The following is a 56,613-nucleotide window of genomic DNA, read 5'->3' as shown; positions in this document are numbered from 1 at the left end:
AAGATGAGCGCATTCGTAATGCAATCGAGGGGAAATTTGGACAAGCCAAAAGAAGATTCAGCTTAAGTCGTGTTATGGCTAAACTGCCTAATACTTCGGAAACCTCCATCGCTCTGACCTTTTTAGTGATGAACCTGGTGAAGCTGCTGAGGCAGTTTTACTGTCTTTTTTTGTGTCAATTTTTCCCAAACTTCATAATTTTGTCGAGAAATATTATTGTAACTTATAAAGTGGACGAGTTAAGTCAATTCAGATTTATACCTTGAGTAAGACGGCTTCTTGTTCATTTTCCACCCCCAGCTTTTGATAACTTTTTCAGCAAACCCTACTTAATTTCGCTGCTGTTGAGTTTCGCGATCGCTCCACCCATGGACTGAGCGAATCCGAAGTCCAACCTACCCCAGACTCATATTTTTACCAAAGTTAAATGAACCTAAAAAATAAGGGTTTTAGATTCCAATTTTTATGCTCGTGAAAAATTGAAATAAACTCAACATCGATCGCGTCTATTTTAGCGATTTCCTCTGGTATATTTTCAAAAAACCTTTACCTGAGTTTTGCGTTTTGGAAAAGCGATCGCAGGTGGGCATCGCCCACCCAAACCTCTAGATTTTACACCTTACAACTTGCTGAATTTATCCGTCGCGTCCACCAACGCACTGAGAATTCCCGATTCGCTCACCGAATGTCCGGCATCGGGAATCACCACGAACTCTGCTTCAGGAAACGCCTTATGTAACTCCCACGCAGACTGCATCGGGCAAACGATATCATAACGTCCCTGTACGATAAACGTGGGAATGTGACGGATGCGATCGACATTTTCTAACAACTGTTCTTTGCTTTTAAAAAAGCCTCGATTGACAAAATAATGACACTCAATTCGAGCGAACGCTTCAGCAAACCCTTCGCGACCGAATTTTTTCTTGACGTTGGGATCGGGGAATAACTTGCTCGTACTGCCTTCCCAAATCGCCCAAGCTCGAGCCGCTTTCAGCCGAACTCGTTTGTTGGGACTCGTCAACCGCTTGTAATATGCCTGCATCAAATCATCGCGTTCGGCTTCTGGAATCGGTTTCAAATAGTCTTCCCAAGCCTCGGGAAAAATATAACTCGCACCCTCTTGATAAAACCAGCGCAATTCCTTCTGACGCAACATAAAAATGCCGCGTAAAATCAACCCCGCACAGCGTTCGGGGTGGGTTTCAGCATAGCTCAACGCAAGGGTGCTTCCCCAACTTCCGCCAAAAACAGTCCAGGTTTCGATCCCTAACCTCTCGCGCAACCGTTCGATATCGCCGACGAGATCCCATGTCGTGTTTTCTCGCAATTCTGCATGGGGTTGACTGCGACCGCATCCTCGCTGATCGAACAAAATCAAACGCCATTTTTCCGGATTGAAATATTGGCGATAACTCGGAATCGAACCGCCACCGGGGCCGCCGTGCAGAAAAACAGCCGGTTTGCCCTCGGGATTGCCGCACTCTTCGTAATAAATGGTGTGAAGTTCGGACACCTTCAAGGTTCCAGTATTATAAGGTTCGATGGGGGGGTAAAGTTCTCTCATGAAATTGAGGAAAGCAGGCTACAGAAGATAAACGATACACTCAAAAGAATACGATCGTCACCCGTTTTTTCACTGACGTACATATACTGGTTATGACTTCTGCCGATTCCCAAAGCCTAACGCTGCAAGAAAAAACTGAGGTTTGGCGCGATCGCCAACTTCAGAAAATTCGCGACGGACTTCGCCCCGGACAACGAGAAATGGCAGACTGGCAGGGGGGATCGTTGGCAGTTTCGGCGGTTCCCGGTTCGGGAAAATCCACGGGAATGGCCGCCGCCGCCGCGATCGCCATCGCTCGCAACCAGCTTAACGCCCACCGTCAAATTGCAGTGGTCACGTTTACGCGATCGGCCGCGGCCAACATTAAAGTCAAGATTCGCAACCATCTCAAAAATCTCAAACTTCCCCAGTGGGGCTTCTCCGTCTACACGCTTCACGGCTTAGCACTCAAAATCGCCCTGCGTCACCGGGAACTGGCGGGACTGGATTTCGACGACGTTTCGATCGTGCAAGTCAACCAAAGCCATCGTATTATCCGTCAGTGCGTCGAGCAGTGGATCGATCGCTATCCCCTCCAGTACCGCCGTCTCGTTGAAGGAACGCAATTCGACGGGGAAGAAGCCGAACGCTTGCGGCGTCAGTCGGTGTTACGAACGGAAGTATTGCCCAACTTGGCGGATACGGTGATTCGGGAGGCAAAATCCTCGGGATTACAACCCGAACAACTCTCGCAACTGAGCGATATGATTCCCGATGCTTACGACATTTTGGAAATTGCAGCATATTTATATCGGGAATACGATCGCTTACTGCACGAAAACCGAGCGATCGACTACGACGATACGATTTTAGCGGCATTGCGGGTTTTGGAGGACGAGAGCGCCCGCAAACTTTGGCAAACTCACATTTTCGGCGTGTTCGAGGATGAGGCGCAGGACTCTTCACCGCTACAGACGAAACTCCTCAAACGCCTCGCTAGCGATCCCGATGGAACGGCGTCCCCGAACTTAGTGCGTGTCGGCGATCCCAACCAAGCTATCAACTCGACGTTTACCCCCGCCGATCCCGTGTATTTCCGTCGGTTTTGTCACGATTGCAATTTGAACGGCCGTCTGGCCGCGATCGATCGCGCCGGACGCAGTAGCGCCATTATTATGGAGGCGGCGAATTTCGTTCTCGAGTGGATTAACGATCGCTGGCGTCAGGGAAAATGGGGCGAAGCACCGGACGACCCGGAAGACTTACCCTTCGAGCCGCAACAGATTCGCCCCGTCGCCGCCGACGATCCCCAACAAAACGCCAACCCCGACGCTCTCGATGGAGGCTTAGAGCTCCACCAACCCCCAACGGTCGAAGATACGGTCGATCGCATCGGACAACGGATTTTAAAGCTATTCGACGAGGAAAACGACCGATCGGCGGCGGTGTTGGTTCGAACTAACGACCAGGGACGCTTCGTCTCGACGACGCTACGACAAATTTACGGCGATCGCATCTCAGTTTACGATGTCGGCGAACAGGAACGCCTCTCGCGGGTGCCAGCGGAAATCCTGATCTTATTGCAATTTCTCGATCGCCCTCACTCCCCAGACAACCTCAAAGCCGCACTCAGCGTCTTCGTCGAACGCAAACTCATCCCACGACAAGATCTCGACGCTCTCGCCAGTTTTCCCGAACGGTTTCTATATCCCACCGCTCTCGATCCGCTTCCGTCTCCAGAAGTCCGTCAAGCCAAGAAATTTTGCTGTAACTTGCTCGGGGCGCGGTTGGAATTACCCCAAACCCATCTGATCTCGTTTTTGGGAATGACGCTGCGATACGAAGACACCGAACTCGCTACCGCCGACAAACTCGCCGAACGGGTGCTGCGAGATACCGTCGATCGAATGTCGTTACCGGGCTATATCGAAGTTCTCAGCGAAATTGTCAATGCGGAACGGTTCGAGCCGGTCGAAACCGAAGATGCAGAGTCGAAATACACGCGATCGGGTCAACTGACGGTCATCACCATGCACAAAGCCAAAGGGTTAGACTGGGACGTGGTATTTTTGCCGTTTCTGCAAACAGATACGATTCCCGGCAGTTTGCGCGTGTTGCCACAGACACAGTTTCTCGGAAGCTTTTCCCTCGAAGAAGTAGCGCGAGCGCAAATTCGTCAGTATCTCTGGCATCGCGCCGATGAGATCTGGCATCGCGCCGATGAGAGAGGAGGGTTTTCGCCCTTCGATTCGCCGCTTCAATATTGGCAAATGGCAGAACGGTTAAAAATCGCAGAGGAGTTTCGTTTGTTGTACGTGGCGATGACACGGGCGAAACGGTTGCTGTGGATGGCGGCGGCGCAGGAAGCCCCGTTTACCTGGAGTAAAATCGAAAACTTTCAGAAAAAAGAACCCTGTCCGGCATTTGTGGCGTTACAACAGCGCTTTCCGCTCTCTAAAACTTACTCAAACTTAATCATTTGATGTTCAGTTCCTAGCTTGGATCTTCGGAGACCTTTCCATCACTAGGCTTGAACGGCCGAGCTATCCGCACATTCCAAATTAATCGCTGCGTTTAAATCACGATCGATAGAGATGCCGCAGTTAGGACAATCGTATTGTCTTTTCTCTAGTGGCATCTTTTGTTTATGGTGGCAGTTCGAGCAAATTTGTGAACTGGGATACCATTGGTCAATGAGTGTCAACTTGCTTCCATACCCATAACATTTGTACTCAAGCTGACGACGAAATTCATAGAAACCACCATCAGCGATCGCACTCGCCAGACAATGATTCTTGAGCATCCCTGACACATTCAAGTCTTCAATTTTTACTTCGCTGTGGTTCTTGGCTAAGTAAGTTGTTAACTTGTGTAGATGGTCTGCTCTAATATCCGCGATGCGTCTATGGGCTTTAGCCAGCTTGAGTTTGGTCTTTTCTCGGTTTTTACCTCCTTTTTGACGACGGCAAAGCTCTTTTTGGAGTTGGGCTAGTTTTTTCTTGGCCTGGCGATAGGCTTTGGGGTTGGGATAAGTTTTACCATCACTCAGAGTGGCTAGGGTATTGATTCCAATATCTACCCCGATACGCTCTCTTACTTTGGGGGTTGACTTGGGTTCAACATTAATTTTGAAAGCAATATACCAGTCCCCTGCACGTTTACTTATTGTGACGTTTTTAGGATTTACTGGAGGCAACTGTTCATAGCTTTTTACCCATCCAATTCGGGGGAGTTTTAGCCGATTTCCAGAAATTCTAATACTTCCTTCAAGGTAAAAACTATCCTTGACGTTCTTTTTTTTGAATTTGGGAAAACCTGTTCCCTTAACGTTCCAAAACCGTTTAAATGCCTTATTTAGATGGCGCAAGGCTTCTTGCGGCGCACATTTCGATACCTCGTAGTACCAAGGATTCTGACTCTTTACCTCCGCTACTAATTTTTTGTGTAAGTCTATGGCTGTGGGCAGTTTACCTCCTGCCTCATAAATTTCCTTACAGGTGGCAAGTCCCCAATTCCAAGCGTGTCGAGCGACTCCGGCGTGTTTCGCCATGAGCGTTCGTTGTCGGTTATTTAAGTTCAGCTTCGTCTTAAAACTCTTCACTGACTTTTTTTAACTCCTCAACAATTTTTTTGTTCTTGTGACTGCGGCTGCCATAAAGACGAGCAGAAAACACGGTAATGATTTCCAGAACATCATTGGCTAAGTCTTCCTCAAAACTGGTATCCTCAGTACGATTTATGATTACAATTTCTACCCCAAACTGCTCACAGAGGCTAAATACAAGTTCAGCGCCGAATCTAAGCAACCTATCCTTATGGGTAAGAACCAGTCTGTCAATTTCACGCCTATGTGATTAACCTCAGAAGACGCTTTAATCCAGGCTTACTGTAATTCATCCCAGAGCCTAAGTCTTGGATGATTTCATGCTCCCAACCATTTTGAGCGCAGAACAATTCAATAATTTCTTTTTGACGTGCTAAGTCTTGTTTTTGGTCGTGGCTGCTGACTCGTGCATAACCAATTGTGTACGCTTTATAAGATTCAACACCAAGCAGTTGAGACAGGTCGTATCTCCGATGACCCGACGCTGTGCGCTCAGGGATTAATTTCCCTTCTGACTCCCAACGTCTTAATGTAGATGGCGATACTCCTTTTATTTTTGCGGCTTCGGAAATCCTAAATTTACGCATATAGTTATTTTAGTATAAGAAATGAATAGGGTTGAGTAACTTTAGTGAGAAATTTCCACTCTGTCTTCAACCCCAGGGAATCGTTTAGCTCGGGAGGAGGAAGGGAATAGTCGAGCTGACTTTACGGAAATTTTCCAACAAAAAAGCGCCCTCCGAAGAGGACGCTTTTTTGTAATTTTAGTTAGCTAAACCGTTTGCGCTAACTTCCAGAGGCTATGATTAGCCGTTGATGGAAGGAGCTTCGGTAGCTGCCAAGTCGAGGGGGAAGTTGTGAGCGTTGCGCTCGTGCATGACTTCCATACCCAAGTTGGCACGGTTGATCACGTCAGCCCAGGTGTTGATAACACGACCTTGGCTGTCGAGAACGGATTGGTTGAAGTTGAATCCGTTGAGGTTGAACGCCATGGTGCTGATTCCCAAAGAGGTGAACCAGATACCGACCACCGGCCAAGCACCTAAGAAGAAGTGCAAGGAACGGCTGTTGTTGAAGGAGGCGTATTGGAAGATCAGGCGACCGAAGTAGCCGTGAGCTGCAACGATGTTGTAGGTTTCTTCTTCTTGACCGAATTTGTAGCCGTAGTTTTGCGACTCGTTTTCGGTGGTTTCACGCACCAAGGAAGAGGTGACGAGAGAACCGTGCATTGCCGAGAACAAAGCACCGCCGAAGACGCCAGCCACACCGAGCATGTGGAAGGGGTGCATCAGGATGTTGTGTTCGGCTTGGAAGACCAACATGAAGTTGAAGGTTCCCGAAATGCCCAGAGGCATACCATCGGAGAAAGAACCTTGACCGATGGGGTAGATCAGGAACACAGCCGTAGCAGCGGCCACCGGCGCGGAGTAAGCCACGCAGATCCAGGGACGCATACCGAGGCGGTAGCTCAGTTCCCATTCACGACCCATGTAGCAGAAAACGCCAATGAGGAAGTGAAGGATGACGAGCTGGTAAGGACCGCCGTTGTACAGCCATTCGTCGAGGCTGGCAGCTTCCCAGATCGGGTAAAAGTGAAGTCCGATCGCGTTAGAAGACGGAACAACAGCACCAGAGATGATGTTGTTTCCGTACATCAGAGACCCGGCAACGGGTTCGCGGATACCATCGATGTCCACGGGAGGAGCAGCGATGAACGCGATGATGTAGCAGGTAGTCGCGGTCAGCAGGGTGGGGATCATGAGAACACCGAACCAGCCGATATAAAGGCGGTTGCTGGTGCTAGTGACCCACTCGCAGAACCGAGACCACAGAGACGCGGATTCGCGTTGCTGTAATGTGGTCGTCATAGGTATGAATTATTGCGTTGTATGTGGTTCGGCGCGAGAAGAATGATTTATGTATCTCGCTTGTAAATTATATTAACGCAATTGTTTCGGGTTGTAAAGGGTTGTGGCGAAAATTTTTAAGAATCAGCCGGGCGGCCACTCCATCGGACGACCTCCGAGAACGTGAACGTGAAGGTGGAACACGGTTTGACCGGCTTCGGCACCTGTATTAACGACGGTTCGGTATCCCTGAGAGAGTCCTTCTTGTTGGGCGATCTGATTGGCAGTCAGCAGCAGGTGTCCGAGCAGGTCGCGATCGCTCTCTTGGGCATCTGCAAGGCTGGATAGAGACTTTTTAGGGATTACGAGGATGTGAGTCGGCGCTTGGGGCGCAATGTCGCGGAATGCGAGGCATAAGTCGTCCTCGTAGACGATATCTGCTGGGATTTCTTTGCGTACGATCTTCCCAAATATCGTATCTGTCATGGTTAAACGCTCGTTACGGAACTGTTGACCACAGTAGAACACCCGGTCAGTGCCGATCGCAGTCTCGTTACAGTCGTTAATAATTCCCGGCGATCGCTGCTGTTAACGGGTTCTGTGGCTCCTCCCGATCGTGCGATCGCTCTCATTTTTAAGCCAGTCTGAGATGAATATGAGACGTCGATGGCGGTGACTTCCTTAAAAAGTCGTTACATTTTTATACATTCATCTATATATTCTTAAATAGCTGAATGGTTATTCAAGAGTAACATACAAACCGCCTCTGCTGTCGCCGGTGCTAATAACACGCCATTTCGATAATGTCCCGTCGCCAAAACGACGTTGTCGTATCCTGGTAACGTCCCGATGACGGGGGCGCTGCGATCGACCGGCCGCGGCCGCAACCCCTGCCACTGACGCGCGATCGCAGCCTCAACCAACTCTGGATAAAACCGCATCGCCTCAGATTTCAGCATTTGTAACCCACGCGGATCGGGAATCACATACCCCTTCGCGTCGGGAAACTCCACCGTCGCCCCCACCCAAGCGCGTCCTTCCCCCACCGACACCAAATGTACGTCGTTGGCGGTCACGACCGGATACTCTGACGGAAGCGCGATCGCCAACTCGATCGCCTGTCCCAACACCGGCTGAATCGTCACCGGTTCTCGCAACCTCTGAGAAAACGGCGTCGAACCCAATCCCGCCGACACCACGACCCAATCTGTCGAATGTTGTCGCGTCTCGTCGTTCGCATCCTTATATATAAGCGTGCGACAACAGCGCGTTTCGCCAGTTTCTATTTCCGCTTCCATCACCGTCGCACCGAACACGAAACGGACGCCGTGGCCTCTAGCCGCCTCTACCAACGCCCGAGCGAGCGGAATCGGCTGAATCTGTCGGTCTTGAGGAGAATACACCGCCGCCGCGATCGCTGCGGTTTCAATTTTCGGATATCGAGACTTCACCGCTTCGGGCGACCAAATCTCCAACGGAAACCCCTGTTCTCGACGGACTTGCGCTAACTTTTCCCATTTTTCCAAATTCTCCCCCGGAAAACACAACTTCAACACGCCGTTATCGTTGCGGGGAATCGGGCGATCGAGTTTCGCTTCCAACTCGGGAATTAACGTTTCATAGCGTCGCAAACTCGCCTCTCGAAGTTTCCAAGCGCGACTTTTCGGCTTTTTCTGGCTAATCGCCCCCATCAAAACCCCCAACGCCGCCCCCGTCGAACCCGACGCCGGATTTTCTGTCTCGAATACCGTAATCTCGAACCCCGAAACTCGGCTCAATTCGTAGGCGATCGCAGCCCCAACGATCCCGCACCCCACAATCGCAATTCGCATAATGTTATCACCCTCTAACAATGTCAGATAATCTAGATTAAACCCTCAAATCCCTCAATTTCGAGAAATTTTCCACCTCTTACAAACTGCGATCGCTCTCAACAACCGTTTGCTATTTACAGTTTGCCAACTCTGTCCTGTAATAAGATTAAAAGTTGGCTCGTTTCTTAAACCTTTACGCGATCGAACGAGAGTTTTCAACCCTCCGAATTATCGTTCGCGAAAGTCGTGCGTCGCACCTGCGAAACCGAGTCCAGCGCGAGAATTTCGAGAATTCCTGCAACCACCCTCGATCGCAACCCTCCTAAGGTGTAAATACCGTTATGACCGACTCGATTCGCATCCTCATGTGTCCGCCCCATCATTACGATGTGGACTACGTTATCAACCCCTGGATGGAAGGAAACATCCATCGTTCGTCCCGAGATCGCGCCGAAACTCAATGGGAAGGACTCTATAACATCCTCAAAGATCGCGCGATCGTCGATCTCGTCGAACCCGAAAAAGGCTGGCCGGATATGGTGTTCACCGCCAACGCCGGCCTCGTCCTCGGAACCAACGTCGTTCTGAGTCGCTTCTATCACCCCGAACGCCAAGGCGAAGAACCCCACTTCAAACGCTGGTTTGAAAAGAACGGCTTCACCGTCCACGAACTCCCAAAAGACCTCCCCTTTGAAGGGGCGGGAGACGCCCTGCTCGATCGCGAAGGACGCTGGCTGTGGGCGGGATACGGCTTCCGTTCCGAACTCGACTCTCACCCCTACCTGGCCAAGTGGCTGGACATCGAGGTACTGTCGCTACAACTGGTAGACGATCGCTTCTACCACCTCGATACCTGCTTTTGTCCCCTAGCTAACGGCTATCTCCTCTATTACCCTCCCGCCTTCGACTTCTACTCCAACCGCCTGATCGAAATGCGGGTTCCGGCGGAAAAACGCATCGCCATCGACGAACCCGACGCCGTAAACTTCGCCTGTAACGCCGTCAACGTCAACGACGTGGTGGTGATGAACCAAACCAGCGACGACCTCAAAGCCAGACTCGCCGAAGTAGGCTTTACCGTCATCGAAACGCCCCTCAACGAATTCCTAAAAGCCGGGGGTGCAGCCAAATGTCTGACATTACGCACCACCGAACCCATCGCCTGCGACGTTGGCGCGACCGATTCGATCGTCTCAAAAACCCTTACCCTCCAAGGTCATCTTCTCGACGCCGGAATTATCAACCGCGCCCTGGATTTAATCGTCGAAGGTGGCGGAAGCTTCAAAGTCCAGAACTTCGACCTGGGCGCACAGCGTCAAAGCACCTCCTCGGCGGAAGTTCACGTGTCCGCGCCTTCCAGCGCCGTGATGGAAGAAATCGTCGCCCAACTCATCGACTTGGGGGCGGTGTCTCTCCCTGAAGACGAACGAGACGCCCAACTCGAACCCGTCGTTCAAGCGGGTGTCGCCCCCGACGACTTCTACGTCACGACCATTTATCCGACAGAAGTTCGGATGAACGGCCAGTGGGTGCGCGTCCACAACCAACGGATGGACGGCGCGATCGCCGTTCGCGAAACCGAAAACGGCCTCGTCGCCCAGTGCAAAATTTTACGAGATCTCGAATTGGGCGAGAAAGTCGTCGTCAACATCGCTGGAATCCGCACCGTTCGCAAACCCGAATCTCGCGAACAACGGGGATCTCAAGAGTTCAGCTTTATGTCGGCTGGGGTTTCCAGCGAGCGTCGCGTGGAGTTAGTCGTCGAACAAGTAGCCTGGGAACTGCGGCGCATTCGCGATCGCGGCGGTAAAGTCGTCGTCACCGCAGGGCCGGTCGTCATCCACACCGGCGGCGCAGAACACCTCTCCTGGCTGATTCGCGAAGGCTACATCCAAGGACTTCTCGGCGGAAACGCGATCGCCGTCCACGATATCGAACAGTCGATGCTGGGAACCTCCCTCGGGGTGGACATGAAACGGGGCGTCGCCGTTCGCGGCGGACACCGCCACCACCTCAACGTCATCAACACGATTCGCCGTCACGGAAGCATCGCCAACGCTGTCGAAGCCGGAATTATTACCAACGGCGTGATGTACGAATGCGTGAAACATGACGTTCCCTTCGTTCTCGCCGGGTCGATTCGCGACGACGGACCGCTTCCCGACACGGAAATGGACTTGATTAAAGCCCAAGTGCAGTACGCCCGCGTTATCGAAAACACCGATATGATTCTAATGCTTTCGACGATGCTGCATTCGATCGGGGTCGGAAACATGACGCCCTCGGGCGTGAAGATGGTCTGCGTGGACATCAACCCGGCGGTGGTCACGAAACTGAGCGATCGCGGTTCGGTCGAATCTACCGGCGTCGTTACCGATGTCGGCTTGTTCCTGAGTCTGTTGGTGAAACAACTCGAACGTCTCACCAGTCCGTTAGCGGTGTAAATCGCCCTAAAACTCCCTTCTCTGTGTCCTCTGTGTCTCTGTGGTGAACGTCTCTGTGGCGAATTTACCCCCACATCGTTTCTAAATCCAAACTGGCTGCGATCGCGGCCAGTTTTTCTGTATCCTTAACGTTCTCCAAATAAGGAATGCACCCCAACACCGGAACCTGAGTCAGCGATTCGATTAAATCCTTCGGCGTCCACTTGGCGATATCCTCCTCCGTCCGAGGTTCGACGCAGTTCAGGACGATTCCCCGTAAATCCACCTTCATCTGACGCGCCAAGGCGACGTTCGCCACCGCATGGGAAATCGACCCCAACTTCACCGGAACGACTAACAGCGTCGGTAAACGCCAATCTCGCGCCAAATCCGCCACGGTGAGTTCTCGGGTAACGGGAGATCCCAAACCGCCCAAAAACTCCACCAGACAGAAATCTCGCTGTTGGCGAAGGTGTTGGAGTTCGCGCCAGACGACAGCGAGATCGATGGTTCGCCCTTCTTTTTCGGCGGCGAGAGGAGGTGCTAAAGGCGCTTGAAGATATTGCGGTGTAATGGATTCCGGGCTTTGGTCGAGGTCAAAGACTTCCGTAAAAAACTCGCGATCGCCGGTTCCCGACTGTAGCGGCTTCATCAACCCCAAGGAGCGATCGGGGCGATATTTGCGCCAATAGGCGACCAATGCGGCGGTCAAGACAGTTTTTCCCGCATCGGTATCCGTTCCCGCGATCGAGAGTGCGTGCGATCGAATCTCAGCCATGAAACCCAAATCATCCCTAAATATCACGATTTACGATTGTACGGGGTTCAGCCGAGGAGTTGTTGGTAAAACTCGAGTTGCTGCTGGGCGATCGCGCGGTTCGTATAGCGTTTCATGGCGCGATCGAATCCCTGCTGGGCTTTCTGTTTCGCCAATTCGGGATCGTCCATCAACGTTACCAAACATTCCCGCAATTTTTCGGCGTTTCCTTCAGGAAACACCCAACCCGTCTCGTCGATGACATAGGGAATTTCCCCCGAATCGGAACCGATAAGCGGAACGCGACAGGACATGGCTTCGATGAGAACGTGGCCGAACTGTTCTTTCCACCCCACCGACGAAAGGGTTTTGAATTTATAGGTGGTTTCTGAGGGTAAAACCAGCGTGTTGAGTAAATTGATATAGCGATATACTTCGTCGTGAGGAACGCTTTCGACGAAAATCACCCGGTCTTCAAACTGATTTTCTTTAACCCAGAGTTCTAGAGATTCCTTCAGCACGCCTCGTCCGAGAAGTACCCATTTCCACGGGCGATCGCGCAATCCTTCTAACGCCTGACACAGCGTTAACAAGCCCTTTTCTTCAACGAACCGTCCCACGAAACCCACCACGAAATCTGTGGGTTCGAGTCCGAGTTGTTGGCGCAGATTGGATACCTCTTGGGGACGAAATAGGGTTTCGTCAACGCCCAATTGAGGAAGTACCGTAATCGGCCCGTTGTAGCCGCGATCGCGCAGGATTTCCGCCCCATCTTGATTTCCCGTAATCGCTCCGTCCGTGTTGCTGAGATTGTACTTTTCCAACAGCGATACAGGAAACTTCAGCGTATAGGGAATGTTCCACCAGGTAAAAAAGACGTTTTTCGCCTTCAAGCCGAGCAATTTATTAAGGGTAATGGTTTGGGCATATCCCAACGCTTTCGCCCCTTGTTCGACTTGAATAATTTGAGGACGAAACTGACGCAATAGGTCTACTAAATCCCAGCCAAAGGTTAACAGTCCCTGTTGGTTTTGACTAAAATTCGATAGCGGAACCACGCGAAACGCTCCTTCGTCTAGCGGTTCGCTTTCGACGACGCGATTTTGAACTCCGCCGGGTTTCCAGCGTTTGGGAACCACCACCGTTACTTCGACATCGGGGGCGAGGTTGGCGAGTTCTCGCAGCTTTTCTCGATTGAGATCTACGATATAGGTATGACTGGCGACGACAATTCTCATGATTTTTTAATTAATATCAAGACGACATAGCTTCATCGTACATTCGATCGTAGAATCGACTGGTTTTTTGCTCGTCGTGGTGGGTTTTTGCTCGCTCTAACGCTCCCGTACTTAATCTTTCGTAAGTTTCAGAACAATTATCGTCCTCCCAAAAAGTCTTTAGTCTTTCTAGAACATTTTCGGCAAGGCGATCGTAGACACCGTCGATAAAATTCCAGTATTCGTCTTTAGATTCTCGTCCGTAAAATGGGTTTTTCCAAGTATTTTGAGGAGTGCGATCGACTTCTATTAAATATCCGGTTTCACCGTCTTTGACAAACTCGGGTAACGCACTAATATTCGTCGTAATGGCTGGTGTGGCTGTGGTAAATCCTTCTATGATGCTGAAACCGTAAGTATCGTTGAGGGTGGCCATGATTTGAAAGTGGCTTTGCGTTAAAAGCTCGAAGACTTTTGAGTTTCCGACTATACCGTAAAACGTCACGTTTTCTAAGTCTAAAAGTTGTAAATCGTTTTTGTAGCGATCGCGATCGGGAAAATCAGTTGGAACGCCTCTTCCCAATTTGAGTTGAGAAACGACGTGCAGGTGAAGCGGTAAATTTAACTCTAACGCTTTTTTAGCAACTCGTAGAGCGACGATCCCTCCTTTTCTCGCGAAATGACGGCCGATAAACATACACTGTAACGGTTGGGTGCGATCGTAACGCTTAGGAGACTCGACGCGAATCGGAAAACTCGGGTGAACGGTGACAATTTTAGGGGAGATTCGATCGCTCTCGTTCCAATCTCGATGCTGTTCGAGAAATCGTTGTTTCGCCCAATCTGAAAGTGCGATAATTCGATAGCAGTTGTTGCGAGCGAGGCGATCGCGCAATCGTTCGTAAAAAAACTTTGCAAGCGGACGATCGGAACTGACGGACATCAACGGTAAAATTCGCTCGAAACTCACCACAAACGGTCGGTTTATATAAGGAATGCTGTTAAAAGCATGAACCATATCGTACCGTTTAAACGTGGGTTTCCAGGCGGACAAACAGCCAAATGGCGACCAAAGACGACTGAACGGGTAGCGTCCGGCCGGAAACGCAACGGTTCTGATAATTTGATATTTGGAGTCGCAGGGGCTGTTGGGTCGAATCATGCGCTGGTTCCCCGCATAGATAATTCGTTTCACGATCGCTCCTCTCAATAAAAGGGGTCTCATCCACCCTACGCACTGGTTAAATCGTCTTGACGACTGTAAATTTGTCCGTCGTCCCAAAGCGATTGAATCCAAGTTTTGAGGGCTTTCAAAAATCCCATCGCGTAAAATCCAAACCGGACTAACACCTTGAGGGGAGAACCACTTTTATTACAAGGGGGATGTCCGAGAACGTGACAGTCAAACAGCTTGGCAAAAAAGCGCAAACACTGTCCGAACGTTAAATTATGAAGCCCCATAAAAAAGTGATTGTGATAAAATGTAATTTGGTACTGAACGGATTTCGTACTGATATCGTGACAGCCTCCCGTTTCTTCTCCTAGGTGAATTAAAGAGGCATCGGGATCGTACCAAATTTGAAAGCCGGTTTTACGGAACCGCAAACAAAAATCCGATTCTTCGCGAACCGCACTTCCGCGATAGCGTTCGTCGAATTGCAAGCCGAACTTGTCGAAAACCTCCCGACGAAACGACATATTACAACCTCGCGCCGAGAGAACTTGCTGGGGTTCGACCGTGTGAACTAAATCGATGTAATACCACGCGATACCGGGATCCATTGCTTCCGGGGGGAGTTGTTGAATTTTGAGAGCGCCCCCAGAGTCGGCGAGTTTCATGCGATCGAAAACCCGTCCGGCGACAGCACCAATTTCTGGGCGATCGATGTAATTTCTGGCGTGAGTTTGTAAATAGTTCGGTTCGAGTTTCACGTCGTCGTCAATAAACACGATAACGTCTCCCGTAGCACGACGAACTGCATAATTTCGCGCACCGGGAAGACTCGCCCAATCCACGCGATACCAGTGAATTTTACTCGCTTCAGCGAGTTCTTGAAGATAGCGTTCTGTTTCAGGTTCGTGAGTGGGCGTTTGATCGACGACGATCGCTTCAAAGTCGGGATAATCTTGTTTGAGAACGTCGGCGATCGTATCCCGCAACGCAGCTTCGCGGCGATAGGTGGGGATAACAACCGAAATCGAAGGCAAGTTCACAGCGAGCAACTCCTAAACATAACCGTACTATACGCAAAACGTAACTAAAACTGAAGAATCTTTTTAAAGGCATTTCTTCAAAAAAGAACCGTCAATCTTTACTTAGCAGTCACTTTTTTTTGTCGTGCTTTCTTTTTGCGTTGTTTTGGATCTTGGTCTTCTAACTCCTCGAGTGCGGCTAGTCGTTCTAGCTCTTTTTCTTCGAGTTCGGGAAGTCGTAACATCGCCCCGACCACCATCCAATAATAAACAGCAACTGGATCGACATCGAGGGGATAGTAATAGGTTTGATAGCTGATAAAAAAGATAAAGACCCAGAAACAGGCGGCATAGCTTCGGAAGTGTTTTTCTTTGAGCGATCGCCAAATTTTAAAACTTGAAATCGTGATGGACGTAACCACCCCGAGAAATCCTAACACCCCGATCGGACCGATTTCGTACAACAGTTTAGGATAATAGGTTTCAATTAACGCCGTATCCCCAAACATTCGGGCTGAATTTGTCGCACGTCCGAGTCCGTGACCGAGGATACCACTCTGACCTTTTGACGTAAACTCGGCTTGGTGTGCGATAAACTCCGTGGGTGGCGATGCTTGCCATCGAGAAACCGTACTTTCGATCCGTCCTTGAATGACATCGGGGAATAAAATCATTCCCAAAACGATCAGTACGCCAATTCCCCCAACAATCGGGATAGATCGTTGGGGCTTAGAAAGTTGCCCCGTGAGAACCAGTAAAATAATCGTAATTGTCGGCACAAGTAACAGTGCAATTCGCTGTCCTGAAATCACGGCGTTAATAAACACAAAAGCCATTCCCAGAAAACTAATTAGCTGCCAAATTAGAGACGGATCGCTAAACGCCGAAGCAAACGTAAAGAAAATATTTCCAATTAAAAACCAAGCCCACTGCCAGGGCGCGACAAAAGTTCCCGGTAGACGAATCATATTTTGTGAGGGGCTGAAAACTAACGACCCCCCGACCAAGCATTTCGCATCGAGTGTTGCTTTAAATAAATCGTCTCCCGTCAAGTGATCGGTTCCCTTACAAATTCCCGAGGACAGCATCATATACTGAACCAATCCCAGGAAACAGCAAATGATTACTAAGATTACGTGCAGTCGAGTAAACCGTAAAAAATCTTTTTTATCTTTAAGAAGATGATAGGTGCAAGTAATCAAAGGAAGATATCCTAAAAATACTTTAAATCCGAGAATCCCCATTGCAATAGGTTGTTCGCCTGGCGTGTCTGAAAATTGCTGAGCGACGTTCGTGCCGAGAAAGGTTATAGCAAGAATTCCCATCAATATCGTGAGAGGAGTCTTGAGAGATTTCGGGATAATAAAGGGTTTTCGTTGTTTTTTGAGAATCTGCCAAATTGCAAAAATTGCCGGAAATGCAAAGCCATCTTTTGCAAGTTGAAATAAAGCATTTCCTCCGCCAATCCAATAGGTGATTGTTCCAGCAAATGGCATATAAATAATAAATACCCAGAGAGCGAGAAATGGATATTTATAAGACATCCACAAAGCAATAATCCCGCCGCCTCCAGCAATGGCGAGTTTTTCATTTTTGACGAAAAATAGGGCGATACCAATAATTCCACCCACTACAGCAGCAGTCACGAAGGTTTGAATTAGTTCCTTACGTTCCTTGGCTTGCTTGCGTTTTTGCGCGGCGAGTTCTTTTTTACTCAGAACTGGCTCGTTAGGATTGGGAGGAGTCTGACCTTTTTTCTGTTTCGATTTCTTCGATTTTTTACCGGGCATCGTCCGAACAAGAAACTACACCAGTGGTTCGTTGACTTTTACACCATCGCGTTTGACAATGTAAGCCGGCACCCCAACAACAACACAGTTGGCAGGAACGTTTTTAACGACAACCGCATTCGCTCCCACGACAACGTTATCTCCGACTTTTATGTTACCTAAGACTTTCGCGCCCGCTGTAATCCGGACGTTATTTCCGATCGAAGGGCGTCCGCTGCGGTCTTTATAGCCGATCGTCACTTGTTGGTTGACCCAGCAGTTTTCGCCCATATCCGCCATGATAATCGTGCTGAACCCGTGTTGGAGGAACAGTCCCGACCCGATTTTGCTGGAGTTGTCGATAAATAGATAAGGACAGGGACGGTAAACGATCTTCAGCAGTGCTAGAACAATTCGGGAAAGCAGGTTACTTTGAAAGATGCGGTGATAGAACAGATTTCGGAATTCAGGATGTTTGGCGAGTAAATAGAGGAGGTTGACGAGGGGCGATCGATTGGGGCGATCGAGATTTTCGATCCAGCATTTCGTATCGTAGCGAATCGTATCGCGATCGGCACTCAACCCAAACAGAACCAGTAACGGCGACACCCAAAGTAACGATAGGGTCGAGAGAATGCCTTTGAAAACTGATTTCATGGTGGGGGGAAGTGCCGGGTTGCGTTTGAAAGTGGCAAGCTCGGCGTTTGCTACCGAGCTGTCTCCAAAACCGATTCCACTATAGCTCGGTGACTTTGCTTCCTGCCAACCTCGAAGACGCGGGGAATTTGTTCCGAGAACGGTCTGGGTTTGGTATGGTTGTATCCGTGTTTTGCCCACTACGCCCGGTCATGTCCCAACCCAAGATTTCTGAGATCGAGGTTCTGCCGCCGTTTCCCGAAGCGGGGTTGCGGATCTATCCGAGCGATCGCACGGCGATCGCCGTTCCCCTCAAGCTCTCCCTCGTCGTTCCGACTTACAACGAACGCCGCAACCTTCGCCAACTGGTCGAACGTCTGATACAACTGCTCGATCGCCTGATTCCTGACGATTACGAACTGATCGTGGTGGACGACGACAGTCGCGATCGCACCTGGGAACTGGCCGATCGCCTCGCCGAAACCTATCCCCAACTGCGATCGATCCGCCGCTGCCACGAACGGGGACTCTCCACTGCCGTAATCCGAGGCTGGCAAGCGGCCCGAGGCGAAATCTTAGCTGTCATCGATGCCGATTTACAACATCCCCCGGAAGTGCTGGTGAATTTGTGGGCGGAGATCGATCGCGGGGCCGATCTCGCTGTCGCCAGTCGTCACGTCGAAGGTGGCGGCGTCAGCGATTGGAGTCTCACGCGGCGGTTCCTCTCTCGCGGGGCGCAACTGATCGGTTTAGTTCTGCTTCCCGGTGTGGTGGGCCGCGTCAGCGATCCCATGAGTGGCTTTTTCATGGTGCGTCGAGATGCGATCGCCGGAAAACCCCTCGATCCCGTCGGTTACAAAATCCTCATCGAAGTTCTCGGACGGGGCGACATTCGCTGGATTGGCGAAGTGGGGTACGTCTTCCAAGAACGCAACGAAGGTGAAAGCAAAGTCACCGCGAAGCAGTATCTCGAATACTTACAACACCTGCTAAGACTGCGCGTCGATCTGTTTCCCCTGGCGCGATTTCTGCGTTTCGGCGTCGTGGGATCGAGCGGCGTGTTCGTCGATTTAGCCGTGTTTTACCTGCTGCGCGACGGTTTGGGGTGGGGACTGACCCGCAGTGCCGTTTTGTCGGCGGAAGTCGCGATTTTCAATAATTTTTTGTGGAACGACTTGTGGACGTTTGCCGATTTGTCTGGCCGACAACGGGGATGGCGCAAGCGGTTCAAGCGATTTCTGAAATTTAACGCAGTTTGTCTAGCGGGGTTGATGTTGAACGTGGCGATCGTCAACCTGCTGTTTAATCTGTTAGGCGTCAACGAATACATCGCGAAATTAACGGCGATCGCCCTCGTCACCTTTTGGAACTTCTGGATTAACTTAAAACTCAACTGGCGCGTGACAGACGTGCGGTGAGGAGAAAGGGAGAGGGGGAGAGGGGGAGAGGGGGAGAAAGGGAGACACTGTTCCCGATTCCCTGTTCCCTGTTCCCGATTCCCTGTTCCCTGTCTTAACTGGCGACTGGTGATGTTCACCTGGTAGAAAGCGGTAACTCCAGCGTAAACGTCGCTCCTTTTCCTAATTCGCTCTCGACGGTGAGAGTTCCCCCCATGCGTTCGGCAAACTGGCGGGCGAGTGACAGTCCCAGTCCGGTTCCGCCATGTTGCCGAGTACTGGAGGTGTCTGCTTGAAAAAACGGATCGAAGATGCGATCGTGTTCCTCGGGATCGATGCCAATTCCCGTATCGATGACTTGAAAGCGAATGCGTTCGGGGGTCTTTTCGGTGATTTCATCGACCGTCAGCCAAATCGTGCCGTCGCGGGTAAATTTCGTCGCGTTGCTTAATAGGTTCGACAAAATTTGGTGAACTCGCACCCCATCCGCGTACAACTCGGCGATGTTCTCCGCACAGCAGACGTGCAGAACGTTGTTATTTTCCAACACCGACGGCATCACTTTGACCGCCACTTCGTCGAGCAGTGTGGGTAAATCGAGCGGTTCGATCTGCACCTCGGCGTGACCCGACTCGATTTTGGAGACATCTAAAATATCGCCGATCAGTGCCAACAGGTGACGTCCTGCTTCGTGAATGCGGCGCACGTCTTCAACGAGTTCGAGATCGCCGAAATCGGTGACTTCTTCTTGGAGAAGTTCGCTATACCCGATGATGGCGTTGAGGGGCGTTCGTAACTCGTGACTCATGTTGGCGAGAAAGGCACTTTTGGCGCGGTTGGCGGCCTCGGCGGCTTCCTTGGCTTGCAGCAGTTCTTCCGATCGCTTGAGTTCGGTCACGTCTTGCAACGTTCCGATGGCATAGAGTTCTCGACATTCCGCTCGTTCGCGCACGATGCGTTCTTCCCCAAAGCAAGTTTGAATTTGGTAATCGAGACAGAACGGTTTTCGCTCTAACAACATGGCTGTGTAGGCTTCCTCGACGCGATCGCGATCGTCGGGGCTAACGAACTGCATCAAAGCTTGGCGGGAGGGACGAAACGACTCGGGAACGCAGCCAAAAATTTGGTACGTTCGCTCGGACCATCGCATTTCGTGTGTGAGGCGATCGAAATCCCAACTTCCCAATTCGGCGATGCGTTGGGCGTTTGCCAGTCGTGCTTGACTTTGTTTTAACGACAGTTCGGCTCGTTGGCGTCCGGCGATTTCCGTGGCCAGTACGAGGGAGGTAACGGCGATCGTGGCGACGAACACCTGCAACGATAAGATCGACTGTGCGGCTCCTACGTTTGCGATGAGAAACGGGCTGCTGTTGCGGGCGATTCCCCAGACGGCCATGGTGGCGATCGTCAGGTTAATTAAAACAGTTCCCCGTTTACCGAAACGCAACGCCGCCCACATGGAAATGGGAAACGGCAAGTATTCCAACGGAACGGTGTAGTTCGAGGTTCGCGTTCGCGAACAGAACACCACCCACCCCACCGCTACCGTTAGTAAGAACACTGCGAGGATTTCGAGTTTGCGCCATCGGCGTCCTCGCTGCACCCCCCCCAATCGCAAATCGTAGCGGCGATCGACTAAGGCGAGAAAGACAGGTGTAACCGTGACGATTCCTGTGGCTTTTCCCAACCACAGCGTCCACCACAGTTCCCAAGAGCGAAACTGCTCGCTGTTACCCCATCCCGCGATCGCCGTCGCATCGAGAGTGGTACTGACGAAGGTTGCCAAGATACCGCCTAAAACGACCAGTCCTCCAATGTCCCGCAATCGTTCTAGGGTCGTCCGAAATTTCATGCTCGTCAGCAACGTTGCCCCCAACCAGGCTTGTAAGGCTTGACTGAACGCCCATTCGAGGGCGAGTGCGGGGGGTAACTCCTGAAACCACACGCTAACCAGCGCCCCCAGCAATACCCCCACCCACAGCGATCGCGATTGTAGGAGGAGAGCCGCCAACGCCAGACCCGGAGGAACACCAACCAGTGCTGTTTTGACAAGATCGCTCGGAATCGAGGAGATCGAGGACGTTACGACGGCATAAACCGCAGCTAACGCCACAATACGCCACCCGAGTTGTCGTCTCGTTTGCCAAAAAGCGGACATACCCTCCTAGGGAAAACACGAATTGGTCTTACTTCACTATACGCCTCCTGTTTCACTAACCCGTAGCGCTTGAAGCTCTGATACGGTCATGATGTAGAAGGCGATCGTGAAACGAGAGGACACACAAGATATTGTCCGCTATCTTCGCTGACAAAGTGGGGGGTGGATGTCGTAGCGGCACGATCGCGCCATCTCAAGCCCCAACCTCTACGGTTCTGGCTCGCTTTGGCACGCCGAGACACTTCTCAATATGGCGGGCGATCGCACTCGATCGCCCGCGTCGTTCGACTACCACTCTAAAATTAATTTGGGTTCTGCCACAGCATTCGGTAAGCCCGAGGAGAGACCTTCGCGCGAGCCAAACTGAACGGCTCGGAACGAGTTATCTGGATTTTGCGTTTCGTCAACGAGCATCATTCCATGATTGGGAACGGTTCCGTCGAGCCAATCTCGAACCAGTGGCGTAACGTCCCAACGAATTACGTCTCCAATGGTGTGAACGTTGTGATCGATCGTGGCACTCGCAACAATGAGGGAATCGAAATCGGGCTGAGTTTCGTTATTTTCGCCATCGATTCCACCACCCATCCAAGCTACGCCAAATGCGGTATCGGGATCGACTGCTCCGCTCGGTGCGGGAGAGCCTTCAAAGCCATTTCCTTCGTTCCAGGTTCCACCTTCTCCATACCCTCCATCGCCGTTTTCCATTCCCGTTAAGGGATCGATGTGATGGACGTCTACGGTATAGCGATCGGAGTTGGAACCGTCACTAAAATCTTGAATGGTTAGCTCTAACGTGGCTTTGGAGATCGCATCGGGAGGATCTTCAAACGCTTCGTCGAAATCGAAGCGGACGAGCGATCGTATGGCATCAGGATGTCCAAAAGGAATCCCTCCACCTCCGCGAGAGGTTCCCACTGAAATAAAGTGTTGCTTCCCGTAGTTATCGTTGCGCCTGATATCGAGATCGGTACGAATATAGGTATCGGCGGATGCGCCGAGAGTCAGCGAATTGGCAGGCGGTTGCGTTCCTTCTTCAACTGGAATATTAAAGCTCAAGGTTTGGGAGTTTAAACCTCCTAGATCGAACGTGCGATCGTAGACATCGATAACGTCTCCGTCTAACAAGTTGTAGCGTTTCTTCAAGGCAGGTCCTAAACTGAAGCTTCGATCGATGTCTTTCAACCGTTTGAAATCAATTTTGACTTGTCCGTTTAAAGACAACGCTTCTAAACCCAAATCGACATCGTAGCCTAGCGTGGTCGTATTCGTGAAGTCCGTGTCTAGGTCGAGAACAGCATCTAGCTCTAACGTGTCACCGACGCCATCGGGAACGGCAAACGTCAAATCTTGTCCGATCTCGAAATTGAGAACATCCCCATTTTCTAGCGTCAAATTTCCCGACAGTGCCTCTGTGGTCAAATTGAAGTCTTGACTGAAGTTGAGTTCGGGTAAAATATCAACGTCTAAAAGGTTGTAGCCACCGCCTAATTTAATGAATCCTCCAAAAAATTCCTTAGACCATTGTTTTTCGAGCGGAGGAACTGGAACGCCAACTTTTTGAAGGATCGTAGTCGCGATACCGTCTAAGTCAAGTTCTGCTTCAAGAAAAGTATCGCTTCCTGATGACGAGAGTGTATTTGGAGCAGTCAAATTCCCTGTTGTGTCGATTTTTGGTAGGCGCAATTCAATATTACCAAAATCGTTTAAGGGAATTTTAATGTCACTACCTGCTGCATTGATATCGACAAGATCGGTCGTTTTTTCAGGTAAATTCCAATCAAAGATTTTCCAGTCAAACTGAGAGCGTTTGAAGAGTGCTTTTCCGGCGATGCTGGCTTCTGCATTCATGCCAAAAATTGCATCGAGAGAATAGGAAGCATCTGGACTCAAGGTTGAAAACGTAGCTGCATTATCTAACACAAACCCCGATTTAATTGTCACCAAATCTCCCGATTTAACGAGATCGGGAACTTGAATCCATAAATCGACAGGGAGCGATGCGTTGACAAGACCGCCCTGAATTTGTAAATCAGACTGCAAACCAATTTTTCCAGTACTGGCAATGGAAGGTCGGATGAAGATATTTTTAGATCCGATTTTTTGGGATAGTGTTTTGTCCCAATCTACCCCCAGAAATCGGCTGTCTAAAAAATTAAATGCATCTCCATTGTGCCAAGGGCTTTGGTCTTGTGTCGTAAAGTCTAAATCGAAGGTGAGTGTATTCATGATGTAACCCCCCTCTTTTTTCGATAGGATGTCTTTCGATTTTGTTTGTTTTTTTCGTCTGACTTGTATGGCTTTTAGGTTTTTTAAGATGTTGTGAGATTTCGATTTTGTTGTTTTTTTGGTGTAGCTTTATAGTTTGTGATTTTGTTTTACGATCTACCGATTTGTTGAATTTGTATCGAACTCAGCGATCGCAGTTTATTTTCAATTTATTTAATTTAGGTAATTTTTGCATTTCAAAAATTAAAAAATATAACAAAAATAACTTTATATTACCTAAATTGTTATACTAAACAAAAGCCTTTCATCGAGCTTTAATGGCTTAAGTCTAAGTATCTTTTCCTTACGCGACAACTCTATCACGGACAATTTAAGCCGATCGAAAATCGTTACCTTTATTCGCATTTTTGTCAAGTGTTTTTCTCTAAAAAGCTCACTCCAAAACCAGTCTGCTGACTATGAATATTTTGGGCTAATGTGTGTGAGCGATCGCTAATTTTTTAAAAAATATTCTGACTGTTTGGCGATCGCATTGACTGTCTATATGTTAATTTTTAATCTTTAAGGTCTGGCGAAGGAACGACAACCGCAACAGACTCAACTCGGCTCGTTAGAAAATTCCGCTACAGTGCGCTCTCTCTCCGTTGGAGCGATTCTCCGATCGTTTGTACGAGCGCAGCTTTCCCGTAAGACGTTTATGCAAAACGCCCCGATCTGATGCGGGTCAGGGCGATCGCACCCATATGTCCAAATTTAAGCAATGCGTTGTCCTGCTCGATTCGCGCATCGATGTCCACAAACACCGCAAGCCTAAAACACAGCCTAAATTTTACGCTCGATCGACAGCGTTTAACTTCTAATCGCAACAATACACAAACCGTAACAGTCGCTCAAAACTGCTCGATGCTCACTGTTTGCGGCTTACTGTAAATGGGGGTGGTGGGACTTGAACCCACACGACTGTCACCAGTCAACGGATTTTAAGTCCGTAGCGTCTACCATTCCGCCACACCCCCGAATCCGTTCTTCGGTTTGCGCGTTACGCGCATATCTCTCTATTAAAACAGTTTTGAGAAGATTTTGGCAACCCCTTTTGGCAAAAATGTTAGTGAAGTATCCCAGAACGATCGAAAATCACGATCGCTTCCCAAACGCCCTCGCTTCCCCATCTCCAAAGAAGACAGAGTCCGAAAACACCGAGTCGTTCTCGAGAATACCGTATCCGTTAAAACGACATCAACGGCCACCTGTCAACTATTCCAACTGTGTTATGACAGACGAGCGAGGAGAGCGATCGCCACGGACAACAAACAACGATGAGTCACTGCATCAATCCTTACTGCACCCAACCCCGCAACCCCGGTGACGGTGATTTTTGCACGAATTGCGGAACGAAGCTGCTGTTGCGCGATCGCTACCGCGTTCTCAAACCTATCGGACAGGGGGGATTTGGTAAAACGTACCTCGCCGTTGACGAAGATCTTCCCTCCAAACCCCATTGCGTCGTCAAACAACTCCATCCGTTCGATCGCGACTCTCCCATCGGGAAAAAGATGCTCGAACTGTTCGATCGCGAAGCCGTCAGCCTGGACAATCTCGGTCAACATCCCCAAATTCCCACACTTCTGGCACATTTCGAGCAAGACAACCAACTCTATCTCGTGCAAGAGTGGATCGACGGAGAAACCCTCGCTGACGAACTCAAAGAAAAAGGAACCTTTAGCGAAGTCCAAATTCGCCAACTCCTCGAAAATTTACTTCCCGTGTTGCAATACGTCCACGAAAGACAGGCGATTCACCGGGACGTCAAACCCCAAAACATCATGCGGCGGCGGGATAGCAACGAATTCGTCCTCATCGATTTCGGCGTGGCGAAGGTTGTTACGGAAACGGCGTTATTGCAAACCGGAACGGCGATCGGAAGTCCTGAATACATGGCTCCCGAACAAATGCGGGGTCAGGCGTTTCCCGCCACCGATATTTACTGTCTCGGCGTGACTTGTCTGCGGTTGCTGACGGGAATGCTTCCGATGGAACTTTACGACATCGTTCGCGGGTGTTGGCGTTGGCGTCAGTTTCTCCCCAACGGCGTTCGCATTTCGCCACAACTGGGGTTGGTGTTGGATAAAGCGATCGAAACTCCTCTCGAACGACGCTATCGATCTGCGAAAGCAATGTTGCAAGACTTACAACCGCTGCAACCGAAACCCGTCAAATCCCATCCGAAAGGAAAACTCGCGCCTCCTCCCAAGCGATCGATCCTCGATACACTGTTGCGTCCGGTTCCCAAGACTCCCGATCGCTTAATTTCTGAAGTCGGGGTCGATTATACAGAACTGCGAGATTTGCTGGTGAAGCGGAAGTGGAAAGATAGCGATCGCCTGACGCATAAATTGCTGTGTTTTCTAGTGCGTCGTTCGACGGCGGGATATCTCGCCTATCGAGAAATCGCCAAACTTCCTTGTGAGGATTTGCAGACGATCGATCGCCTGTGGGTGAAGTACTCCAACCGCAAGTTTGGGTTTAGCGTTCAACGACAGATTTACGAAGGGGTCGATCGCGACTATCCTGAGTTTTGCGATCGCGTGGGGTGGCCGGTAGCCAAATCGCGATCGCCCTCTCAAACCTTCAAATTCAATCTGAGAGCGCCTGTCGGTCATCTCCCCTCGCGAACCTGGGCGGGAGGATTAGAATTATGGCGACATATGGCGGCGTTGTCCGATAAATTCGCCGAATACGAGGAAAATTTATAGCTGAGTCGAACCTTGAGACTGGATTCCAACTCAATCCAAATTGATTACAATATTTTTTATCTTCCATCGTAGCAATTTAGATTTGTCAATGTATCCGAAGACTCCCATTTTTCAAAAATGCCTTGAAACTCTCAACTCATTACCTAATATTCAGGAAGCGACCGTTAGAGAAGAGCCTTACTTGAGTGAAAATGTTTTGGCGGATGGTTCCTTGAGAATTAAAACCTCTCAGCAAAGTATCGACTATATCTGTGAAATTAAAACCCATTTAACTTACGATTCGATTGAGGCAATTTCTGAATATTTTAAAAATTTATCTTTTCGACTCAAAGATGAAGTTAGTCCTTTGTTGATTACAAGCGATTTGTCCAATCTAGTCGCCGAAAAGTTGGCTCAAAACAATATTGAATTTATTGACATTAAAGGAACGATATATCTCAATCGTCCCACTTTTTATGTATTCGTCAAAAATAATACTGTTCGATCCCAAAAACGTAAGTCTTTAAATATCACTAATTCTTCTTTGCAAGTCATGTATGCCGTATTGGAAGATTGGCGATGGACATTACAGCCGATCGATGTCGATCGCGTTTCCCAACTATCGGGAGTTAGCTTAAAGACGGTTAAACGGACATTAGACAAACTTCAAGACTTAAATTACATTCAATATGGCGTTAAAACTGGTTATAAAATTATCGATCCGCTTAAACTCCTCGAACGATGGGAATTAGGATATTCCGAAAGCCTCAGAAACACCTTAATGATTGAAAATTTTTCGCCGATTGGCAACCGTAAATTTTTCGACATTGCCGAAGCGATCGACCAGTTTGCCTCTATTCATGATTATTTAATTGGCGGTGAGTTGGCTGCTGCTAAACTCACAAAATATCTTCGTCCAATTCATGCCACTCTTCACTTGAATCCTAATTTCAACCTTCGCAAAATAGCATTAGATTTAAAATTGAAGCCCGATCCAAATGGAAGTATTACTTTTTTGCGAAATTTTGGAGAACCCGAGCCGCAATGGAGTAAAGTCTTTCGACAAGAAAAGTATATTGTTAGTCCGTTTCTCATTCGAGCAGAACTCGTTCGGATGAGTGATAGTCGATTAAAAAAAACCGCTCAACTGATTTACGACAAATATATAAAATGCCTGCCAAAAATATAATTAATCCGCAAGACAAACAAGTTTTGTCAGATTTACTAAATATCGCAAATTACCTCGATATTCCTATAATTTTAGTTGGTGCAGGAGCGAGAATTTTAATATTCGACCGACAATTTGGAGACGGACGAGGGACAACAGACTGGGATGTAGGAATATCGATCGATAGTTGGCAATCTTACACAAGACTACATGAAACCCTAACTCAAGGAAACGCGCCGCGTTTTCGAGCCACTTCAACACTTCATAAAATCGTACATATTGAAACTAATATAGAAGTTGATATCATTCCGTTTGGAGACATCGCTCAACCCGATGGCAAAATTATTTGGTCAGATAGTGAAAATTCAATGAATGTCTTAGGATTCACCGAGGCTCGCGTCAATTCAGAGATTACTCGAATTGAAAATCTCGAAATTCCCATTCTGACGCTTCCCGCATTTGTGACTCTCAAGATTTTTGCTTGGGGAGATCGCGGAGAACGGACTCAGAAAGATTTGGAAGATATTGAATTTATTTTCGCAAAATATGAAGATGACGAACGAGTGTATAATGAGCTTTACGACGAATTAGCTAACGAAACCCTTGATTTTCTCGACGCGAATATTTATCTGCTCGGTCGAGACATATCTCGACTGTTGCAATCGACGACGTTAACCGAGCTTAAACTCGTGTTAGATCGACTGCTTGAAAGCCTACAAAATCGCGATTCTCTCAGTTTATACGAGCGAGTAACTATACTGAAGCGTGGTATCCTGTCTGTTTCCTAACAATCGTGCGATCGAGTGCATCTCAAAAATGTAAATTTATCGGAGACGTGCTATCCGTACTCGATAGTGCTACGCACCGATCGACGCTTTCCGAGGGGAGCATCTAGTTAAGGCAATGAGTAGAAATACGCATTGACAGAGGTTCGAGAATAGAGAGGAAAGCATTCCCCAGTCGTCAATGACCCCAGAAGAACGTCAAAAACTCAAACAAGCTGCCGAGACGATCGCCGATATCCTGTACCAAAATACCCCTAAAGAGAAAGTCCAAGACTTCGAGAGCATCGAGCTGAGCCTGCGCGACCACTGGCTCGAAACCCTTGGCCCGGAACTGGCCCTATTTTTTTGCCCAAAGCAGCCAGACTCGTAGCGGACGAGAACGAAAAATTAGGAGCTGTATTGGAGAAGTCTCCCTAACCAGTAATCAAGCCAAACGCTTAAAGGTTAAGCCCCGCACACGAGTGAGTCCTCATCTAGAACGTTGTTCGTTGCTCCTTTGTGCCAACGAATCCTTCGCTAACGCTGAAGTCGATATCGAAGTCCTGACTGGGGTCAAGGTTTCTCACGGCACTCAGCATCGCCAAGCCCGCCAAAACGCACTGTCATTGAGCCAAAGCCAAGACTCGGTGAGGGAAATGAGTGTTGATGGTGGCAAGGTGCGACTACGCACCCCTAAAGGACAAGAAAGTCTCTGGCGCGACTACAAAGCCATTGCTCTACACGGACAGGTTTGTGCCGCCGTCTTTCAAGACAACGCTCAATTGGCCGACTGGGTACGCCAACAGCCAAGGGCTGAGTCGGTGAGTGTCGTGGCCGACGGTCATCCCGGTGTCTGGAATTTGGCTCGTGATTGCCTCAAGGAATCCCAACGCCAGGAAATCCTCGACTGGTATCACTTGATAGAAAATCTGCATCGGGTTGGGGGTTCAAACCAACGTTTAGAAGCGGTACGAGAGCATTTGTGGCAGGGTGAGGTCGAAGCCGCGGGGGCCGAGTTCGGCCAGTGGCGTACTCCAGAAGTGGTCAACTTCCTCAACTATATAGAGCGCCATTCTCATCGCTTACCGAATTATGCCCAACGCCAGGAAAACGGCCAGGTCATTGGTTCGGGGGAAGTTGAATCGACTATTAAACGCATTGGTTTGAGAATGAAGATTTCCGGAGCGCAGTGGAATCGAGAGAATGTCAATCCCATGTTGCGTTTACGCTGTGCTTATCTCAATCGCGAGTTGGCTTAAGTATTTTTACTCATTACTTAAAATAGATGCTCCCCTTTCCGAGCGGCTGTTGGAGGGAACGGAGTGAAACCCAACCTACCCAGAGCTTCGTGTTTTTACATCCATTGAGATACACCCGTGCGATCGATATTCCATAAAAAACAACGGAAGCCGCACCACCGTTTTCAACAGTCCCAAAACTCCATATCGCGTCTGTAGCTGAGGCGGAATCTCTGACGGTTTCAATTCCACAAATCCCAGGGTTTCGTAAAACCCTCGAAGTTGTGTTCCCAAACAGTCGAGATACAAGGGTTTCGTCGCTTCTTCGATAAGATGTTGCGCCATGGCCGTTCCGATTCCCCGCTGTCGCCAACGCCGCGAGACGACCAAACTTCCCAATTCTTGAACGCCGTCGAACTCCCGCAACTGACCGCAGGCGATAATCTGGTTCTGGTGTTCTAAAACCCAAAACTGCGACCATCGCAGTTGAGTCGGGTCGAGGAGCGATCGCAACACCAAGCCGCGAACAGTGGGTAAATCCTCTGGCCTGGCGCGTCGTAGATTGGATGCTGGGGGAAAAGCCATCGTTTCGGAAAACTGCTATTGCGTGCGATCGTAGTATCGATCGCGGTGTCATGTCGAATATCTTCAACCTCCCCTCGGAACTCCCCGACAGCGAACTCCTCGAACCCCTCGTGACGGGAAACGATACCCTCATCGAACGTATTGTCTCCACCGGACAAACGACGCCACCCGGTCAGTGGTACGACCAAAACCGCGATGAATGGGTGGTGTTGTTACAGGGAAAGGCGATCGTTTCTTACGAAGACGGGTCTCAAGTCAAGTTGAAACGTGGGGATTATTTGTTAATTCCCGCTCGGACGAAACATCGTGTTGACTATACTAGCGTCGATCCGCCTTGTATTTGGTTAGCAATTCATGGAAATTTTAAGTACTTTCGTAAGTGAATTTTCTGAATTTTTCATTTTTTTTAAGGTGGAAAATTTCCACCTTTTGATGTAGTTAACATCAGCTAGGCGCGGGACTAAATTGGCATTCAATTATCCGACGCGACAGTTTCTTGTTTTTGGATTTGTCACTTTGCAAGAACTGATTGAGCGATGTTTAATTTACTTAAATTTTAAAAGGTGTTTAATTTAAAAATTTAGCTAAAAATTAAATTTTGTAAATTAAAAAACGAAGTATTTTTTCTCAAAATAGAGTGAAATTTGTAAACTCAAAAAAATTAATACGATATAATTTTGAACGTACGATCGCCCCCATCCATTCCTTAAAATCACTTCATTCAACTCGTTCGATGTCTCAGACCTTTGACTTTATCGCTTTCGGAGACGAAGTGCCAGGAATTCTCGGACTCGTCAGTGCCGCACGGGAATACCACCGACAAACCGGTCAGTTCCCCCGCAGTCTCGTCATGACCAAAAGCAACGCCAACTTGGGACTCGGCGGTCATTTAGTCCGGGGCGAACTTTCCTATCTCGATCGCAGCAGCATTCCCTACGACATCCGCCAACGCTACAACCTGGACACCTTCGGCGATCCTCCCAGCATTTACCGAGAATTCCTCGATCGCGCCGGTGTCGATTGGATTGCCCTCGATCCCCAAGCCGCCGATGCCGCAATGCGGCGAATGCTGTCAGAAGTCGGGGCTTACGTCCTCAGTAACATCGAGATCGATCGCGTCCTCAAAACCGGAAACCGCATTTCCGGCATTCACCTGACACGGGGCGATACCTACTTCGCCCAACAGTTTATCGACGCCACCGTCAACGCCGAACTCGCCCAAGCCGCAGGCGTCACAAAACTTCCCGGTTTCGCCACCTTCGGCCTCCCCGAAGCCGAACTTCCCGTCACCCTCTGCTTCCAAACCCACGGCCTCAGCATTTCCCGCCTCAAACAAGTCGAAGTCAGCTATTTCAAACACCTCACCACCCCCGGAAACAGCATCGGCAAATACTGGTTCAAAGCCGCTTCTGGCGGGAGCGACAGCCTCGCCAACTGGCTTCGCCAAAGCCTCACCGACAAAGACGGAAACTGGCTGACTCTCTACAGCGATCGCGACTTTATCGACGTTCGCAGTCGCGCCCTCAGCATCGCCTACCACGGCCACCGCAACAAACCCTTTTCCCTCAAAAACACCGGATTTCTCCTCGACAACGGCAACGTCGCCGTTCTCTCCAACGATCGCCTGTCGTGGAATTCCCTACTGTTTTTCGTCACCGGGTCAGAAGCCGAAGCCCTCGCCCGCAACGATGCCAAACCCACCCCCGCCATGTTAAAAGAATTCCAAAACGTGCGGCGGTGGTTCCAACAATATCTCGGTGCCAGGGACGTGACCCCAGCCCCAGAACTCTACATCCGCCACGCCGGAAACGTGACCGGGGTTGTCTCTCCTCTCAGCGGCGCGAAAATGCTAAAAGGGGGCGTCGATATTGGCGAAGCTTTGGGAACCTTCGGCTATCATTTCGACGTGCGCGGTGGCATCGAAGGATTGGGACGAAAAGCTTTAGATCGGGGCTATCAAAGTATCAGCGTCCATACCAAACCCCTGTTTAACATCGGTATCGGCCACGCCCAAATCCGCGACGTGCCGAATTTAGCGGTGGTGAGTCCCGCCTCGGGATTTGAAGGATACGCCTCTTCCGCCGGACGTATCGTCGAGTTTAACGTCGGTGTCGGTCAAGGGGTGGGGATTGCGGCGGCGTTGGCGTTACGTCAGGGAAGACAGCTTTCCGAGATTTCAAATTCAGAAGTACGGGACGTCTTGAAACGCCAGCAAAAATTACCGAAAGTTTTCGGGATCGCACAACCGGAGTTTGCCGAGTTTTTGGCAACCTTCGAGAAAACTCTCGCCCCGGAAAAACCCGTTACGCCGACGGGATTGGTGGATATTGCGGGACATTGGGCCAAACCGTACATCGAAAGTTTGTTCGATCGCGGTATCGTGGCCGGAGTCGGAAACCATCAATTTCGCCCCGATATTCCCCTCACGCGGGCGGCATTTGCCGCCATACTCGCCCAAGCCTTCGATCGCCCCTTCATCCGCGACGCCCAAGTCTTTCTCGACGTACCGCAAAATTTCTGGGGTTACGAGGCGATCGTCAAAACCAACCGAATGGGCTTCATGACGGGATTTCCCAACGGGACGTTTCGCCCCGGTCAAAACGTCACCCGCTTACAGGCGTTTCTCGCGATCGTCAGCGGTTTAAACCTCAACGAGAGTGTCGCTTCCGAGGTCTTGTCCGTTTACCGCGATCGCGCCGCCATACCTGCCTACGCCGTTCCTGCGATCGCCCAAGCCACCGCCGCTGGTCTCGTCGTCAACCACCCCGATCCTCGCCAGTTACGCCCTTTAGAAGACATGACCCGCGCCGAGGTGGCCGTGACGATTTACAAAGCGTTGGAATTGAGATGAGGAGAATCGGTAGGGTGCGTCAGATTGGAAAACCGATAACGTTTGTGGGAAATCAAGTGAAACTGACGCACCGCCGAGGTGTCGGTGCTTCGACAACATTGTTCGATCGCATCACGCATCCTTGTCTGCGATCGGTGGGGGCGGTGCGTGACGCGGTAATACAACATTCACCTGACTTCGACAACATTTTCCGGGCGCGTCACGGCACCCTACGCCTGTTCCTCGTTCCCCGTTCCCTGCTCCCCGTTCCCTAAATTACGCTAACGCCGACGACCCCAAATCCGGCGGAACGTCCTGCCAGCGACCGTTCCCGACAGCGCGAACCGCTTCTTTGAGCGAAACGTCTCCGGTGTACAAGGCGCGTCCGACGATCGCACCCGTGACGCCTTGAGATTCGAGGGACAGCAACCCCAGTAGGTCGGTGACGGAACTGACGCCACCCGAGGCGATAACGGGAACGGAAACCGCTTCGGCTAACTCCCGTAAAGCGTCGCGGTTGGGACCTTCGAGGGTTCCGTCGCGGTGAATATCGGTGTAGATAATCGCCGCTACGCCAAAGTCGGCCATAGTCTGCGCCAGTTCCGTGGCTTTGACTTGGGAGGTTTCTAGCCAGCCCCGCGTCGCGACCCAACCGTCTCTGGCGTCGATACCGACGGCGATGCGCCCTGGAAATTCTTCACAAAGCTGACGGACGAGGTCGGGATTTTCCACAGCCACGGTTCCTAAAATCGCGCGATCGACTCCCCAGGATAGGACTTCCGCCACGCTGTCGCGATCGCGCAGGCCACCGCCGATTTGCACGGGAATCGAGAGCGATCGCACGATCGCCGCGACAATTTCGCCGTTAACGGGACGCCCGGCTTTCGCACCGTCGAGATCGACCAAGTGTAGGCGCGTCGCCCCTTGTTCGGCCCACTGTCGCGCCATAGACACGGGGTCTTCGCCGAAAGTTTCGGCGGCGTTGTAGTCACCCTGATATAAGCGCACGCAACGTCCGTCTAGTAAATCGATGGCGGGAATGACTTCCATCGGTGTTCGTATCCTCTCTAACCAGTCTGTCGTACCATTGTCGGTCGGGACGTTCGCTCCAAGCAACCCAAAACAGATCGTTCGTACCTAGGTTATCCTCGTGTTACGGACGCTTGAGATATCTGGTGACGCACGACGACTGTGAAGATTCTTCGCTTGACTTCACAAGGGTTCCCAGCATCTCCTAAATTGGAAAGAAAGTATGATGTAGAAAGTGTCTTGCCCTATGGTTGTTGTTGGCTGTCGTGAGTGAAATCTAGCAACATAGGGAGAATTATTCCGAGTGGAGGCGAAATATGACCGACACCATGTCTGAGCTTGATGAATTGAGAGATCGATTGAGGAGTTCGATGCGACCCAAGAAACCTAAAATGCTCGTCGTCGATGACGAACCGGACAATCTAGACCTACTCTATCGAACCTTTCGACGAGAGTTTCGGGTCTATAAAGCTGAAAGTGGCATCGAAGCCCTCGATATTTTAGAAAAAGAAGGAGAAGTGGCGGTTATTGTTTCTGACCAGCGGATGCCGGAAATGAAGGGAACGGAGTTTCTCAGTAAAACGGTTACTCAGTTTCCCAACACGGTACGGATTATCCTTACGGGCTTTACCGATATTGAAGATCTCGTCGAAGCCATCAACTCGGGACAAGTCTACAAGTACATTACGAAACCTTGGGACCCGAACGAATTGCGAGGTGTGGTCAAACGGGCAGCCGATACCTACGAACTCCTCAAGTTGAAAACTGAAGAGTTGGAATGGTCTCACGCACAAATGGCCGTGTTGGGAACGCTGATGCAGGTTGCTGAAACATCTGAAGATGCGGCATCCTGCCTCGAGACGATCGCTCGCGCTCTCGGGGAGAACTTTTCAGCCGAAGCCTGCGTGTTGCAACTGGTTGAAAACGGTGGTCTCGTCGACGGCTATGCCAGTCACGGCAACGCTGACGCGCTGTCTCTAGCAGGCGATCCGTTGGTGGAGAAGGCGATCGCCACCGGCAAAATTCAAGGGTCGGCAAACGTTTCGGCCGAGCCCGACCTATCTGGACTCGATTCCTATCAAAGCTCTGGCGTTCAAGCGCATTTGGTATTACCGATTGCGTTTCGCGGCCAACTGCGGGCCGTGGCCTCGCTGCAATGGACGCAGCCGAACAGCGTACAAGAGAAGGAAATCGAATGGATTCACCGTTGCGCCCAGCAAATCGCTCTGGCCTTGACGTGTGCTGACCTTGCTTAAGACTTTTCTCGAGACATGGACAATATCCCCGACGCCACGCAAATTCAAAACTTATTCGATCGCATCGCCCCGGTTTACGACCGACTCAACGACAGCCTGAGTTTGGGGTTACATCGGATTTGGAAACAGATGGCGATTTCCTGGTCTAAGGCAGGTGCGGGGCAGACTTGTCTCGATTTATGCTGTGGAAGTGGCGATCTGGCCTTGAGACTGGCCGAAACGGTCGGCCGGAGCGGACGGGTCGTCGGGGCTGATTTTTCGCGATCGCAGTTGGATATCGCCCGCCAACGCAGTCGCGATCGCGGATTGTCTGTGGAGTGGGTGCAAGCTGACGCTCTGAATTTACCGTTTGCAGACGCAACCTTCGATGCGGCAACGATGGGATACGGGTTACGAAACTTAACCGATATTCCCCGAGGCTTGCGAGAACTGTACCGGGTTCTCAAACCGGGAGCGACGGCGGCAATTTTGGATATGCACCGACCGACTTCGACGGCGATGTTGGGCTTTCAGCAATGGTATCTCGAAACTTTCGTGGTTCCCACTGCCGAGTCGTTCGGATTGACGGACGAATACGCTTACATTCAACCGAGTCTCGATCGCTTTCCCACGGGAAGCCAACAGGTCGAACTCGCCCGTCAAGCGGGGTTCGATCGCGCCGTTCACTATCCGATCGCGGGGGGGACGATGGGGGTTCTCGTAGCCGTCAAATCTACGAAAACTGAAGCTTCCCTGTCGCACAGACCGTCAAACTCAACCGTAAAATAGACAGAAGTGCGTCCGAACGGGTCAGAGTTGCACCAAAAACACCGAACGTCTTTTTTTGTACGCTGCTTGTTTGCGTTTTGACCTTGAATTCAAATCTTTGGTTTCTATTCGTTCCGCCGGTTGCGGGAGGAATCATCGGCTATTTCACGAACGATCTCGCCATTAAGATGTTATTCCGCCCCTACCGGGCTTATCATATTGGAAAATATCGCGTTCCCCTCACGCCGGGGCTGATCCCTCGCAATCAGGGACGCCTCGCCAAGCGCGTGGCCGATACGATTATGGGATCGTTGTTGACGCCCGCCGAACTGCAAGGGTTAGCGCGGCGGTTGTTATCCATCGAACGGATACGGGGGGCGATCCTGTGGCTGCTCGATATGGCTCGCCAACAACTGACCCCCGGAAGCGATCGCAAAACTACCCGCATTCTTGCCGGTATTCTACACGATCTGTTTGGGGAATCGTTACCTCGTTTGTTAAAGGTTTGGTCGCGGCGGGACGATTTTTTAGTTCGCCAAGTCGATAAAATTTTCGACGACGTGCTGTTAGAGTTCCAACTGACGGAACAACAAGCGTCTCAACTGGCGGATTGGTTGATGCAGGTGGCGCTGTCTCCTAATTCGGTACGGTTGGCGATCGTGGATTTTTTGACCGATCGCAATATCGTTATTATCGACGAAAATTTTCGCGAAAAAAGTAGTGGAACTTACTGGATCGTCGCCCATTTGTTGGGGTTGCGAAATACGCTGGTTCGCCTGCGGAATTACTGTCTCGATGAAAAGGAAAAGGCAAACGCACAGTTAGCCGAAGTCATAGACTCTTTGGATTTGCAGTCGCGGCTGAAAGAATGGCTACAAAATCTGTCGCTGCAAAACCTTCCCGTTTCGACAGTTCGTCAACTGCGAAAAACCCTGCGAGACAGCGTGCGGAAATACATCCGTACTGAAGGCGCGGATTTGCTGCGCGGCTTGGGGGATTCAGTAGATTTCGAGCATGCAGCTCAGGCGATCGTCAACCGCTTGCGAACGTCAACGGTGGTCAATTCGTCCTTGGAACTGATCGGTCAAGAACTCGCCTTAGTACTCGATCGCTATCTGGAAAAGGATCTCGAAAAAATTGTCGCGAAAGTCATTCCCATTTTGGCCATCGACAGCGTCATTGTCGATCGCGTCAACGCTACCTCTCCTGAAAATCTAGAAGCCGCAGTCGAAGGAATTGTCAAAAGCGAACTACAGGCGATCGTCAACCTCGGCGGTATACTCGGTGTAATTATCGGACTGTTACAATCGGGATTGCTATTTTTTCAAAACTCAGGGTTGTAGGCGTTCGCACTCGAGACTCGAGACGGACTTCTGATTTCCCCATCGGGTCAACTCCTCACATTATCCTTATCCGGCCATGCGATCGAACGAGGATCGAAGGCGGCGATCGTGCAGTCGTTGTTCGAGAACGGAAACGATTTCGTTCCATCCGAGATCGGGACGTCCGAGCAAACTCTGCAAAGCGTGTAGGGCCGTTTCAGAGTCGTCCGGTTTCGATAACGGCGTGACAAAGGGTTTGCGCTTGCGTTGAGCTTCGCGAATTCCCCAACTCGCTGCCATTTTAATGAGATCGCTGAGACTGTTTCGTCCTCGCTCTTGGTTCCACGTCCATCCTTCAACTGTGGTCGCGTATAGAGGCGGTAAGCGGTTGAGCGCGTAGGCGATCGCCTCGCTCGTATCGATCGAGGCCGCCACATCTAACGGAAGTTCGCGCAGTTGTCGCTGGACTTCCTCGATCGCGAGGGGTTCCATTGCGTTACGGTAAATCGCGCAACGATGCGGTGTTGTCGTCATGATTGTCCTCTTCGTGAAAGCTAAATTCGGACTCGCACGCAAAATTTTCAATGTTTCGCAGCGATGCTTCAGACAGGACGATCGACTCGTCTCGATCGCAAATATTTACATTTCTACGACGCGAATAAATTGCAACAGGTTCCCAGCTCGGTAGACTCGTCGATAACGACCGGTTAACTCTTCAGCACGAAGGAAAGCAATTCCCAAAATCGCGAAAAATTAATTCTCGAGTCGGTTTCTTTGGGTCGGTTGTTGCAGCGATCTCACGGGTGGTGGCGGCGATTGGCATATTGCCCGTGAATATTGACCGAATAGGGAACCAAGTACGTTAATACTCCCGAAATCCAGCGATCGCGCGTCATTTTTCCCTTCAGTAATGCCGAACCGTGGTTGAGGGCAAATAGCAACGTTCCCACGATCGCCGCCACCCGCAACGCCGTCGGTCTGAATTCCCGATCGAGCAACGCAGCGAAAAACGATTGTTTCATAACCTCTTTTACAGCGAACAGTTAACAGTTAAAGACCTGAGCGTCTCCAGTACCGTATACCGTATAATGCGCTTTCTATCTTCTATCGGGTGCATCTCACTTTCGCAAATACACAAGTTCGGCAATTTGTCAATATCTTCCTCAAGGACTGCTAGAAGGGGATTTACTCTTTTAAGTATTTATACTTATCGCAGAATTGAGATGCACCCCATCTGCCGCCATTCGACTGGATTCGCAGAACGTACCACAGGCTGGAATCCTGACTTTTGAGATTACTTTGTAACTGATTTAGGATGGCTAGAACAAAAACCGAGCGATTTAACAGTACTTAATAGGTCTCGTGTAAAACTTTGAGCCGATCTTGTAAATCGGCCATCAAGCGTTTCGCGCTGCGTTTAGGCGCACCATCAAAATAGTCGTTGACGTCCATCGCTTCAGCGATCCGAACTCGCACGTCACACCGCCACTTCGGGGTTCCCGTACTGTAGCGAAGGCTGATGGGAACGACATGAATCTCAGTATCGGGGTGTTGTTCGAGAACTTGCATCGCCAATCGTCCTAAGCCGGGTTTCATGCGATAAATTTGTTCGGGGTCGGGATTGCTTTTTTCAATATTTCGTTTGACGAAAAAAATGTTCGCTTCTGGAAAAATAACGAGCATTTCTTGCTGTAACAATAAGTCAATTCCGTGTCGCAAACTTGCAATGTCTACCCGGTTTAAATTGACGGGAAACGCTCCGAGCCGACGGACGATCCAACCTTGAACTCCCTTCGTTTCGTTCGCGGAAGTCATGAACCTGGGATCGCGTCCGGTGACGCGACGACCGGCGAGATAAGCAACGAGAATGGGGTCCCAACGCGATCGATGGGTAGGTGCGAGGATTACCGTTCCTGACTGGGGAAGGTTTTCTTGTCCTCGTACGTCGATATGTCGGAAATACGCAGGTAATACGACATAGTGAGCGAGAGGATAGAGAATTGCACTCAGCCACGGTGAAACTCGAGATGAGACTGAGTTACTGTGATGGGTTTTGGAAGTTTTGGTGTGTTTTTCAGGCAAGTTTAGCTGAGTCATGTGGCTCGATGGAAGAAGACAAACGCAACCCTGACATGGGTAGTCGTCTCCTACCTTAAGCCTATCGCGTTTGCTTGTCTGCGAAACTGCGGACAGTTTAAAACGGTGTCTGTGCTATAACACCGCGATCGATTGCGATCGAGGAAGCAGGGGAGCTTCTTCAGGGAAGAGTGAAGAGGGAAGAGGGAAGAGGGGTAACAGTTTCACCCGATCTCCTCACGGGTGACTGTCTTCACTGCTCGCTGTAGGCGACTCCAGCAGTCGGCGGGCTAAGGCACAATCGAAATAGTTCGCGTCTGCGAGGGTTCCCGCATTTCCCGATAGCACTTCAAACGAGGTATCCGGTTCTCCCAAACTCCCGAGGACTAATGCTGCACCGCTAAACTCACTGTGGCGAGTATAGTCGTTGACGGTCACGACGGTTGTTAACCCCGCACTGAGAGATGCTTGTAAGCCGTGGGGGGAATCCTCGAACACCAAGCAGTCTTGAGGGGTCAACGCCATTTTGTCGAGGACGTAGTGGTAAATGTCCGGGGCGGGTTTTTTCGCGGGAACGATATCTCCGGCGGCGATTTCCTCGAACCAGTCGGGATCGAGGTGTTTTTCGAGTAACGCGATGGCGTTGGGAAGGGCGCTGGTGGTGGCGATCGCCAAACGCAGATTTTCGCGGCGAGCTTCGTCGAGGAGACGTTTGACCCCCGAACGCAGGGGAATCGCGCCGTCGTGGAGGAGTTGGCGGTAAATTTCAGTTTTGGTCGCGTGGAGGCGACGCACGAAGGCGTCGAGGTCGCTGGGAGGCTCGAAATCGCTTTGGTAATGGTGGATGTAGTGTTTGAGGCGTTCTTTTCCCCCCGAAACGGAAACGAGTTTTCCGTAGAGTGCGATCGACCAATCCCAATCGAGTCCGGCTTCGGTGAAGGCGCGGTTAAACGCGACGCGATGTCCGTCTCGTTCGGTTTCGGCGAGGGTTCCGTCTACGTCGAAAATTAACGCTCTGAGTTGAGACATGGTTTTTTTCAGTCGCCAGTCACCAGTGAAGACAGTTGAGAGTTTCTGCAAGACAAGTTAAGTAAGCTTGTCAATTATCAATTATCAATTATCAATTATCAACTGCCAAACGGTGGCGTCCGCTTCGGCGATCGCGATCGCTCGGTTGTCGGGGCGAATTGCAATCGAGACGATCGCATCTTCTGAGGCGGTGACACGGGAACGGGGAATTTGCCAGCGTTCGACGGCCTGTCCGTCCAAAGTCCACAATCGCACTAAACCGTCTCCATCGACGGTGGCGAACTGCTGGCCGTCGGGACTGAACTGGCCGTCAACAGCGGCGGTTTGATGGCCGCGCCAACTCTGGACGGGGTTGTCTGCGGCGACATCGAATAGGGACAGGCTTCCGGTTTTGGCTAGGGTCAAGAGGATCGTGCGATCGTCTCGTCCACTGGTGCGCCAACGAAAGCGATCGCCCGGTAAGGTAGTCTCGAGGTCGCCGTCCAAATTCCACACGCGCACACTATCGCGCCCTTCAACGCGAGTTGCGATCGCCGTTCCGTCTGGACTCCATTCTGCGGTGGCGACGCCGTCAGCGTCGGGTTCGAGTCGGGCTAGCAAACGACCGTCTGCACTCCAGAGCAACACCGTCGCGCGATCGCGTCGTTGCATCAACACCCGCGTTCCGTCGGGGCTGAACTGTAGGCGCCAGGGCTGTCGGTCGCCGCGATCGAGACGCGCTACGCGATCGCCCGAACGATCGTACATCCAAACGGTTTCCTCAGTGTCGATCGCGACCCAACGATCGCCCGTCGGGGAAAACACCAACGCCTCGAGTCCCGCAGCGGAACTCTCGAAATCGAGCAGTTGCCGACCGTGGCGATCGTACAACACCACTGTTGTCTCGTTAAGCCCTTTCACCGCCAATCGCCGGCCGTCTGGACTCCAAACCAGAGTTTCGATGCTCCCCGAATGCTGGAATTCCGCGACGGCGTCCCCTTGGTGCGTCCAAATTCCCACCGTTCCCTCATCGACCCCCAGTAGCAGCCAGTATTGACTGTCGGGCGACCATTGCAAACGATAGACATCGTCGCCCCACCCGAAGTTCGTCAGAACGCGATCGCGGACTTGTCCGTTCGTGTCGAGCAGTTCGACGAGGGTGTCGCCGTCTTCGCTGGGAGTCAGTCGAGCGATCGTCTGTCGGTTTGGACTCACCTGTTCGGCCGCCACCGCCAATTTAAAGCGATCGGAACGGGGCGCGTCGCCGTTTCCCAGTCCCACGAAGCCGTCGGTCGTATAGGAAAGAACTCCGAAGCCGTCTGGGGTGAATTCGAGAGCTTCGACGCGAACGTCGTCGTTTTCTGGTGTCGCTTCTGCCGATAAGACTCGAGCGGCTGCGTCGAGGGGAAGTTCGATCGCGCGATCGCTCGGTTGGGGAGCGACGGCGATCGCGCTGACGAGAACGGCGAAAAATAGGGGCAGAACGCTCGATCGACTCATGGCTCACAACAGGCAACTGTTGAAAACCGTACTCGAGGAACCTCGCAGCTATGGGGAAACAGGGGACAGTTTACAAACCTCCCCGACCTGTTCCGGTTTCGCGCTCCTCCTATAACTTCCCTTCGTCTTTCCCCGTTCCCTGAACGCCACGCACGATGCGGGACAGCTCGGATTTTTCATCGACGGCGATCCGCGAAGGAGAACCGCTAATGATTCCTTCGTAGTTGCGGAACGAGTCTTTAATTTCGGGGCCGTTGGCGCTGATGGTGTATTCGCGAATGCCCGTATCGTGCCAAGACCCACGCATTTTAAAGACGTTGATCGCCCGCGACATTTGCCCGCGAATTTCCACGTACTGCAACATGATAATGGTGTCGGTAATCGTAGAAATGTGGGAATCCGTAATCGAGTGCGACCCCATAAATTGATCGGTGGTGTTAGTGAAAAAGCCCGTAATTTCTTCTTGCTTGGCGTAGCCGGTCACACCGATCACGAACTGACGGAAGGCATTGTTACTGACACCTCTTGCCAACGCAGACAGAGAGTCGATCGCGATGCGAGAGGGCTTGAAATCGACGATCTCAGTTTTGATGATCTGCAAGTGATCTTCGAGACCGGCCGATTCGGGGTAGGCGCAGAGGATTTTCAACAAGCCGCGCCGTTCCATTTCCTCGAAATCGATGCCCCAAGAGTAGGCGTTGCGAAGCAGTTGAGCGCGAGATTCTTCGTACGCGAACAGGATAGCCCGTTCGCCCTTGAGACAGCCTTCTTGGGCAAATTTGCTCACCAACAGCGTTTTGCCCGTTCCCGTGGCGCCAGTGGCGAGAATGATGGAGTCCTTGAAAAAGCCGCCGCCACACATTTCGTCGAGAGTGGTAACGCCCGAAGACACGCGCACGTTGGACGATCGCTGTGTCAGGCGCATCGCCCCGAGGGGGAAGATATTGATGCCGTTGTTGGTCATCGTGAAGGGATATTCTCCCTTCATGTGGGTGGTTCCCCGCAGTTTGAGAATTTCGATGGTGCGGCGACGCCGTTCGCCTTCGAGGACGTTACGGACGATGACCACGTTATCCGAGACGAACTCTTCAACGCCGAAACGAGCGACGGGGCCGTATTCTTCGATGCGTTCGGTGGTCATAACGGTCGTAGCGCCGAGTTGTTTGAGGCGTGCCACCAGGCGAAAGATTTCCCGACGGATGACGGGGGCGGCGTCGTATTGTTGGAAAACGGCGGTAACGGAGTCGATGGAGACCCGTTTGGCTTTGTATTTGCGAATGCCGTACTGAATGCGCTCTATTAAAGCCGACAGGTCGAAGTTGCCCACGACGTCTTGTCCTTCGGGGTCGGGGGAGGCATCGAGGATAAACAGTTTGCCTTCGTCGACGAGTCCTTGTAAGTCCCACCCGAAACTTTGAGCGTTTTTGATCAAGTCCGTGGGCGATTCTTCAAAGGTGACGAAGACGCCGGGTTCGTTAAAGTAGGTGATGCCGTTGTAGATAAACTGAATGGCAAACAGGGTTTTACCCGTACCGGAGGTTCCGCTCACGAGGGTCGTTCGCCCCCTCGGAAGCCCTCCGTGACTGATATCGTCGAAGCCCTCGATACTGGTGAGGATTTTCTCGACCGCTTTTATTTTGCGTTGGTTCTCCCGATCGGATGTACTTTCCATGTTTTTATCGAGACGTTTTTATCAAACCGTTTTTCAACCGTTGAAGGCAGCACCGTGTTATTGTACGTCCGATTCGCGATCGTACAGTTCTTCGTAGAGTAAGTCCAAGCCGATCAAGACTTTTTCTCGGTCGGATAGGTCGCCGATAATTTTACGCACGGGAGGCGGCAGAATTTTGGCGAGGGTAGGAGTGGCGAGGATTTTATCTTCTTCGGCCAGTTGGGGATTCTTCAAGACGTCGATCACTTTGAGAGCGTAAACCCCTTGAAACTCCTGTTCGAGAAGGGTGTTGAGGGTCTTGAGCGCTCGCACGGAGTTCGTGGTGTTTCCGGCCACGTAGAGTTTGAGAACGTAGGTTTTTTTGGGGGGAGTCATACGCGCGATCTTCTATCTTAATTGAGGTTGCCGAACTTGTCAAACAAAGCTGGGTCGCTGGAGAGGCGCACTTTTTTTAGGACTCTCGAGGAATCGATCGCCGATACATTTCGCATAGATGAGCGATCGTGTCGATCAAGGTCAAGCGGTAATCCAACAGGATTTCTTCGCTTCGTCCTTCTAATTTTAGCTGTTTGGAAAACTCATCCATTAAATCCATATGAATTTCGACAATATGAGTAACTGAAATATCGGCAAAAAACGCTACGTTTACGAATTCATCTATTGCTTGATTGAGCGTTGCATCTTGAGAAAAATAGTCAAGGACAATTTGACGGTAGAGTTTTTGAAGTTCTTGGAGCAGTTGAGCTTGTTCTGCACGCGGTAAGTTTCTTAAAAACCGTTGGGGGTTCCGTTTATAATACACGCCTAAGTATCCCAATCGTTCCCTCAATTTATCGGCGAGCCGCTGTTGTTTCTCCATCAGAAAGCTTTCCGTACCGGCCGCTTGCATCGATTCGGGAGCAACGGATTCGTGCGATCGCTGGGTGGGAGACAGTTTGAGGAAACCATCGATCGCCCGGTCGATCGCCTCGAAGACGCGAACCAAGCCGTCGACGTTTAGGTAAACTTCAGCATCGTGATAGGTAAATTCTTCGTTGGCGGGCGATATTTCGTCTCGATCTTGGGACGGGGTAAGAATGACAGATGGTAGCAAGACTTTGGTTTGCTTGAGCCTTTCGACGAGGGAAGGGAGGTGTTTGTTTTCTTCGAGGATCAGACAGTCGAGGTATTGTTTGTTCTGCTCGACAAATTCGACGAACTCGCGATCGCTGGTGCAGTCAGTCACGGTATAGCGATCGCTGTCGAGACACGGTTGTAGTGCTTCGACTAGGGTTTGTGTCGGAATTAAGGTGCAGATAGAGAGTTGAAGTAGCACTGAAACACAAGGGAGATTGAGGGCGGTCGAATTTTGGCGAAACAAGATAAGATCGATCGAGCAGCCGTATCGAACGGAATTTAATTTTTATTTAAGGTTATTGTAACTAATTGAAATAATAACCTGGAAAGACTTTTAATTCCAAGCGCATCATAATAAATAAGGAGGAGAGGAAAGGTCGGAGAGCGTGAAGACTGTCTCGTGTGCTTTCCCAACAGATTTATGGTTCGAGTCGCCCAAACCATCGTATTCTGCCCCGAGCTGAGGGAATTTACCCATAACGTACCCGTCTGCCCCGATTCGGTGGGAGTCGCAACCGCGATCGAGACGTTGGGAGCGCGCGATCGCGCCGTTGTCGTTGGCCTGCAAAATCAGGTGGTCGGGACAGTGGCGGCCGAGAGCTTGCGATCGGCGTTGCAGACGGGAGTTCCCCCAGACACTCCACTGGCGGATTTGTGCGATCGCTATCTCGAACCCGCCCTAGTCCTGTCAGCATCGCTAACGTTCGATCGCTTGCAAGGGGACGTTCCCAACTGGAACAGTGTAGCGTCAGAGGTGGTGTTCGTCGATGCTGACGGTGAAATCGTCGGCCTGCTCGATCGCCAGCAGTTGACTCGGGCCTTCGCCGAACGATCCGATCGCAAACCCTCCGCGATCGCCATCGAAATGCCCGGCCCGCCTTTGGCCTTTCTCGTACGCCTGCTCGATCGCTTGCCCGTTCCCTGCGAGTTACAGACAGATTCGGGAGTGGCGATCGCCCAAAACTCCGCTTGGCATAGCTGGTGGGACTCTCTGAACGAAGGCGAAACCGATTGCAGTGCCGCGCACCTGTTCGAGATCGGTTCCGAAACCGACAGTGGCTACCTCTATGCCTGTCGAGCGAACAACGGCGAGCGACAACTCTGGCAACTGACACGGATCGCGTTAGACGATTTATACGTTCTCCCAGATCTCCTCTCGAGTCGAAACGCCCTCCCCGACGCCTGGTTTCCCTGGACGCCTTTCGTAGAAGCCCTGCCGTTTCAACTGTCGGCTGGATATCGCGTGCGACCTTGCGATCTCGCCTTTTCACTTCCGACTACACCCGATCGCCTCTGGTTGGTTTTAGCCCGCGACGTGACCGATCGCCAAAAACGCACCCAAGAACTCTCGGCCAAAAACGCCGATCTCCTCCAGCTCGATCGCCTCAAAACCGAGCTGCTTGCCTGTATCAGCCACGAACTCAAAACCCCCCTCACCGGACTTTTGGGGTTGTCCAACCTCCTGCAAAACCCCAACTGCGGCCCCCTCAATCCCCGACAAACCGAGTACGCACGACTGATTTACCGCAGCAGCCGTCAAATGATGACGGTGGTGAACTACCTCTACGATCTGACTCAGATCGAAACGGGGGAACTGACCCTCAAGCCCCAGCGAGTTTCCGTGCGCGACTGTAGCCGACAAGCCGAACGGCAAATCCGCCAAGCTAACGAAGAGATAGCGTTGCCGACCTTGAGTTTAGAAGTGGCGGCCGATGCCGAAACCGCCATTGCCGATCCCGTGCGACTGCCTCAGATTCTGTCGTACCTGCTGTGGAATGCCATCGCTCGCACGCCGACGGACGGTCGAGTGGGGGTGTGCGTCGAACGGTGGAACGACTGGATCGCTTTTGTGGTCTGGGATACGGGGATCGGGATTCGCGCCGACGCTCAACCGTTCGTCTTTCAAAGCTATCAAGAGATCGTTCCGGCGTCTGACCTCGAGCGTACTGTTCCCGTGGGGTTGAGCTTGATTTTGGCTCAGCGGTTGGCGCGGTTGCATGGGGGTGAAATTAACTTTACGTCTCAAGAAGGTGGGGGAAGCCAGTTTACCTTGTTGCTTCCGCTACGAGATCTCGACGATCGCCGAGATTTACCAGCCCCAGCGAGCGATCTCCGCAACCCTCGCTTTTCCCTCGTCGTCGATGCCGATATCGCCCGAGCGACGCCTTTGATCGATGCCCTCAGCGATGCCGATTATCGAGTGTTTCTGGCGCGATCGGGTCCAGAAGCGCTCGCGAAAGCGCGACAGTTGCGCCCCGGTAGAATTTTTCTCCATCCCACCCTGCCGATTTTATCGGGATCGGACGTGCTGACGTTGCTGAAAGCTGATGCCAAAACCCGAGATTTATCGGTGGTGTGGGTGACGTCAACGAGCGATCGCCCGAAATTGCCCGATACGGTTGATGCCTGGCTCGGTTTTCCCCTCAACCGACAAAAACTGGCTGAGATTCTCGGCGATTCCCGTCAAGAAACGCCAACAAAAATCTCGCTGACGGTGTTGTGGCTGGTGGACGCTGGAGCGGCTGAGGGATCGGATGAAGCGCGATCGCCACTCGATCGCCTGTTCCATCAACACCACTATCGCGTGGTAGAAGTGGACGACCTCGAACAAGCCGACATATTGGCGAAAGTTTGGAAACCGGATGTCGTGCTGCTCGATCGCACTGGCAACTCTGACGATCCGACCGCGTATTTAGAGGTGTTCGTCCAACATTTAGATCTCGTTTCGTTGCCGCTCGTGACTCTCGATCCGCTCACGACGACCGTAGCGAATCGCGTGTTTGCCGAGCGTAACTTACCGCTACAGGTGTTTCCCTGTTTGGCAGCTCCCGATTCAGTTTCTCCTGTTTCGGGGGTTCCGGCCGTGTTGGAAGTGGTGCGAATTGCAGCGCGATCGACGCCACCGACGGCGTGAGATGTTTTTGTAGAAACTGGATCGGTTTTTGGAGAAAGGGAGAAAGGGAGAGGGGGAGAGGGGGAGAGGGGGGAGATTTAGACTCTTTTTAAGCAATCTCGCTGCTCCCCGTAGGAATATTGCCGACAACGCTCCTACTGCGAACCTCGGCTCGTTTTCGAGCGTGGCTCTCACCTAGAACTGATGGAGTTTTGGAATGGACACAACTGGACTCGAACCAGTGACCCCCACGATGTCAACGTGGTGCTCTAACCAACTGAGCTATGCGTCCTGACGATTTCTAATCGTAGCACAGCAATTTATGAATTCGCAACCCTTCGATCAAATTTTTTTTAAATGGGGTTTAACTCACGGTTGAGGAATTGTCGTGTTTCTCGAACAGGTGAAACTGCGACTCCGTGCAAACGCCGTCTAGCTGCCTATCCCAGCCATCGACGGGAAGTTGGGGAAGATAGGCGAAATCGAAGACGATCGCGATCGCGCGAACTTGTTGCCATTGGGGAAGGCTTAGCAGGCGATCGTAGAACCCGCCACCGTATCCCAAGCGATAGCCGTTGGCGTCGCAGGCGACGGCGGGAACGAGCATTAAATCCACCGACGCCGGAGCGATCGCCTCGGCTTGTGGGTGGGGTTCGCGAATGCCAAACGCGCCGTCTACGAGGGGATCTCCAAGGTTCCAGTAATGCCATGTTAGGGATTTTCCCACACAGCGAGGAAATCCCCACCGGCGATCGCCGTCGATGGCGGGACTCAAATCCGGTTCGCCGCGAAAGCTGAAATAACCGAGGACGGTTTTCGCCGATGCGAACGCCGAACTCGAGAGCAACTGACGACAGATGCGATCGCTGCGATCGCGCCGTTCGGCTTCCGACAGAGACTGGCGGGTTTTCAAGACAGAGCGACGCAAGCGCGATTTGTGGGATGTTTTCGAGTTGAAATCGGTCATCTTAGAATTCGATCGCAATTGAAGTTGAAGTGCCAACGGGTTGCAGTACAGATGCCAGCGGTAGCACAGGTTGAGGGAATTCGAGGAATCGCGACTCCTTGAGACGGGTTCGATCGAGCGTCGCTGTAAACGACGGACATAACGACTATCTTAAAATATCTTTTACAAACGTCTCTTACCTGTGAAATCAGTTCGATTTCTAACTGTACCCACCCAAGGCTAATATGACGATCGCGATCGACTTCGGAACCAGCAATACCGTTATCGCTCGGTGGAACGCCGCCACCGAACGCCCCGAACTCCTCAAACTACCGGGATTGACACGACAGCAAGGTCAAAACCCTCCCGTCGTTCCCAGCCTCGTTTATGTGGAAAACGCCGATACCGAGGCGATCGTCGCCGGACAAAGTACCCTCGATCGCGGGTTGGACGTAAAATCCAATTCCCGCTTTTTCTGCAACTTCAAACGGGGGATCGGCTCCGATATCCAAGGATTTCTCCCCGAACTCGACGGAAAATCCATCACCTTCGAGCAAGTAGGGACGTGGTTTCTCGATCGCCTGTTCGACGCCGTTGGCGACGTTCCCCTTCCCCTGGATTCCCTCGTTCTCACCGTTCCCGTCGATAGCTTCGAGGCGTACCGCCATTGGCTCGGAGGCGTTGTCGAATCTCGCGATATCGAACAAGTGCGACTCATCGACGAACCCACCGCCGCCGCCTTGGGATACGGTGTCGCCGAAGCGGACGTTTTGCTGGTGGTAGATTTCGGCGGTGGAACCCTGGATTTGTCTCTAGTTCGACTCGATCGCGGAATCCAACAACAACACAATCCCCTCGGCTTTATTCTCAAATGGGGGGATAAATCGTTTGCAGAAAAATCCGGTCAGAAAGTACAAACGGCGCAAGTCTTAGCGAAATCCGGGCAGAATTTAGGCGGTGCAGATATCGATAACTGGTTGGTCGATCGCTTTGTCGAGACCCAAAATCTCCCCAAAACCTCGCTCACCACCCGCCTCGCCGAACGGTTGAAAATTCAACTGTCGTTGTTAGACAGAGCCAGCGAAGTCTATTTCGACGACGAAACCTTTGACAGCTACGAACTGACGCTCGATCGCCCCGCGTTTGAAGACATTCTGCGAGAACATCAGTTTTTCGATCGCCTCGACGACGCCATGACGCAAGTATTGCAGCAGGCGAGACGCCAAGGACTCGAACCTCGGGACATCGACGCCGTCGTCTTAGTGGGTGGAACCTCTCAAATTCCAGCCGTTCGCAACTGGATACATCAATACTTCGAGGCGGACAAAATTCGCAGCGATCGCCCCCTCGACGCCATCGCCACCGGAGCCTTACAACTGACCCAAGGCGTCCAACTCAAGGATTTTCTCTATCATGGGTACGGCATTCGCTACTGGAACCGCCGCAACAACGCCCACGACTGGCATCCGATCGTGCAGCCGGGTCAACCTTACCCTACAGAGAAGCCGATCGAACTGTGTTTGGGAGCCTCGACGGAAAACCAACCGAAAATCGAACTGGTCATCGGAGAGCTGGGGGCAGAAAACACGGCAACCGAAGTATACTTCGACGGCGATCGCATCGTCACTCGCAGCGTGGGAGGCGATCGCACCGTCAAACCCCTCAACGACACCGACGCCGGACGCACCATCGCCCATCTCGATCCGCCCGGTTTCCCAGGGAGCGATCGGATCGAGGTTCGATTTCGCATCGACGAGCGGCAGTTTCTCCGCATTACCGTCAAAGATTTACTGACCTTGAATACCTTGCTCGACGACAAGCCTGTCGTGCAATTGAGCTGAATCGGGGGGACAGTCCAACGGCATAAATCGAGCGTTTCCATACGGTGATGGCGTTGCCACTAACTCCATCGAGCCGTCGTCTCGCCGTTGCCATCCCGTCGCTTCTACGAGAAGCGGTGCGATCGCCCGTTCTTCGCGTTTGGTTTCCTCGTTCGAGGGAGTTTCGATCGGTCGAGTCGAATCGCGAATCTCCGTCTGTCGCATATCGATCCAAACGTTGTGACCCCTTAAAACATCTGTGGGATCGGGAGGCAAACCCCCGTTTCCCGTGACGACGAAAGTATTGTTCGCCGCCGTCTCGCAGGCTGAGACCACCTGCGTCTCCGGATCGATGGGAGCGCTACTTAACTGCACGAATGCCGAACTGGTGTCGATTTCCGGTTGCGTCACGGCCACGATGCCGTCAACACCCAGTTGAGAACTGGCAGCAATGTGACTATCGCGAGACTGAAACAGACCTCGAGTCACGATCTCGATGTTTCCGCCCCGACCTTCAAAGGCATTGGCGTCGATGCTACTTCCTTCTAACAACGCGATCGTGTCGGCATCGATCGCGATGTTGCCCCCGTTACCTGCTCCCCCCGCTTCAGCACCGATCTGGCTCTGGCTCGTTAGCTGCAAGCGATCGGCGTTGAGAAAGACATTTCCCCCTTCTCCCGATAGGGTAGATGCCGTAATGCCAGCATTGCTATCGAGGATGGCTACGTCACCCGCATTGATGCGAACAGTTCCCCCGAGTCCCAAACCCTCGTTGAAGGTGCTAACCCGACCGCCATCGGCGATCGACAATCGGGGGGTAGAGAGGATTACGTTTCCAGAATTTCCCGAGAGTTCGGCCGCCTCTCCAAAACTATCGGGTAGAGAGGTGGCGGCCGATTGGACGGCTGAAAAAACTCCCTCACTCGGCACTTCTCCTCGAATCTCAATGAATTTAGCCGCCTCGATCGCGATCGTCCCGGCATTTCCCAGCCCGAACGTATTCGTACTCACCGCCCCACCGTCGCGCAGCACCAGCCGTCCTGTTGAGATCGTCACGCTGCCGCTACTCCCGAGGCTGAGACTGTCGCTGGTAATACCAGAATGGCTAAACGAATCGATCGGCGATATACCAACCGCCTCGATCGACTCGGACACGTCGAGTACGATGTTTCCGCCCCGACCGCTGGCAACGGTGGACGCACTAATCTGACCGCCATCGGCGAGGTACAAATTCCGGGCCGATACCCGAACGTTACCGCCGTTGCCAGAACCGAACGTCAGGCTATTGATGTTCGATGTCGTCGGATCGATGGAAAGTGTCGAGATCGCGTCTGGATTGAAAGGGGCTACGCCTGAGAGTTCGATGGATTCGGCCACCTCGATCGTCACGTCTCCCCCCCGACCGCTGCCAAACGTGCCAGCAGTAATCTGCGCCCCGTCCTTCATGCGTAAGTTTGGGGTCGATATCGAGATATTCCCGCTGTCAGCAGAACCGGACGCGAGGCTATTGATACTCGAGGCAATACTGGCATTGAAAGGAGAGATCCCGACGAGATCGATCGACTCGGCCGCATCGACTGTCACGTTTCCCCCCCGACCGCTGCTGAAGGTCGGCGCAGAGATCCCCCCACCGTCGATCGCGCGCAAGTTCCGGGTCGAGACCGCTACGCTACCACCCTCGCCAGACTGAAAAGAGAAACTCTCAATCGTGGAAGTATCAGCCAGATTGATGGGCGACCCGCCCACGACCTCGATCGACTCGACAACGTTCACCGTCACGTTTCCTCCCCGACCGCGATCGAAGGTACCGGACGTGACACTCGACCCATCCGCTAGAGACAAATTCCGGGCTGATACCTCGATGTTGCCGCTATCCCCAGAACCGAGGGTGTAATTGAAGATCTCGGGAGTCAAAAATGGATTGAGGGGAGAGACCTCCCGCAGTGCGATCGCATCTGTCACCGTCACGCGTACCGATCCGGCGTTCCCTTCACTGTAGGTTCTCGAACCGAGCCGAGCGCCATCGCGCACCACCAGGCGACTGGCGAAGACTTCGACGCTCGCCGCCGATCCTTGGGCGATCGTTTGGCTTTCAATACCACTCACTACTGTTGTCAAGGGGTCTGACGTGGAGCCGATCGCTTCGATCGACCCGGATGCCCGAACGCTCAGGATGCCTCCACTTTGGGGGCCGGTCGTTTGAATCAAGGCGAGGGAGCCATCGGTAAACGCGATATCGCGCCCTGCAATGCGTACGATACCTGCCCCAGATCCCGATGCGTCCGCCGTCGCCGCCTGAGAAAACCGAACGTCTCGAAAGCCCTCTACCCCCTCGTAGTTGAATTGCCAGCCCGCTGGGGCAGAATTGAGAGTCACGATGCCGTTTTCTACCGCCCCGACCTCGACTCGCCCGCTTTCTGCGGTGAGAATGCCTCCGGGCAGATCTACATTGCCCCCGAGGAGGGCAAGCGTCCGACCTGACTGCACCTCCAACCCCACGTTGCGATCGGTGCGTAGCAAGCGTTGCCCTGGGAACGGGAAGCCGTTCGCCCGTAGAATATCGGACAGGGGCGTGTCTTGGGTCGTAAATCCGTGGCCCGCACCGTTAACTTGGATGTCTCCCGTATTGGTGCCGAGTTGCAGACCCACGGGGACTGTCACCGTCAGCAGGGAAGTTTGGCTCGGCTGGGTGGCACTATACACCTCTCCGCCCTCGAACAAAACGCTCTCAGCGGTCGTACCGAGGAAGGAACCGCCGATGTCGAGGCGAGCGTTGGGACCGAAGACAATGCCGTTGGGGTTGAGTAGAAACAGATTTGCCGTTCCGTTGGCTCGGATTAAGCCGTCGATGTTGGAAATGTTGCGCCCCGTGACGCGAGTGAGGATGTTTTGAACGTCAGCGGCGTTGTTGAACAAGGCTTCCGTACCTGTGGGAACCGAAAAACTGTCGAAGGAGTGAAAGAGATTGTTTCCGGCTTCCGTTCCTCCATCGAGGGTGTAGGTATTTCCCTCGATCGAAACCTGGGAGGGGTTTACCAGCGTGCTATCGGGGACGATTTGTCCGACGGTTGGGGTAGAACTGAGTAATATAAGAAGTACAGAATTTTTTAAAATTTTTAATAGTTTAATAGTTAAAAGTCGAACACCGATCGGAGTTTTCATTGTTGGTTTTGTTGGCGAATTTTTAGTTGAGATCTTTTGTTGCAAATTATCCAAATCATGCTGTAATTGTTTGTACAATTTACATGATTTTTATCTCAAAAATCCGGACACTTTTAATCGCCAACAATGAAATTCAGATTTCGAGTTCCTCGTTGAAGTTCGATGCGGACGACAGAGTTTAGATCGACGATCGCCCCTTACCTACTGTCTGGAGTATTTTGACACTCCCACGAATAGAATTCGTGGGATTCTTGGCTCAACGATCTGGCTTACACATTTGCCTCGGAAGTCAAATGCCCAGAGGCCAATATCTCCCCAAGCGTTCGCCCCCATTTCAGAGAGCCTGTTTCGGTATGCCCTACCGTACAGTGGAGTGCCAAAAAATTGAGTCTCCGTGCTTGACGCTTGAAGTTTTTACCCACACGAGCTATTTTCCGCGCGGAACCGCCAAACTTCAGTTTTCAAGGTTCTCACCTTTCGATGCCAGGTTTTTTGTGAGGTTAGCTACCTGTACCTCAATCCGGATTTTAGCATCGAAGCTTAAAAGCTTCAACGCTACATCCCACGCTTAAAAGACGTGGGCTTTGCTCCCTCTTCTGTAAGGAGCAATCGCGTTGTGATGTTTTTTAACGTGCTGACAGACAATGTAACGTCGAAAAAGGAGCCTGACGAGACGATCGATCGCTTATTAATTCTACAGTACCGTCAGCATCGATACGCCATTGAGTCGCTTCGACTAGCTCAGAATCGCTCGCGTCGGTTGGGGTTTCGCTGGGCGATCGCGTTGAAACCAGCGCCATCGTGCGATCGTCCTGGCGTTGCTCCTCCGTCGCTTCGACGAGTTGCAGTTGTAAACTGTCCAGTTCTGTAGAAGGCGATCGCCCCTCAGAATTCACCTCTGACGGAGAAGCTTGAATTTCCGTCAACTGAGTATCCGTCCAGACCGTTTGACTTCGTAAAACGTCTGTGGGATCGGGAGGCAAGCCCCCGTTTCCGGTGACGACGAAGGTATTGTTCGCCGCCGCCTCACAGGCCGATACCACCTGCGTCGCCGGATCGATGGGAGCGCTACTCAACTGCACGAATGCCGAACTGGTGTCGATTTCCGGTTGCGTCACGGCCACCACGCCATCGACGCCCAGTTGAGAACTGGCAGTGATGCGACTCTCGGGAGACTGAAACAGACCTTGGGTGCCGATCTCGATGTTGCCGCCGCGACCTTCAAAGGCATTAGCAACCAGATTGCTGTTTTCCAAGGTAACTAAGGTATTGGCGTTGACGGTGAGATTTCCCCCGTCGCCCCTTCCCCCAGCTTCGGCGGAAATTTCACTGCCCTGGCGAAGAACTAGGGAACCGGGTACGTTGAGAACGACGTTTCCGCCGCGCCCGGAGGCCGCTGAGGCTGCGATCGTCCCCCCACCGTTGAGTTGCACCGACCCAGCATTAATCTGTAACTGACCGGCATTTCCCGTTCCCTCATGCTGCACGGAGATCGAAGTTCCATCAGCAACCGTTAGACGATTGGCGTTAATCGTCAATTCTGATGTATCTCCCGTCGGAGCGTCGGGGAGAGAAAACCGCCCTCGAACTGAAGCCGCTTCAATCTTCGCAGAAGCCGACATACTAGAAGGTGGCGCGCCCACCGGAGGTTCCCCACCCAGAAACACTGAGTCGGCATTGACGGTCAGTTGACCCGCATTACCGTAGGCGAACGTAGAAGTGATGAGAAACGCTCCGTCGCGAATTTCTAATCGAGGCGTGGAGATCGAGACGTTACCGGCATTGCCAGAGCCATAGGAAAACGAACTCACATCGCTATTCGTTAGCCGCTCTACATTAAACCCAACCAGTTCGGTCGAGTCCGAAACGTCGACCGTGACATTGCCAGCATTACCCATTCCCCGTTCGGGTAAGGGATCTCCGGCACTCGAAGCGGTCGTGATGACTCCTGTAGATAACGTCCCTCCCTCTGTAATCCGCAACCTTGAGGTCGATACGTTCACGTTTCCGCTATCGCCGCCGCCGTAGGTTCGAGTCCCTAACGTGCTGCGATTGAGAAACCGTCCCGCAGCCGTCATACCGAAACGACCGACTTCGATCGATTCGCGGGCTTCGATCGTCACATCGCCGCCATTTCCAGTTCCCGCACCGGGGAAGTACTCTCCCACCAGGCGCACGAAGGAGGCGACGTCGGCTCCCCCCGACAAAGTCAACCGACCCGTCGAGAGATTTATATCGCCGCCCTCTACGGTTCCCGAGGTAAAAGATACGATCCCGGAAGCGAGGCTGGTATCGAGTGCGTTAATTCCCGTAGCGACGATCGACTCGCTGACTTCAACGATGATATTTCCACCGAGTCCGTTTCCTCGGTTTAACGAGCGGATCTGCCCTCCCTCTGAGAGAGTTAAGTCTCGGGCGATCGCTCGCACGTCTCCCCCATTGCCCGCACTGAAGGTCGCGGTCGCAATGCCGCTCGGAAATTCGGGGTTGGCAGCATTGACGCCCGTAGCGGCGATCGTTCCCGAGGCTCGTACTAAGACTTGTCCTCCATCTCCGGCTGCTCGGGTTGCCGTTTCAATTCGCGATCCGCCGGTCAGAGACAGCGACCCCGTCGTTAGCTCGATGCGACCGCCGCGGCCGAGAGCGTTGGCTTCGACTTCGTTGGCGATCGTACTCACCCCGGCTAGGGTTGTATTCCCAGTCGCGTTAACGATGATGTCTCCAGCGACGGCCTCGGCCGTTCCCAATCCTTCTGCGAGTCCCGCTCGCAACTGGCTTGCTCGAGATAAATTCACGTTTCGGGCGCTCACGGCGATCGTACCACCGCCCCCTGATGTGACTTCGACTCGCGTGCCGTTGTCGAGCGATACGTCCGCTCTCGACAACTCTGAAGGAAAGCTCAAGGTATGGTTTCCGTCTGAGAGGGTGACAAGGTAGACGGAAGCCAGACGGGACAATTGTTTGAGAGAATAGAGGAGTCCCAAAAAAGAGGGTGGCGTTTGCGGCCACCCCAACAAAAAAATGCTACCGACATTCTACCAAGATTTTCTGCGCATCCATCTCAATGAGAAGCAAATTGGGATCTTAAAGTGGCTGGTCTGGATACTGCAAATGCATCGGCAAGTCAAATTATCGACGTTAGCGCAGTTCTTTCCTCAA

At 51.7% G+C, this 56,613-nt stretch carries 44 protein-coding genes, 2 tRNA genes and 1 pseudogene; 18 read left to right on the top strand and 29 right to left on the bottom strand.

What is annotated here, in order from left to right; all coding sequences use genetic code 11:
* Positions 1-266 (top strand): transposase (locus GEI7105_RS37700; RefSeq protein WP_017662367.1); only part of this gene is annotated, 266 nt, incomplete at its 5' end.
* A 353-nt stretch (positions 267-619) separates the two neighbouring features.
* Here GEI7105_RS37700 and pip read toward each other — a convergent pair.
* A complete protein-coding gene (gene pip / locus GEI7105_RS0120915) occupies positions 620-1,567 on the bottom strand; it encodes a prolyl aminopeptidase (protein ID WP_017662366.1) in 948 nt (315 codons plus the stop codon).
* Positions 1,568-1,659: 92 nt separating this feature from the next.
* Between pip and GEI7105_RS0120910 the strand changes: the two genes are divergently transcribed.
* Complete coding sequence (locus GEI7105_RS0120910) at positions 1,660-4,029, top strand: ATP-dependent helicase (protein ID WP_017662365.1); 2,370 nt, start codon at positions 1,660-1,662, stop codon at positions 4,027-4,029.
* Positions 4,030-4,070: 41 nt separating this feature from the next.
* Here GEI7105_RS0120910 and GEI7105_RS0120905 read toward each other — a convergent pair whose 3' ends face one another.
* The 4 genes and pseudogenes from GEI7105_RS0120905 to GEI7105_RS0120890 form a co-directional block, all read right to left on the bottom strand.
* The gene (locus tag GEI7105_RS0120905) at positions 4,071-5,096 is read right to left on the bottom strand and encodes an RNA-guided endonuclease InsQ/TnpB family protein (RefSeq protein WP_051044218.1); all 1,026 of its coding nucleotides are present in this window, start codon (positions 5,094-5,096) and stop codon (positions 4,071-4,073) included.
* Positions 5,097-5,133: 37 nt separating this feature from the next.
* Positions 5,134-5,737: pseudogene (locus GEI7105_RS31695) on the bottom strand (IS607 family transposase).
* Between the two features lie 219 nt (positions 5,738-5,956).
* Entirely contained in the window at positions 5,957-7,018 is a 1,062-nt protein-coding gene (gene psbA / locus GEI7105_RS0120895; RefSeq protein WP_017662363.1) for a photosystem II reaction center subunit D1, read from the bottom strand.
* A 123-nt stretch (positions 7,019-7,141) separates the two neighbouring features.
* Positions 7,142-7,483 carry a histidine triad nucleotide-binding protein gene (locus GEI7105_RS0120890; protein WP_026097832.1) on the bottom strand — a complete coding sequence of 114 codons (342 nt, stop codon included), beginning with the start codon at positions 7,481-7,483 and terminating at the stop codon, positions 7,142-7,144.
* Positions 7,484-7,507: 24 nt separating this feature from the next.
* Here GEI7105_RS0120890 and GEI7105_RS38690 point away from each other — a divergent pair, with 24 nt between their 5' ends.
* On the top strand, positions 7,508-7,645 hold the full coding sequence (locus tag GEI7105_RS38690) for a hypothetical protein (protein WP_158413241.1): 138 nt from the start codon (positions 7,508-7,510) through the stop codon (positions 7,643-7,645).
* Positions 7,646-7,719: 74 nt separating this feature from the next.
* On the opposite strand, the gene GEI7105_RS0120885 is transcribed toward GEI7105_RS38690, so the two are convergent.
* Entirely contained in the window at positions 7,720-8,832 is a 1,113-nt protein-coding gene (locus tag GEI7105_RS0120885) for an NAD(P)/FAD-dependent oxidoreductase (protein WP_202804455.1), read from the bottom strand.
* Positions 8,833-9,152: 320 nt separating this feature from the next.
* Here GEI7105_RS0120885 and argZ point away from each other — a divergent pair, with 320 nt between their 5' ends.
* Positions 9,153-11,255: a bifunctional arginine dihydrolase/ornithine cyclodeaminase gene (gene argZ / locus GEI7105_RS0120875; protein ID WP_017662359.1), complete on the top strand. Its 2,103-nt coding sequence runs from the start codon at positions 9,153-9,155 to the stop codon at positions 11,253-11,255.
* A 64-nt stretch (positions 11,256-11,319) separates the two neighbouring features.
* Here the strand turns inward: argZ and bioD are convergent, their stop codons facing one another.
* The 6 genes from bioD to GEI7105_RS0120845 form a co-directional block, all read right to left on the bottom strand.
* The gene (bioD, locus tag GEI7105_RS0120870) at positions 11,320-12,012 is read right to left on the bottom strand and encodes a dethiobiotin synthase (RefSeq protein ID WP_017662358.1); all 693 of its coding nucleotides are present in this window, start codon (positions 12,010-12,012) and stop codon (positions 11,320-11,322) included.
* Between the two features lie 47 nt (positions 12,013-12,059).
* Positions 12,060-13,229 (bottom strand): hormogonium polysaccharide biosynthesis glycosyltransferase HpsO, encoded by a 1,170-nt coding sequence (hpsO, locus tag GEI7105_RS0120865; protein ID WP_017662357.1) that lies wholly within the window; start codon positions 13,227-13,229, stop codon positions 12,060-12,062.
* Positions 13,230-13,245: 16 nt separating this feature from the next.
* Positions 13,246-14,403, bottom strand: a complete 1,158-nt coding sequence (locus GEI7105_RS0120860; protein ID WP_026097831.1) for a glycosyltransferase family 4 protein — start codon at positions 14,401-14,403, stop codon at positions 13,246-13,248.
* Between the two features lie 35 nt (positions 14,404-14,438).
* Entirely contained in the window at positions 14,439-15,422 is a 984-nt protein-coding gene (gene hpsN, locus GEI7105_RS0120855; RefSeq protein WP_017662355.1) for a hormogonium polysaccharide biosynthesis glycosyltransferase HpsN, read from the bottom strand.
* A 98-nt stretch (positions 15,423-15,520) separates the two neighbouring features.
* Entirely contained in the window at positions 15,521-17,191 is a 1,671-nt protein-coding gene (gene hpsL / locus GEI7105_RS0120850) for a hormogonium polysaccharide biosynthesis protein HpsL (RefSeq protein WP_017662354.1), read from the bottom strand.
* Between the two features lie 15 nt (positions 17,192-17,206).
* Positions 17,207-17,827 carry a serine O-acetyltransferase gene (locus GEI7105_RS0120845; protein WP_017662353.1) on the bottom strand — a complete coding sequence of 207 codons (621 nt, stop codon included), beginning with the start codon at positions 17,825-17,827 and terminating at the stop codon, positions 17,207-17,209.
* A 191-nt stretch (positions 17,828-18,018) separates the two neighbouring features.
* Here GEI7105_RS0120845 and GEI7105_RS0120840 point away from each other — a divergent pair, with 191 nt between their 5' ends.
* Positions 18,019-19,224 (top strand): glycosyltransferase, encoded by a 1,206-nt coding sequence (locus GEI7105_RS0120840; RefSeq protein ID WP_017662352.1) that lies wholly within the window; start codon positions 18,019-18,021, stop codon positions 19,222-19,224.
* A 115-nt stretch (positions 19,225-19,339) separates the two neighbouring features.
* Here the strand turns inward: GEI7105_RS0120840 and GEI7105_RS33770 are convergent, their stop codons facing one another.
* Positions 19,340-21,361 carry a sensor histidine kinase gene (locus GEI7105_RS33770; protein ID WP_017662351.1) on the bottom strand — a complete coding sequence of 674 codons (2,022 nt, stop codon included), beginning with the start codon at positions 21,359-21,361 and terminating at the stop codon, positions 19,340-19,342.
* A gap of 162 nt (positions 21,362-21,523) precedes the next feature.
* Between GEI7105_RS33770 and GEI7105_RS38685 the strand changes: the two genes are divergently transcribed.
* Positions 21,524-21,661 carry a hypothetical protein gene (locus GEI7105_RS38685; protein ID WP_158413240.1) on the top strand — a complete coding sequence of 46 codons (138 nt, stop codon included), beginning with the start codon at positions 21,524-21,526 and terminating at the stop codon, positions 21,659-21,661.
* Here GEI7105_RS38685 and GEI7105_RS0120830 read toward each other — a convergent pair.
* Both GEI7105_RS0120830 and GEI7105_RS0120820 read right to left on the bottom strand, forming a co-directional pair.
* The gene (locus GEI7105_RS0120830; protein ID WP_017662350.1) at positions 21,650-23,590 is read right to left on the bottom strand and encodes a DNRLRE domain-containing protein; all 1,941 of its coding nucleotides are present in this window, start codon (positions 23,588-23,590) and stop codon (positions 21,650-21,652) included. The genes GEI7105_RS38685 and GEI7105_RS0120830 overlap by 12 nt on opposite strands.
* Before the next feature lie 931 nt (positions 23,591-24,521).
* Positions 24,522-24,606 (bottom strand) — tRNA-Leu (locus tag GEI7105_RS0120820).
* Positions 24,607-24,906: 300 nt separating this feature from the next.
* Between GEI7105_RS0120820 and GEI7105_RS0120815 the strand changes: the two genes are divergently transcribed.
* The 4 genes from GEI7105_RS0120815 (at position 24,907) to GEI7105_RS0120795 (ending at position 29,513) form a co-directional block, all read left to right on the top strand.
* Entirely contained in the window at positions 24,907-26,343 is a 1,437-nt protein-coding gene (locus GEI7105_RS0120815; protein WP_017662348.1) for a serine/threonine-protein kinase, read from the top strand.
* A gap of 88 nt (positions 26,344-26,431) precedes the next feature.
* Positions 26,432-27,511 (top strand): type IV toxin-antitoxin system AbiEi family antitoxin, encoded by a 1,080-nt coding sequence (locus GEI7105_RS0120810; protein WP_017662347.1) that lies wholly within the window; start codon positions 26,432-26,434, stop codon positions 27,509-27,511.
* The gene (locus GEI7105_RS0120805) at positions 27,493-28,278 is read left to right on the top strand and encodes a hypothetical protein (RefSeq protein ID WP_202804450.1); all 786 of its coding nucleotides are present in this window, start codon (positions 27,493-27,495) and stop codon (positions 28,276-28,278) included. Before GEI7105_RS0120810 ends, GEI7105_RS0120805 begins: the two co-directional genes overlap by 19 nt.
* A gap of 178 nt (positions 28,279-28,456) precedes the next feature.
* Positions 28,457-29,513, top strand: a protein-coding gene (locus GEI7105_RS0120795; protein WP_445958273.1) for an ISKra4 family transposase whose coding sequence is annotated in 2 segments (ribosomal slippage) — positions 28,457-28,614 and positions 28,613-29,513 — 1,059 coding nt in all. Because the reading frame shifts where the segments join, the coding sequence is not laid out codon by codon here.
* A gap of 75 nt (positions 29,514-29,588) precedes the next feature.
* Here GEI7105_RS0120795 and GEI7105_RS0120790 read toward each other — a convergent pair.
* Complete coding sequence (locus tag GEI7105_RS0120790; RefSeq protein WP_017662345.1) at positions 29,589-30,077, bottom strand: GNAT family N-acetyltransferase; 489 nt, start codon at positions 30,075-30,077, stop codon at positions 29,589-29,591.
* Between GEI7105_RS0120790 and GEI7105_RS0120785 the strand changes: the two genes are divergently transcribed.
* The 3 genes from GEI7105_RS0120785 (at position 30,059) to GEI7105_RS37690 (ending at position 33,182) form a co-directional block, all read left to right on the top strand.
* Positions 30,059-30,460, top strand: a complete 402-nt coding sequence (locus tag GEI7105_RS0120785) for a cupin domain-containing protein (protein ID WP_245555472.1) — start codon at positions 30,059-30,061, stop codon at positions 30,458-30,460. The genes GEI7105_RS0120790 and GEI7105_RS0120785 overlap by 19 nt on opposite strands.
* A gap of 350 nt (positions 30,461-30,810) precedes the next feature.
* Entirely contained in the window at positions 30,811-32,928 is a 2,118-nt protein-coding gene (locus GEI7105_RS31685; RefSeq protein ID WP_071592092.1) for an S-layer homology domain-containing protein, read from the top strand.
* A gap of 14 nt (positions 32,929-32,942) precedes the next feature.
* Positions 32,943-33,182 carry a hypothetical protein gene (locus GEI7105_RS37690; protein ID WP_144053971.1) on the top strand — a complete coding sequence of 80 codons (240 nt, stop codon included), beginning with the start codon at positions 32,943-32,945 and terminating at the stop codon, positions 33,180-33,182.
* A gap of 1 nt (position 33,183) precedes the next feature.
* On the opposite strand, the gene hisA is transcribed toward GEI7105_RS37690, so the two are convergent.
* The gene (gene hisA / locus GEI7105_RS0120770) at positions 33,184-33,957 is read right to left on the bottom strand and encodes a 1-(5-phosphoribosyl)-5-[(5-phosphoribosylamino)methylideneamino]imidazole-4-carboxamide isomerase (RefSeq protein WP_017662342.1); all 774 of its coding nucleotides are present in this window, start codon (positions 33,955-33,957) and stop codon (positions 33,184-33,186) included.
* A gap of 296 nt (positions 33,958-34,253) precedes the next feature.
* Here hisA and GEI7105_RS0120765 point away from each other — a divergent pair, with 296 nt between their 5' ends.
* The 3 genes from GEI7105_RS0120765 (at position 34,254) to GEI7105_RS0120755 (ending at position 37,282) form a co-directional block, all read left to right on the top strand.
* Positions 34,254-35,192: a response regulator gene (locus GEI7105_RS0120765; RefSeq protein WP_026097829.1), complete on the top strand. Its 939-nt coding sequence runs from the start codon at positions 34,254-34,256 to the stop codon at positions 35,190-35,192.
* Positions 35,193-35,207: 15 nt separating this feature from the next.
* Positions 35,208-35,960, top strand: coding sequence for a bifunctional demethylmenaquinone methyltransferase/2-methoxy-6-polyprenyl-1,4-benzoquinol methylase UbiE (ubiE, locus tag GEI7105_RS0120760; protein ID WP_017662340.1), 753 nt, complete (start codon positions 35,208-35,210; stop codon positions 35,958-35,960).
* Between the two features lie 77 nt (positions 35,961-36,037).
* Positions 36,038-37,282 carry a DUF445 domain-containing protein gene (locus tag GEI7105_RS0120755; protein WP_017662339.1) on the top strand — a complete coding sequence of 415 codons (1,245 nt, stop codon included), beginning with the start codon at positions 36,038-36,040 and terminating at the stop codon, positions 37,280-37,282.
* Between the two features lie 66 nt (positions 37,283-37,348).
* On the opposite strand, the gene GEI7105_RS33765 is transcribed toward GEI7105_RS0120755, so the two are convergent.
* The 8 genes from GEI7105_RS33765 to GEI7105_RS0120710 form a co-directional block, all read right to left on the bottom strand.
* A complete protein-coding gene (locus tag GEI7105_RS33765) occupies positions 37,349-37,795 on the bottom strand; it encodes a late competence development ComFB family protein (RefSeq protein WP_083862509.1) in 447 nt (148 codons plus the stop codon).
* Positions 37,796-38,058: 263 nt separating this feature from the next.
* The gene (gene nrtS / locus GEI7105_RS0120745) at positions 38,059-38,283 is read right to left on the bottom strand and encodes a nitrate/nitrite transporter NrtS (protein WP_017662337.1); all 225 of its coding nucleotides are present in this window, start codon (positions 38,281-38,283) and stop codon (positions 38,059-38,061) included.
* 328 nt (positions 38,284-38,611) lie between these two features.
* Positions 38,612-39,358 (bottom strand): lysophospholipid acyltransferase family protein, encoded by a 747-nt coding sequence (locus tag GEI7105_RS0120740; protein ID WP_017662336.1) that lies wholly within the window; start codon positions 39,356-39,358, stop codon positions 38,612-38,614.
* Positions 39,359-39,574: 216 nt separating this feature from the next.
* A complete protein-coding gene (locus GEI7105_RS0120735; protein WP_017662335.1) occupies positions 39,575-40,366 on the bottom strand; it encodes an HAD-IA family hydrolase in 792 nt (263 codons plus the stop codon).
* An 84-nt stretch (positions 40,367-40,450) separates the two neighbouring features.
* Positions 40,451-41,845, bottom strand: a complete 1,395-nt coding sequence (locus GEI7105_RS0120730; RefSeq protein ID WP_017662334.1) for a WD40 repeat domain-containing protein — start codon at positions 41,843-41,845, stop codon at positions 40,451-40,453.
* Positions 41,846-41,954: 109 nt separating this feature from the next.
* Positions 41,955-43,517 (bottom strand): circadian clock protein KaiC, encoded by a 1,563-nt coding sequence (gene kaiC, locus GEI7105_RS0120720; protein ID WP_017662332.1) that lies wholly within the window; start codon positions 43,515-43,517, stop codon positions 41,955-41,957.
* A 57-nt stretch (positions 43,518-43,574) separates the two neighbouring features.
* Positions 43,575-43,892: a circadian clock protein KaiB gene (kaiB, locus tag GEI7105_RS0120715; protein WP_017662331.1), complete on the bottom strand. Its 318-nt coding sequence runs from the start codon at positions 43,890-43,892 to the stop codon at positions 43,575-43,577.
* A 76-nt stretch (positions 43,893-43,968) separates the two neighbouring features.
* Positions 43,969-44,832 (bottom strand): circadian clock protein KaiA, encoded by an 864-nt coding sequence (locus tag GEI7105_RS0120710; protein ID WP_144053970.1) that lies wholly within the window; start codon positions 44,830-44,832, stop codon positions 43,969-43,971.
* Between the two features lie 222 nt (positions 44,833-45,054).
* On the opposite strand from GEI7105_RS0120710, the gene GEI7105_RS0120705 reads away from it, so the two are divergent.
* Entirely contained in the window at positions 45,055-47,547 is a 2,493-nt protein-coding gene (locus tag GEI7105_RS0120705) for an ATP-binding protein (RefSeq protein WP_017662329.1), read from the top strand.
* A 197-nt stretch (positions 47,548-47,744) separates the two neighbouring features.
* Here the strand turns inward: GEI7105_RS0120705 and GEI7105_RS0120700 are convergent.
* Both GEI7105_RS0120700 and GEI7105_RS0120695 read right to left on the bottom strand, forming a co-directional pair.
* Positions 47,745-47,818, bottom strand: a tRNA-Val gene (locus GEI7105_RS0120700).
* 72 nt (positions 47,819-47,890) lie between these two features.
* Complete coding sequence (locus tag GEI7105_RS0120695) at positions 47,891-48,493, bottom strand: 5-formyltetrahydrofolate cyclo-ligase (protein ID WP_017662328.1); 603 nt, start codon at positions 48,491-48,493, stop codon at positions 47,891-47,893.
* A gap of 224 nt (positions 48,494-48,717) precedes the next feature.
* On the opposite strand from GEI7105_RS0120695, the gene GEI7105_RS0120690 reads away from it, so the two are divergent.
* Complete coding sequence (locus GEI7105_RS0120690) at positions 48,718-50,313, top strand: Hsp70 family protein (protein ID WP_017662327.1); 1,596 nt, start codon at positions 48,718-48,720, stop codon at positions 50,311-50,313.
* Here GEI7105_RS0120690 and GEI7105_RS0120685 read toward each other — a convergent pair.
* Positions 50,260-53,454, bottom strand: a complete 3,195-nt coding sequence (locus tag GEI7105_RS0120685; RefSeq protein ID WP_017662326.1) for a two-partner secretion domain-containing protein — start codon at positions 53,452-53,454, stop codon at positions 50,260-50,262. The genes GEI7105_RS0120690 and GEI7105_RS0120685 overlap by 54 nt on opposite strands.
* A gap of 626 nt (positions 53,455-54,080) precedes the next feature.
* Positions 54,081-56,468 carry a beta strand repeat-containing protein gene (locus GEI7105_RS33760; RefSeq protein ID WP_144053969.1) on the bottom strand — a complete coding sequence of 796 codons (2,388 nt, stop codon included), beginning with the start codon at positions 56,466-56,468 and terminating at the stop codon, positions 54,081-54,083.
* Positions 56,469-56,613: the final 145 nt, after the last annotated feature.

Origin of the sequence: Baaleninema simplex PCC 7105, from assembly GCF_000332355.1 — a bacterium.
Classification (GTDB): domain Bacteria; phylum Cyanobacteriota; class Cyanobacteriia; order Cyanobacteriales; family Geitlerinemataceae; genus Baaleninema; species Baaleninema simplex.
This window is presented reverse-complemented; position numbering and strand designations above follow the sequence as displayed.

Excerpts from the sequence above, each read along its gene's own strand:
- GEI7105_RS0120690 (WP_017662327.1), top strand. The coding sequence starts at position 48,718 with ATGACGATCGCGATCGACTTCGGAACCAGCAATACCGTTATCGCTCGG.
- GEI7105_RS0120785 (WP_245555472.1), top strand. The coding sequence starts at position 30,059 with ATGCTGGGGGAAAAGCCATCGTTTCGGAAAACTGCTATTGCGTGCGAT.
- hpsO (WP_017662357.1), bottom strand. The coding sequence starts at position 13,229 with ATGAGAATTGTCGTCGCCAGTCATACCTATATCGTAGATCTCAATCGA.
- GEI7105_RS0120845 (WP_017662353.1), bottom strand. The coding sequence starts at position 17,827 with ATGAAATCAGTTTTCAAAGGCATTCTCTCGACCCTATCGTTACTTTGG.
- GEI7105_RS0120790 (WP_017662345.1), bottom strand. The coding sequence starts at position 30,077 with ATGGCTTTTCCCCCAGCATCCAATCTACGACGCGCCAGGCCAGAGGAT.
- GEI7105_RS0120765 (WP_026097829.1), top strand. The coding sequence starts at position 34,254 with ATGACCGACACCATGTCTGAGCTTGATGAATTGAGAGATCGATTGAGG.
- GEI7105_RS0120910 (WP_017662365.1), top strand. The coding sequence starts at position 1,660 with ATGACTTCTGCCGATTCCCAAAGCCTAACGCTGCAAGAAAAAACTGAG.
- GEI7105_RS0120805 (WP_202804450.1), top strand. The coding sequence starts at position 27,493 with ATGCCTGCCAAAAATATAATTAATCCGCAAGACAAACAAGTTTTGTCA.
- GEI7105_RS33765 (WP_083862509.1), bottom strand. The coding sequence starts at position 37,795 with ATGACGACAACACCGCATCGTTGCGCGATTTACCGTAACGCAATGGAA.
- GEI7105_RS33770 (WP_017662351.1), bottom strand. The coding sequence starts at position 21,361 with ATGTCCGCTTTTTGGCAAACGAGACGACAACTCGGGTGGCGTATTGTG.
- argZ (WP_017662359.1), top strand. The coding sequence starts at position 9,153 with ATGACCGACTCGATTCGCATCCTCATGTGTCCGCCCCATCATTACGAT.
- ubiE (WP_017662340.1), top strand. The coding sequence starts at position 35,208 with ATGGACAATATCCCCGACGCCACGCAAATTCAAAACTTATTCGATCGC.
- GEI7105_RS0120810 (WP_017662347.1), top strand. The coding sequence starts at position 26,432 with ATGTATCCGAAGACTCCCATTTTTCAAAAATGCCTTGAAACTCTCAAC.
- GEI7105_RS0120830 (WP_017662350.1), bottom strand. The coding sequence starts at position 23,590 with ATGAATACACTCACCTTCGATTTAGACTTTACGACACAAGACCAAAGC.
- GEI7105_RS0120815 (WP_017662348.1), top strand. The coding sequence starts at position 24,907 with ATGAGTCACTGCATCAATCCTTACTGCACCCAACCCCGCAACCCCGGT.
- hisA (WP_017662342.1), bottom strand. The coding sequence starts at position 33,957 with ATGGAAGTCATTCCCGCCATCGATTTACTAGACGGACGTTGCGTGCGC.
- pip (WP_017662366.1), bottom strand. The coding sequence starts at position 1,567 with ATGAGAGAACTTTACCCCCCCATCGAACCTTATAATACTGGAACCTTG.
- GEI7105_RS31685 (WP_071592092.1), top strand. The coding sequence starts at position 30,811 with ATGTCTCAGACCTTTGACTTTATCGCTTTCGGAGACGAAGTGCCAGGA.
- kaiB (WP_017662331.1), bottom strand. The coding sequence starts at position 43,892 with ATGACTCCCCCCAAAAAAACCTACGTTCTCAAACTCTACGTGGCCGGA.
- GEI7105_RS0120685 (WP_017662326.1), bottom strand. The coding sequence starts at position 53,454 with ATGAAAACTCCGATCGGTGTTCGACTTTTAACTATTAAACTATTAAAA.
- hpsL (WP_017662354.1), bottom strand. The coding sequence starts at position 17,191 with ATGCCCGGTAAAAAATCGAAGAAATCGAAACAGAAAAAAGGTCAGACT.
- GEI7105_RS0120890 (WP_026097832.1), bottom strand. The coding sequence starts at position 7,483 with ATGACAGATACGATATTTGGGAAGATCGTACGCAAAGAAATCCCAGCA.
- GEI7105_RS0120740 (WP_017662336.1), bottom strand. The coding sequence starts at position 39,358 with ATGACTCAGCTAAACTTGCCTGAAAAACACACCAAAACTTCCAAAACC.
- GEI7105_RS0120735 (WP_017662335.1), bottom strand. The coding sequence starts at position 40,366 with ATGTCTCAACTCAGAGCGTTAATTTTCGACGTAGACGGAACCCTCGCC.
- GEI7105_RS0120730 (WP_017662334.1), bottom strand. The coding sequence starts at position 41,845 with ATGAGTCGATCGAGCGTTCTGCCCCTATTTTTCGCCGTTCTCGTCAGC.
- GEI7105_RS0120840 (WP_017662352.1), top strand. The coding sequence starts at position 18,019 with ATGTCCCAACCCAAGATTTCTGAGATCGAGGTTCTGCCGCCGTTTCCC.
- nrtS (WP_017662337.1), bottom strand. The coding sequence starts at position 38,283 with ATGAAACAATCGTTTTTCGCTGCGTTGCTCGATCGGGAATTCAGACCG.
- bioD (WP_017662358.1), bottom strand. The coding sequence starts at position 12,012 with ATGGCTGAGATTCGATCGCACGCACTCTCGATCGCGGGAACGGATACC.
- GEI7105_RS0120705 (WP_017662329.1), top strand. The coding sequence starts at position 45,055 with ATGGTTCGAGTCGCCCAAACCATCGTATTCTGCCCCGAGCTGAGGGAA.
- GEI7105_RS0120905 (WP_051044218.1), bottom strand. The coding sequence starts at position 5,096 with ATGGCGAAACACGCCGGAGTCGCTCGACACGCTTGGAATTGGGGACTT.
- psbA (WP_017662363.1), bottom strand. The coding sequence starts at position 7,018 with ATGACGACCACATTACAGCAACGCGAATCCGCGTCTCTGTGGTCTCGG.
- kaiC (WP_017662332.1), bottom strand. The coding sequence starts at position 43,517 with ATGGAAAGTACATCCGATCGGGAGAACCAACGCAAAATAAAAGCGGTC.
- GEI7105_RS0120695 (WP_017662328.1), bottom strand. The coding sequence starts at position 48,493 with ATGACCGATTTCAACTCGAAAACATCCCACAAATCGCGCTTGCGTCGC.